This window comes from Candidatus Cybelea sp., assembly GCA_036489315.1.
Lineage (GTDB): Bacteria > Vulcanimicrobiota > Vulcanimicrobiia > Vulcanimicrobiales > Vulcanimicrobiaceae > Cybelea.
The window spans coordinates 1-57,494 of sequence record DASXFZ010000022.1 but is presented as its reverse complement, the minus strand read 5'-3'; the positions used below and the strand labels follow the sequence as shown (position 1 = coordinate 57,494).

55 protein-coding genes and 1 riboswitch (1 of these 56 running past the window's edge) are annotated in these 57,494 nt (G+C 64.6%); of the genes, 36 read left to right on the top strand and 19 right to left on the bottom strand.

Features of this window, described 5'->3' with window-relative positions; genetic code table 11:
* Together VGG51_05670 and VGG51_05665 are read left to right on the top strand one after the other, a co-directional pair.
* Positions 1-547: the final stretch of a SpoIIE family protein phosphatase gene (locus tag VGG51_05670; GenBank protein ID HEY1882513.1), read on the top strand. Its footprint begins 824 nt before the window's first position; the window shows 547 of its 1,371 coding nt (coding positions 825-1,371); its start codon lies beyond the left edge, outside the window; it ends in the stop codon at positions 545-547.
* 25 nt (positions 548-572) lie between these two features.
* The gene (locus VGG51_05665) at positions 573-923 is read left to right on the top strand and encodes a hypothetical protein (GenBank protein ID HEY1882512.1); all 351 of its coding nucleotides are present in this window, start codon (positions 573-575) and stop codon (positions 921-923) included.
* Here the strand turns inward: VGG51_05665 and VGG51_05660 are convergent.
* From VGG51_05660 to VGG51_05650, 3 genes are read right to left on the bottom strand one after another with little or no spacing between them, the layout of a single operon-like run.
* Positions 894-1,658 (bottom strand): ABC transporter ATP-binding protein, encoded by a 765-nt coding sequence (locus VGG51_05660; GenBank protein HEY1882511.1) that lies wholly within the window; start codon positions 1,656-1,658, stop codon positions 894-896. The genes VGG51_05665 and VGG51_05660 overlap by 30 nt on opposite strands.
* A complete protein-coding gene (locus VGG51_05655; protein HEY1882510.1) occupies positions 1,658-2,623 on the bottom strand; it encodes an iron ABC transporter permease in 966 nt (321 codons plus the stop codon). Before VGG51_05655 ends, VGG51_05660 begins: the two co-directional genes overlap by 1 nt.
* Positions 2,624-2,637: 14 nt before the next feature.
* Complete coding sequence (locus tag VGG51_05650; protein ID HEY1882509.1) at positions 2,638-4,542, bottom strand: TonB-dependent receptor; 1,905 nt, start codon at positions 4,540-4,542, stop codon at positions 2,638-2,640.
* 27 nt (positions 4,543-4,569) lie between these two features.
* A riboswitch (cobalamin riboswitch) is annotated at positions 4,570-4,747 on the bottom strand.
* Between VGG51_05650 and VGG51_05645 the strand changes: the two genes are divergently transcribed.
* Positions 4,736-5,566 carry a helical backbone metal receptor gene (locus tag VGG51_05645; GenBank protein ID HEY1882508.1) on the top strand — a complete coding sequence of 277 codons (831 nt, stop codon included), beginning with the start codon at positions 4,736-4,738 and terminating at the stop codon, positions 5,564-5,566. Its footprint overlaps the riboswitch before it by 12 nt.
* On the top strand, positions 5,566-6,633 hold the full coding sequence (hflX, locus tag VGG51_05640; GenBank protein ID HEY1882507.1) for a GTPase HflX: 1,068 nt from the start codon (positions 5,566-5,568) through the stop codon (positions 6,631-6,633). Before VGG51_05645 ends, hflX begins: the two co-directional genes overlap by 1 nt.
* Here hflX and VGG51_05635 read toward each other — a convergent pair.
* Positions 6,611-7,690, bottom strand: coding sequence for an ion channel (locus VGG51_05635; GenBank protein ID HEY1882506.1), 1,080 nt, complete (start codon positions 7,688-7,690; stop codon positions 6,611-6,613). The two genes, hflX and VGG51_05635, sit on opposite strands and share 23 nt — an antisense overlap.
* 69 nt (positions 7,691-7,759) lie before the next feature.
* Here VGG51_05635 and VGG51_05630 point away from each other — a divergent pair, with 69 nt between their 5' ends.
* Positions 7,760-8,350: a bifunctional adenosylcobinamide kinase/adenosylcobinamide-phosphate guanylyltransferase gene (locus VGG51_05630; GenBank protein ID HEY1882505.1), complete on the top strand. Its 591-nt coding sequence runs from the start codon at positions 7,760-7,762 to the stop codon at positions 8,348-8,350.
* On the opposite strand, the gene VGG51_05625 is transcribed toward VGG51_05630, so the two are convergent.
* Entirely contained in the window at positions 8,347-8,871 is a 525-nt protein-coding gene (locus VGG51_05625; GenBank protein ID HEY1882504.1) for a carboxypeptidase-like regulatory domain-containing protein, read from the bottom strand. The genes VGG51_05630 and VGG51_05625 overlap by 4 nt on opposite strands.
* Positions 8,872-8,951: 80 nt before the next feature.
* On the opposite strand from VGG51_05625, the gene VGG51_05620 reads away from it, so the two are divergent.
* The 15 genes from VGG51_05620 to VGG51_05550 all read left to right on the top strand — a co-directional run bounded on the left by VGG51_05620 (position 8,952) and on the right by VGG51_05550 (position 24,433).
* On the top strand, positions 8,952-9,305 hold the full coding sequence (locus VGG51_05620; GenBank protein HEY1882503.1) for an NADH-quinone oxidoreductase subunit A: 354 nt from the start codon (positions 8,952-8,954) through the stop codon (positions 9,303-9,305).
* A 14-nt stretch (positions 9,306-9,319) separates the two neighbouring features.
* Positions 9,320-9,775 (top strand): NADH-quinone oxidoreductase subunit B family protein, encoded by a 456-nt coding sequence (locus VGG51_05615; protein HEY1882502.1) that lies wholly within the window; start codon positions 9,320-9,322, stop codon positions 9,773-9,775.
* A gap of 24 nt (positions 9,776-9,799) precedes the next feature.
* Positions 9,800-10,423 carry an NADH-quinone oxidoreductase subunit C gene (locus VGG51_05610; protein HEY1882501.1) on the top strand — a complete coding sequence of 208 codons (624 nt, stop codon included), beginning with the start codon at positions 9,800-9,802 and terminating at the stop codon, positions 10,421-10,423.
* The gene (gene nuoD / locus VGG51_05605; protein ID HEY1882500.1) at positions 10,420-11,637 is read left to right on the top strand and encodes an NADH dehydrogenase (quinone) subunit D; all 1,218 of its coding nucleotides are present in this window, start codon (positions 10,420-10,422) and stop codon (positions 11,635-11,637) included. Before VGG51_05610 ends, nuoD begins: the two co-directional genes overlap by 4 nt.
* A 244-nt stretch (positions 11,638-11,881) precedes the next feature.
* Positions 11,882-12,658, top strand: a complete 777-nt coding sequence (locus VGG51_05600; GenBank protein HEY1882499.1) for an NAD(P)H-dependent oxidoreductase subunit E — start codon at positions 11,882-11,884, stop codon at positions 12,656-12,658.
* Positions 12,645-13,907, top strand: a complete 1,263-nt coding sequence (gene nuoF / locus VGG51_05595; protein HEY1882498.1) for an NADH-quinone oxidoreductase subunit NuoF — start codon at positions 12,645-12,647, stop codon at positions 13,905-13,907. Before VGG51_05600 ends, nuoF begins: the two co-directional genes overlap by 14 nt.
* The gene (locus tag VGG51_05590) at positions 13,904-15,859 is read left to right on the top strand and encodes a molybdopterin-dependent oxidoreductase (protein ID HEY1882497.1); all 1,956 of its coding nucleotides are present in this window, start codon (positions 13,904-13,906) and stop codon (positions 15,857-15,859) included. Before nuoF ends, VGG51_05590 begins: the two co-directional genes overlap by 4 nt.
* Positions 15,859-16,839, top strand: coding sequence for an NADH-quinone oxidoreductase subunit NuoH (nuoH, locus tag VGG51_05585; GenBank protein HEY1882496.1), 981 nt, complete (start codon positions 15,859-15,861; stop codon positions 16,837-16,839). Before VGG51_05590 ends, nuoH begins: the two co-directional genes overlap by 1 nt.
* Positions 16,839-17,474 carry an NADH-quinone oxidoreductase subunit NuoI gene (gene nuoI, locus VGG51_05580; GenBank protein HEY1882495.1) on the top strand — a complete coding sequence of 212 codons (636 nt, stop codon included), beginning with the start codon at positions 16,839-16,841 and terminating at the stop codon, positions 17,472-17,474. Before nuoH ends, nuoI begins: the two co-directional genes overlap by 1 nt.
* The gene (locus tag VGG51_05575) at positions 17,471-18,058 is read left to right on the top strand and encodes an NADH-quinone oxidoreductase subunit J (GenBank protein ID HEY1882494.1); all 588 of its coding nucleotides are present in this window, start codon (positions 17,471-17,473) and stop codon (positions 18,056-18,058) included. The genes nuoI and VGG51_05575 overlap by 4 nt, the downstream gene beginning before the upstream one ends.
* A complete protein-coding gene (nuoK, locus tag VGG51_05570) occupies positions 18,058-18,363 on the top strand; it encodes an NADH-quinone oxidoreductase subunit NuoK (protein HEY1882493.1) in 306 nt (101 codons plus the stop codon). The genes VGG51_05575 and nuoK overlap by 1 nt, the downstream gene beginning before the upstream one ends.
* Before the next feature lie 33 nt (positions 18,364-18,396).
* Positions 18,397-20,328, top strand: a complete 1,932-nt coding sequence (gene nuoL, locus VGG51_05565) for an NADH-quinone oxidoreductase subunit L (protein ID HEY1882492.1) — start codon at positions 18,397-18,399, stop codon at positions 20,326-20,328.
* Positions 20,329-20,336: 8 nt separating this feature from the next.
* Positions 20,337-21,737, top strand: coding sequence for an NADH-quinone oxidoreductase subunit M (locus tag VGG51_05560; protein ID HEY1882491.1), 1,401 nt, complete (start codon positions 20,337-20,339; stop codon positions 21,735-21,737).
* Entirely contained in the window at positions 21,734-23,161 is a 1,428-nt protein-coding gene (locus tag VGG51_05555) for an NADH-quinone oxidoreductase subunit N (GenBank protein ID HEY1882490.1), read from the top strand. Before VGG51_05560 ends, VGG51_05555 begins: the two co-directional genes overlap by 4 nt.
* Before the next feature lie 75 nt (positions 23,162-23,236).
* Positions 23,237-24,433 (top strand): tetratricopeptide repeat protein, encoded by a 1,197-nt coding sequence (locus tag VGG51_05550; GenBank protein HEY1882489.1) that lies wholly within the window; start codon positions 23,237-23,239, stop codon positions 24,431-24,433.
* A gap of 70 nt (positions 24,434-24,503) precedes the next feature.
* On the opposite strand, the gene VGG51_05545 is transcribed toward VGG51_05550, so the two are convergent.
* Positions 24,504-24,884: a RidA family protein gene (locus tag VGG51_05545; GenBank protein HEY1882488.1), complete on the bottom strand. Its 381-nt coding sequence runs from the start codon at positions 24,882-24,884 to the stop codon at positions 24,504-24,506.
* A complete protein-coding gene (locus VGG51_05540; GenBank protein HEY1882487.1) occupies positions 24,881-25,918 on the bottom strand; it encodes an aldo/keto reductase in 1,038 nt (345 codons plus the stop codon). Before VGG51_05540 ends, VGG51_05545 begins: the two co-directional genes overlap by 4 nt.
* Before the next feature lie 40 nt (positions 25,919-25,958).
* Between VGG51_05540 and VGG51_05535 the strand changes: the two genes are divergently transcribed.
* Genes VGG51_05535 through VGG51_05520 form a run of 4 tightly spaced genes read left to right on the top strand, consistent with a single transcriptional unit; the run spans position 25,959 to position 28,187 of the window.
* The gene (locus VGG51_05535) at positions 25,959-27,380 is read left to right on the top strand and encodes a pyridoxal-dependent decarboxylase (protein HEY1882486.1); all 1,422 of its coding nucleotides are present in this window, start codon (positions 25,959-25,961) and stop codon (positions 27,378-27,380) included.
* Positions 27,381-27,427: 47 nt separating this feature from the next.
* On the top strand, positions 27,428-27,601 hold the full coding sequence (locus VGG51_05530; protein ID HEY1882485.1) for a hypothetical protein: 174 nt from the start codon (positions 27,428-27,430) through the stop codon (positions 27,599-27,601).
* Positions 27,598-27,993 carry a hypothetical protein gene (locus VGG51_05525; protein ID HEY1882484.1) on the top strand — a complete coding sequence of 132 codons (396 nt, stop codon included), beginning with the start codon at positions 27,598-27,600 and terminating at the stop codon, positions 27,991-27,993. Before VGG51_05530 ends, VGG51_05525 begins: the two co-directional genes overlap by 4 nt.
* Positions 27,990-28,187: a helix-turn-helix transcriptional regulator gene (locus VGG51_05520; protein ID HEY1882483.1), complete on the top strand. Its 198-nt coding sequence runs from the start codon at positions 27,990-27,992 to the stop codon at positions 28,185-28,187. The genes VGG51_05525 and VGG51_05520 overlap by 4 nt, the downstream gene beginning before the upstream one ends.
* Positions 28,188-28,198: 11 nt before the next feature.
* Here the strand turns inward: VGG51_05520 and VGG51_05515 are convergent, their stop codons facing one another.
* Genes VGG51_05515 through VGG51_05490 form a run of 6 tightly spaced genes read right to left on the bottom strand, consistent with a single transcriptional unit; the run spans position 28,199 to position 35,194 of the window.
* A complete protein-coding gene (locus VGG51_05515) occupies positions 28,199-29,518 on the bottom strand; it encodes a glutamine synthetase family protein (protein ID HEY1882482.1) in 1,320 nt (439 codons plus the stop codon).
* Positions 29,502-30,623 carry a helix-turn-helix domain-containing protein gene (locus tag VGG51_05510; GenBank protein HEY1882481.1) on the bottom strand — a complete coding sequence of 374 codons (1,122 nt, stop codon included), beginning with the start codon at positions 30,621-30,623 and terminating at the stop codon, positions 29,502-29,504. Before VGG51_05510 ends, VGG51_05515 begins: the two co-directional genes overlap by 17 nt.
* Positions 30,620-31,912 carry a CBS domain-containing protein gene (locus VGG51_05505; protein ID HEY1882480.1) on the bottom strand — a complete coding sequence of 431 codons (1,293 nt, stop codon included), beginning with the start codon at positions 31,910-31,912 and terminating at the stop codon, positions 30,620-30,622. The genes VGG51_05510 and VGG51_05505 overlap by 4 nt, the downstream gene beginning before the upstream one ends.
* Positions 31,913-31,953: 41 nt before the next feature.
* Positions 31,954-33,291 carry an MATE family efflux transporter gene (locus VGG51_05500; GenBank protein ID HEY1882479.1) on the bottom strand — a complete coding sequence of 446 codons (1,338 nt, stop codon included), beginning with the start codon at positions 33,289-33,291 and terminating at the stop codon, positions 31,954-31,956.
* Positions 33,288-34,427, bottom strand: coding sequence for an aminotransferase class V-fold PLP-dependent enzyme (locus VGG51_05495; protein HEY1882478.1), 1,140 nt, complete (start codon positions 34,425-34,427; stop codon positions 33,288-33,290). Before VGG51_05495 ends, VGG51_05500 begins: the two co-directional genes overlap by 4 nt.
* Positions 34,424-35,194 (bottom strand): tryptophan 2,3-dioxygenase family protein, encoded by a 771-nt coding sequence (locus tag VGG51_05490; GenBank protein HEY1882477.1) that lies wholly within the window; start codon positions 35,192-35,194, stop codon positions 34,424-34,426. The genes VGG51_05495 and VGG51_05490 overlap by 4 nt, the downstream gene beginning before the upstream one ends.
* A 50-nt stretch (positions 35,195-35,244) precedes the next feature.
* On the opposite strand from VGG51_05490, the gene VGG51_05485 reads away from it, so the two are divergent.
* Entirely contained in the window at positions 35,245-35,937 is a 693-nt protein-coding gene (locus VGG51_05485) for a hypothetical protein (protein ID HEY1882476.1), read from the top strand.
* A gap of 9 nt (positions 35,938-35,946) precedes the next feature.
* Positions 35,947-38,301 carry an MFS transporter gene (locus VGG51_05480; protein ID HEY1882475.1) on the top strand — a complete coding sequence of 785 codons (2,355 nt, stop codon included), beginning with the start codon at positions 35,947-35,949 and terminating at the stop codon, positions 38,299-38,301.
* On the opposite strand, the gene VGG51_05475 is transcribed toward VGG51_05480, so the two are convergent.
* Positions 38,277-38,714, bottom strand: coding sequence for a methylated-DNA--[protein]-cysteine S-methyltransferase (locus tag VGG51_05475; protein ID HEY1882474.1), 438 nt, complete (start codon positions 38,712-38,714; stop codon positions 38,277-38,279). The two genes, VGG51_05480 and VGG51_05475, sit on opposite strands and share 25 nt — an antisense overlap.
* A gap of 306 nt (positions 38,715-39,020) precedes the next feature.
* On the opposite strand from VGG51_05475, the gene VGG51_05470 reads away from it, so the two are divergent.
* The 5 genes from VGG51_05470 (at position 39,021) to VGG51_05450 (ending at position 43,371) form a co-directional block, all read left to right on the top strand.
* Complete coding sequence (locus VGG51_05470) at positions 39,021-40,184, top strand: hypothetical protein (GenBank protein ID HEY1882473.1); 1,164 nt, start codon at positions 39,021-39,023, stop codon at positions 40,182-40,184.
* Positions 40,165-40,659 (top strand): hypothetical protein, encoded by a 495-nt coding sequence (locus VGG51_05465; GenBank protein HEY1882472.1) that lies wholly within the window; start codon positions 40,165-40,167, stop codon positions 40,657-40,659. The genes VGG51_05470 and VGG51_05465 overlap by 20 nt, the downstream gene beginning before the upstream one ends.
* Before the next feature lie 356 nt (positions 40,660-41,015).
* On the top strand, positions 41,016-41,453 hold the full coding sequence (locus VGG51_05460) for a hypothetical protein (GenBank protein HEY1882471.1): 438 nt from the start codon (positions 41,016-41,018) through the stop codon (positions 41,451-41,453).
* Position 41,454: 1 nt separating this feature from the next.
* On the top strand, positions 41,455-42,114 hold the full coding sequence (locus VGG51_05455; GenBank protein ID HEY1882470.1) for a hypothetical protein: 660 nt from the start codon (positions 41,455-41,457) through the stop codon (positions 42,112-42,114).
* Positions 42,115-42,159: 45 nt separating this feature from the next.
* Entirely contained in the window at positions 42,160-43,371 is a 1,212-nt protein-coding gene (locus tag VGG51_05450; protein ID HEY1882469.1) for a hypothetical protein, read from the top strand.
* A gap of 107 nt (positions 43,372-43,478) precedes the next feature.
* Here the strand turns inward: VGG51_05450 and VGG51_05445 are convergent, their stop codons facing one another.
* Complete coding sequence (locus tag VGG51_05445; GenBank protein ID HEY1882468.1) at positions 43,479-44,495, bottom strand: NHL repeat-containing protein; 1,017 nt, start codon at positions 44,493-44,495, stop codon at positions 43,479-43,481.
* Between the two features lie 107 nt (positions 44,496-44,602).
* Here VGG51_05445 and VGG51_05440 point away from each other — a divergent pair, with 107 nt between their 5' ends.
* The 4 genes from VGG51_05440 to VGG51_05425 all read left to right on the top strand — a co-directional run bounded on the left by VGG51_05440 (position 44,603) and on the right by VGG51_05425 (position 50,608).
* On the top strand, positions 44,603-48,073 hold the full coding sequence (locus VGG51_05440) for an AAA family ATPase (protein ID HEY1882467.1): 3,471 nt from the start codon (positions 44,603-44,605) through the stop codon (positions 48,071-48,073).
* A gap of 54 nt (positions 48,074-48,127) precedes the next feature.
* A complete protein-coding gene (locus VGG51_05435) occupies positions 48,128-49,084 on the top strand; it encodes an XdhC family protein (protein ID HEY1882466.1) in 957 nt (318 codons plus the stop codon).
* Between the two features lie 145 nt (positions 49,085-49,229).
* On the top strand, positions 49,230-49,694 hold the full coding sequence (locus VGG51_05430; protein ID HEY1882465.1) for a hypothetical protein: 465 nt from the start codon (positions 49,230-49,232) through the stop codon (positions 49,692-49,694).
* Positions 49,691-50,608, top strand: coding sequence for a hypothetical protein (locus VGG51_05425; protein ID HEY1882464.1), 918 nt, complete (start codon positions 49,691-49,693; stop codon positions 50,606-50,608). The genes VGG51_05430 and VGG51_05425 overlap by 4 nt, the downstream gene beginning before the upstream one ends.
* 80 nt (positions 50,609-50,688) lie before the next feature.
* Here VGG51_05425 and VGG51_05420 read toward each other — a convergent pair whose 3' ends face one another.
* Positions 50,689-52,950, bottom strand: coding sequence for a protease pro-enzyme activation domain-containing protein (locus tag VGG51_05420; protein HEY1882463.1), 2,262 nt, complete (start codon positions 52,948-52,950; stop codon positions 50,689-50,691).
* 330 nt (positions 52,951-53,280) lie between these two features.
* Between VGG51_05420 and VGG51_05415 the strand changes: the two genes are divergently transcribed.
* Positions 53,281-53,958, top strand: coding sequence for a GNAT family N-acetyltransferase (locus VGG51_05415; protein ID HEY1882462.1), 678 nt, complete (start codon positions 53,281-53,283; stop codon positions 53,956-53,958).
* A 37-nt stretch (positions 53,959-53,995) separates the two neighbouring features.
* Here VGG51_05415 and VGG51_05410 read toward each other — a convergent pair whose 3' ends face one another.
* From VGG51_05410 to VGG51_05400, 3 genes are all read right to left on the bottom strand, one after another.
* Entirely contained in the window at positions 53,996-54,127 is a 132-nt protein-coding gene (locus tag VGG51_05410; GenBank protein ID HEY1882461.1) for a hypothetical protein, read from the bottom strand.
* A gap of 41 nt (positions 54,128-54,168) precedes the next feature.
* Positions 54,169-55,182: a HoxN/HupN/NixA family nickel/cobalt transporter gene (locus VGG51_05405; protein HEY1882460.1), complete on the bottom strand. Its 1,014-nt coding sequence runs from the start codon at positions 55,180-55,182 to the stop codon at positions 54,169-54,171.
* Positions 55,183-55,277: 95 nt separating this feature from the next.
* On the bottom strand, positions 55,278-57,494 hold a 2,217-nt coding region (locus VGG51_05400; protein HEY1882459.1), incomplete at its 5' end, for a hypothetical protein.

Below are 57,494 nucleotides of genomic sequence, written 5' to 3'. Positions count from 1 at the left end.
AGGGGTCGATGCCGCGGTGCTCACCGCATTCGTCAAGTTCATGGTTCGTGCCATCGCGCTGCGCAACAGCGCGCCCGCGGCAATCCTCGCCGAGTTCAACGTCGTCCTTTCGAAGGCGGTCGAAGATCCGTATCTCTTCGCCTCGATGTTCGTCGGCCTGCTCGATACGAACCGGTTCGGATTGACCTATGCGAGCGCCGGCCACGACGCGATATTCGTGCGCCGCCCCGAGGGCGTCGTCGCACTCGACGTAACCGGGCCGGTACTCGGCGTCATGGACGAACCCTTCGAGTCGCGAACGATCGATTTACACCCCGGAGACACGCTGGTCTTAGCGACTGATGGTTTGACCGAGGTTCGGAACCGCGCCGGAGAACAGCTCGGCGACAAGGGCGCGATGGAGGCGATCGCTGCGGCCGGCACGGAGGCTCAGACGCTCGCCGACGATCTGGTCAAGAAGGTGCGCGAGCGGGGCGGCAGCCGCGTCCGCGACGATCTGGCGGTTTTAGCAATTCGAGTCTTGCGTACCGGCGCCAATGACGCGTAAGGCGCTGTTGATCCTAGCTGGCTGCATGATTGCGCTTACGGCGCGCGCGGTCGCCGATTGCCGAGCGCACAAGGGCGAGCACGTAGTGCTCTACAGCACGACGGACGACCCGTCCGTGCTGATGTGGGATTCCCGCGCGCGGCTGCGCACCTATCACGGCGCTTCGTTCGACGTCGCGCAGGCGCTGCTGCCGCACGCGCTGCTGGTCGCGCCGGGGACGCACGCCGACGTCATCTCGTGCATCCCGGACTACGTGACCTCGCCGCTGTTCACGGGCCCGGAGTCGGCAGTCGGCGTCATCGTCACGAGCGGTCCATCGCGCGGGGCCGCTCGCTGGGTGCTGGGCTCAGACGTGAGGATGTTCAAGAAGCGGTAGCAGCGCGCGGCGAAGGGTGAACGCGATCCCATACGTCTCCTGCAGCAGCCTTCCGTCCCGCAACGCTTCGGGCGCAGAGATACTCAGCAGCCGCCCGTCGCCCAGAAGCGCGACGCGGTCTGCGTATTCCGCGGCTTCGTTGACGTCGTGAAGCGCGCATACGATGCTCTTTCCGTCCTTGGCGAGGCCGCGAAGCAACGCGAGTATCTCGTGCGCCACGGCGACGTCGAGATGACTGGTAGGTTCGTCGAGCAGCAGAATTGGAGTCTCTTGGGCCAGTCCGAGCGCGATCCAGACCCGCTGGCGCTCGCCCGCGCTCAGTGTCGAGAAGAGACGCTCGGCGAGGCCCTCTAGGCGGACCGCTTCGAGCGCGCGCGCGATCGCGGTCCCGTCTTCTCGGGCCGCGTGCCATTGCCACCATCGATGGTGCGCGAAGCGCCCAATTGCGACGACGTCGCGCACCTGCAGCGCTTCGAGAAAGACTTCGTCGCCGGTTACGAAGGCGATCCTCTGCGCACGTTCGAGCGCGTGGAGCGACTCGCTGCGCCGCCCGTCGATGAGGATCGTCCCCGATGCGGTGCGGTGCAGTCCCGCGATCGCGCGCAGAAGCGTCGTCTTGCCGGCGCCGTTGCGCCCAAGAACGGCGAGGAACTCACCGGGTGCGACGCTCGCGTCGATGCGCGCGAGGAGTCGGCGGCCGCCGACGGAGAGTTCGACTCCGCGAAGCTCGATCATCAGAGGCTCCCGCGTTGCGTGGCCGGACGCAGATAAAGATAGAGGAACGTCGGGACGCCGATGAACGCCAAAAGGACTCCGATCGGGAGCTCGGCGGGAGCGACGATTCTGCGGCAAATCGTATCGGCGCACATGCAAAGCGCCGCGCCGATGGAGACGCAGGCAGGCAACAGCACGCGGGCATCGGAGCCGACGATGCGCCGCGCGAGGTGGGGAACGATCAGCCCGATGAAACCGACGAGGCCGGCGAGCACGACGCTGCTCGCGGCCAGCAGCGACGACGCTGCAAGCATTACCCACTGCGCGCGGGCGACGTTGAGGCCGATGCTGCGCGCGCGCAGCTCGCCGATCCGAAGCGCGTTGAGCGGCGCCGCCGCCGAAAGCGCGAGGAGCGTGCCGGCCACGACGTAGGGTGCGGCCGCCGCGAGATCCGGCCAGCCGCGGCCCGCCATCGAACCGGCGAGCCAGGCGACGACGGTGCTTGCATACTCCGTCGATTGCGCGCGCACAACCGCGAGGGTCACGATCGCGGCGAAGAGCGTCGAGAGCGAAACGCCGGCGAGTATCAGCCGATTGGAGTCGATGCCGTCCCCGCGCCGCGCCAACGCGGCGACCAATAATGCGGCACCCAAACCTGCGACAAAGCCGATCGCCGGCGAAGCCGCTGCGGAGACGCCGGCGACGATCGAAATCGCAATTGCCGCGGCGGCCGCGGCGCTAACGCCGGTGAGGTACGGATCGACCAGTGGGTTGCGCAACATACCCTGCAGCAGCGCGCCGCAGAGCGCCAGCGACGCGCCGACCGTGGCGGCGATGCAGACGCGGGGCAGCCGGAGTTGCCAAACGATCGTGTGCAGCGTTCCCGGCGCGCCGGGATGAAGCAGCGTGAAGGCGACGGCGCCGGGCTCGAGCTGGGTTGCTCCGACGAGAAGGCTGAGCGCTGCTGCCAGGAGCGGCAGGAGCACCAGCGCGGCGCCTTTCACCGGGTACGAAGCTCGACGCTGAAGGAGCGTCCCGGCATGGGATAGCCCGCGTAGAGCGCGTAGCGATCGTTTCCGAGATTGTAACCGCGCAGCGCGACGAGCAGCAGCGGGCTCAAACGATAGCCGGCGTACGCGTCGACTTGCGTAAAGGTCGACGGTTGGTGCACCGCGTAGGCCGGCGACAGGAATGGATCCGGCGCCTCTTGCGGCCCCTGCGTGCGCGCTTCGACGGCAAAGCCGTCGAAGCGGCTCGCCGGCAGTGCGTGATAGCGCAGGCCCGCGGTTACCGCGAAGACGGGTCCCCGGCCGGGCAGGCGCGACTGCGTATCGAGATCCTGGGCGCGATATAGATTGGTAACGCCAAGGTTCGCGACGAGGCCATGAAGCGGCGGCGTCTGGGCGACGAGCGTGATTCCCTGAATCGAGGCGCGTCCGACGTTCTCCGGGATGTAATATGGCGGTGGCGAAACGATCAGGTTCGATCCGCTCGTCGTAAACCAGCCGAGGCTGAGGCCGCCCCAGAGCGCCGGGTCGGAGAACGTCGCATCGCCGACGCGCGTGCGTTCGGGCGCGAGGTTGGGATTCGAAAACCCGGGATAATAGAGTTCTTCAGCGGTGGGCGCGCGGAAGGCGGTGGCGGCGTTCAAGCGCAGCTGCAGCGGACCGTCGAGGTGGACGATGCCGCCGATCGAGGGCGAGTACGCCCCGCCGAAGCCGCCGTCGCGCTCGCCGCGCAATCCAACGTAAACCTGATCTCCGTTTGTTGCAAACCACTGTGATTGCACGTAAGCGGCCGTTTGCGCGTAAGCATCGAAAATTGGCGCATTATCCGCTGCGCTCGGAGAGCCTCCGCCGGTGCCGCCGTCGACGCGAGCGTTACCCCGCAGCAGATCGATGCCGTAGACGAGGCGCTGGGCTGCGTCGCCGACCACGTTGCGCAGGCTCGCCATCCAATGCTGATCGAAAAGCATCTGCGCGTACGGCGGATTCGAGGCCGAACCCGGGCTTGGCGTCGGGTAGAACGAGTTCGGGCAGCTCGAGTCGACGGGCGTGTTGCACGTGTAGGAGAGATCGGCCGAAGAGGCACCCAGCTGCAGCGACGCGACCGAACGTTGGCCGCGGGTTTGCGCCGCAAGCTGCAGATTGCGATTGATGCTTCCCTGTTCGCTGGTCGGCGAGAAGAAGTCGAGCTCGCCGGGCGTTCCGACCAGCGACGAGGCGAGGTTGCCGCTCAAGGTGAGCTCGACCGCTCCCACCGTGTGCTGATAGCGCGCGGCAAAGCCGGTGAGGCCGGCTTGAGCGTTCTGACGATTCGGTGCGTTCTGCACCGAGTAGTCGTTGGTCGCATACGTTCGTTGAAACGAAAAATATGGCGTTTGAAACTGGTAAGTCTGTTCGCCGAAGGAGCCAGTTGCAACCGTCGCTTTGACCGTGGACGGCACCGGTGCGGTGATGATATTGACGATGCCGCCGATCGAGCCCGAGCCGTAGAGGGTCGATCCGCCGCCCTCGACGACCTCGATGCGGTCGATTCCGCTGGTCGGCATCTGTTCCAGGTCGACGTCGTCGATCTGACCGCCGGCGGTCGGTAAGCCGTCGACTAAGACCAGGACCTGTTCCGACGAGCTGCCGCGAATCCCGAGGTTGGCCACGGCGCCGAAGCCGCCATAGCGCACGATGTCGATGCCCGGTACCGAGGCCAGCGCGTCGGCGACGGTGCGAGCGCCTTGTTCTGCAATCTGGGCGTTCGTGACGACGTAGGTCGTACGAGCGGTGCGCTGCGCGTTCTCGACTCCGCGATCGCTCGTGACGACGTGCGCGATTTCGGGTACGGCAGAAGGGCTGGGTGAGGGTGAGGGTGACGCAGCGGCCGCGATCAGCGCGGCGATCAATGGAAACATCGCAATCCTTTCCCTGACGCGAGGTGGACGTGCACGAATGTTTTGCGACGGTATCCTGACTCGCGGATCGTCGCCGGTGCCCGAGCCTTCCCATCCGTTGCCGGACAGTGACTTCGGGCGGCTCCCCGCATACAGTGGCGCGACCGTGCCGGCATCACACCGGCTTCCCGCGCAAAACGTAGAATCGCCAATTGTGCAGATCCGTGCGTCTACCCTTTTCCTCGTGGCGCTGCTTGCCGGGTGCGCCGGTGCGAAGCCCGCTGCCGGCGGCGGGATCGTCACGCTCGTGCCGTCGTTCGCCGACGACGTCTACACGCTGGGCGCGGGGCGGCAGCTCGCAGCCGTCTCCGCCTTTACCGACGACCCTCGTGCCGCAGCGCTGCCGCGAGTCTCCGATGCCAACAGCGTCGACGCCGAGGCTATCGTGGCTTTGCGTCCCGAGCTCGTGCTGGGGATTCCCTCGCAGGCGCGGCTCGTCGAGCCGTTGCGTCGAGCAGGCTTGCGGGTCGTCCTGTTATCCGACGACGGCTACGACCAGATCTTTTCGAACCTCTCGACGATCGGCGCGCTGACCGGGCGGGGGAAAGAGGCAGAGGCTACGATCTCGCGCTTGCAGCGCGAGACCGCGGCCCTCGCGCAGCGCGCACGGCGGTTCGCCTGGCACCCGCGCGTCTTCGTCGTTTTGCAGGCCGCTCCAATTTGGACGGCCGGCACGTCGTCGTACATCTCGAGACTGATCGCGATTGCCGGGGGACGTAACGCGGCGCAGCTGAAAACGCCTTACGCACAGTACAGCGCAGAGACGCTGGTCACCGACCAGCCCGACGTGCTGATCGCCGATCGGATTGCGAAACTCGACTCAGCCCTAGACCGCGAGCCTTGGCGCGGTCTGCGCGCGGTTCGCTTGGGCCGCGTCTACGAAGCGCAACCCGATCTCTTGGAACGTCCGGGGCCGCAATACAACGACGCAATTCGCTGGCTGATCGCGCGTCTGGAACCGATCGCACGGCGTGGGGAGCATTGATGCCGCGCGCGCTCGTCGTCGCGGTGGAGACCCGCGCGCTCCGGGAGACGCTCGATGCCGAACTCGAGGAGTTCGAGGCCTTGGCGCAAGCTGCGGGCGCAACGATCCTCGACCGAATCGTTCAGCGTCGCGAGAGCATCGACCCCGCGAGCCTCGTCGGCAGCGGCAAGATGCTCGAAATCGCCGAGCGAGCGCGCGCGGATGGCGCGGAACTTCTGCTCGTTCTCAACGACTTGCGTCCGCGTCAGCGCAAGAATCTCGAACGGGTCGTGCCGCTGCCGATCATCGACCGGACGATGCTGATTCTGGACGTCTTCGCGCGCCACGCGCGCAGCCGCGAGGGCAAACTGCAAGTCGAGCTCGCCCAGCTTCGCTACCGTCAGTCCAATCTGATCGGCATCGGCGCCGATCTTTCGCGCTTGGGCGGCGGCATCGGCACGAGAGGACCCGGCGAGACGAAGCTCGAGGTCGACCGGCGCCGCATCGGCCAGCGCATCTCGACGTTGGCCGAGGGCCTTCGCGGGATCGCTCGTCAGCGCACGCTGCGGCGCAGCAGAACCCATCGCGAACCGCTAGTCGCCCTGGTCGGGTACACGAACGTCGGCAAGTCGTCGCTGCTCAACGCGCTGACGCACGGCGACGCGCTTGTTGCCGATCAGCCGTTCGCGACGCTGGATCCGACGATTCGCCGCGCCTTTCTCGCAACTCACGAGTACGTGCGGCTGGCCGACACCGTAGGCTTCATCACGAACTTGCCGAAGGACCTCGTGGCCGCCTTTCGTGCAACGCTCGAGGAGCTGCGAGAGGCCGATCTGCTCCTGCACGTGCTCGATGCGAGCAACCCGCAATGGGAGCGGCAACGCGCCGCAGTCGACGCGATCCTGAGCGAACTCGAGCTCGACGGGGCGCCGCATCTGGCGATCTTCAATAAATCGGACCGCATCGTGCCCGAGGCTGCGGAGCAGGACGCGATCTATGTTAGCGCACGCACGAAGGTGGGGCTGCCGGCGCTGCGAGACGCGATCCGAGCCATGCTCGCGACGATCAAAGATGCTGCGAGGGCGTGATCTTCGATCGATCGCCGATCCAAGCGATCGGCGGAATCATGAAGAAACGTGCCAGTTCGTTGAGCTGTGAGGAGTACGCCGAACGGAGCTCGCCGAAGCGAAGCCACGCTTCGTCGCGATCGGCCATCGTATAGCCTGCGGCAACGAGGCGATCGCATGCCTGATCGAATTCGCTGCGTTCGATGCCGACGCTTTGGTCGAAGCCTCCGATTCGAAAGTAATGCGCGAGATCGCGAGTCGCGTGCCGTCCGACGTTGTAAAAGATGCGCGCTTGGCCATCCTTTTCGCCCTCGACGGTCGTCATCAGCAATGTCGCCGAGTCGAGCAGCGTGCCGAGCGTGCCGACCCACGACTGGTCGTCGTGGCTCGAGCGGAAAAACGCCAGCACGGGATAGGCGAGATGGCTCTCCATCACTTGTGCCGACCAGCGCTGCGCGTCGATCATCAACCCGGGCAGATCTTCCCGGGTGAGCGAGTACCCCGCAATGGCCAGCAGGTTTACGCCGCTTGGCGGCGCGCCCGCACGTGCGCCGACTGTGACGACGAAGGTCTCGCGCTGCTGGAACGAGCCGAAAATCGCAAACAAGTACGCCGTGTTGATCGAGAGCAGCGAAAGCCCGGCGAGCCCCGCCAGCACGGAGACGAGCCGCGTTGCCCCCGCCCGCGCGACGATGTCGCCGAAGCCGATCGTCATGACCGACGTTCCCGAGAAGTAGAGCGCGGTTGCGAGAGACGCCTTCGAGGGGCTCAGGCCGGCGCGCAACCCCCAAAACATCAGCCCGAACCCGACGATGAGCAGTGCCACCCACAGTCCCATGAGCCCGAGCAGCATGAAGGGCGCGAAGAGCGCCAAGAGATCTTCGCGGCGATCGCCGTCGTTCGGATAAAGCTGCCACGAAAACGCGGGCCACACGCGCCAGGCGCTGCGCCAAACGTAGAAACTAATCCGCAAGCGACGTCCCGTGGCCCGCGGAACGACGACGGACTGAAAGATATCGTTGAGGGTCAGCACGATCAGGACGATGCCGGCCGCGACGCTGAGAACGTTGATCGCCATTGACGGGCGAGCTTCGGCGCGGGCAGGCGGCAAGCCGCTCCGGGTCGCACGGCGAACACCGCTCGGAGAATGGCCGTCATTTTCGTTACCGGCCCCGTAAGTTCGGGGAAAAGCGCGTTTGCGGTACGCCTCGCCTTGGACAGCGGCTGCGACGTAACGTATGTCGCCACCGCCGCGGGTGCGCCGGAAGATATCGAGTGGCGCGCCCGCCTCATGCGACACGTCCGCGACCGGCCGGCGTCGTGGCGGACGCTCGAGACCGCCCCGCTGAGCCCCGACGCGCAGCTCGCGCTCTTCCGAGACGCGCCGGCGACGGCATGCCTGCTCGTCGACTCGCTCGGCACGTGGTTGGAGGCGCGCGTCGCAGCGCGCGTCGATCTGCTCGAGATCGACTACAACGTCTTTGCCACGACCCTCGACGAGGAAGCGGCCGCGTTCGTGGACGCGATGCTCTCGTCTCGCGCCTCGATCATCGCGGTCAGCGAACAGATCGGCTGGGACGTCGTACCGGTCGTCGCGACCGGGCGATTATCGCGCGATGCGATGGGACGAATGGTGCAGCGACTGGCGAGGCGCGCTGCCCACGTTTATCTGGTGGTGGCAGGCTGCGCCGTCGACCTGCGCGCGATCGGCAAGCCGATCGACTGCGAACCCCTCTAAGGTTCGCTCGAGGCGCTCGCGGTTGGGGCCGGCGATGCCGGCGCGCCTGACGCCCGCGCCGCCGAGGCCGGCGCGGCACTCGCGCCCGGCAGCATCGTTGCCGAGGGCTTCGCGGCAGCCGAGGGGGTCGCGGTCGGGGCCGGCGTCGGAATCGGCGGCGGCTGGAGGGTCGGTTGGCCGACCGGCGCCGTCAATGCAACCAGGCGGATGTATCCAATCGAGACGGTCGCGTTTTTCGGGATCGTCGTGTCTGCCGTCGCGGTGGTGAAGCCGGGGGCTCGGGCGGTGACGGTTTGGTCGCCGGCAACCGCGCGGAGGTCGAACGCGCCCGTCGCATCGGCTCGGGCAGTATAGATCGAGCCGACCGAGACGAGTGCGTTTCCGATCGGCCGGTTCGTCATTGCGTCGAGCACGCGCCCGGTAACGCGTCCGTAATCTTGAACGCCTACGACATTTGGCGGCGGCGAGCATCCATCTCCGAGCGAGAAGAGGACGAGCAATCCGAGGATGGCGTACCGCATAAGCAAGTGTACGTTTAGGAGCGCACAGTGTCCCCCCCAGGACAGGTATGGCCCGCGATTTGCACAAAGCTTTGAGCGAGATGAATCCCTACGGTCCGGTTGCAATCTACCTCTGCGTCGCGGTGGCGGCCGCTCTATTTTTTAGCGTCTTGCCCGGCCTGCTCGGGCGCGCCAAGCCGAATCCTCACAAGCGCGAAGCGTACGAATGCGGCGTCGAGCCGACCTCGCCGGTCGCCGGGCGCTTCCCGGTGCGGTTTTACTTGATCGCGATGCTGTTCGTAATCTTCGACGTCGAGGCGGCTTCGTTCTATCCTTGGGCCGTGCAGATGCACGCGCTGCGCGTCTTCGGATTGCTCGAGATGATCGTCTTTATCGTGGTCCTCGCGATCGGCTACGCCTACGTCTGGAAGAAAGGCGGCTTCGTGTGGCGGTAAGCCCCGGTCACTTTATGCTCGCGCGTCTCGACGACGTCGCGCGCTGGGCGCAGAGCTCGTCGGTCTGGCCGCTGACGATGGGTTTGGCTTGCTGCGCGATCGAGATGATGACGGTGACCTCTTCGGAGTACGATATCGCGCGACTGGGCTCGGAGGTTTTCCGCAGTTCGCCGCGCCAGGCAGATCTGATGATCGTCTCGGGACGCGTCGCGCAGAAGATGGGTCCCGTCGTGAAACGCCTCTACGATCAGATGGCCGATCCGAAGTGGGTGATCTCGATGGGCGCCTGCGCGAGCTCTGGCGGCATCTTCGATAACTACGCAGTCATTCAAGGCGTCGACACGATCATTCCGGTAGACGTCTACGTCCCCGGCTGCCCGCCGACTCCCGACGGGCTGCTGTACGCCGTCAACCTGATTCAACAGCAGATCCGTGAGGGCGGCCGTGGCGGCATTCTGGCGCGAGCCTAACGACTAAGACTCGGAGAACCAACGATGCCTAGCACGCAAACCCCGCCGATCGCGGGTGCCGCGATCGACCCGCCGAGTCTGCGCCCGCCGATCGACGATGCCGTCATCGAGCGCCTTGCGCCTTCCGAGCTAGCGGCGCGCTTGGCAGCGCTCAAAGCAGAAGGCTTCGCGATGCTGCTCGATCTCGGTGCGGTGGATTATCTCGGGCGCAGCCCGCGCTTCGACGTCGTCTATCACCTTCTGCAGCTTGCGCCGAAACCGGCGAGCGTCGCGGAGGTCGGTACGCCCAAACGCGTGCGTATTCTCTGCGGCGTTGACGAAGGGCAGACGCTCCCGACAGCCAGCGGGCTGTGGAAGTCTGCCGATTGGGCCGAGCGGGAAGTCTACGATCTCTTCGGCATCGTCTTCGATGGCCACCCGGATCTGCGCCGGATTCAAATGCCGATCGACTGGGAGGGTTACCCGCTGCGCAAGGATTACCCGATGCGGGGCCCGGCACGCGAACGCGCTCCCCGTCCGGCTTTCGCAAACAAGACGAACGTCGTAGCGGGCACCCCGCCTTCAGGGCGTACGCTCGAAGCGTTGCAAGAACAAGTAAAGCGAGCCCGCGCGAGCAACGCCGCCGATTCGCAAGGCGAAGCCACGTGAGCACGCCCGTCATGCCCGTGCCCGACATCGTGAGCAAAAGCGGCAACACGATGGTGCTATCCATGGGCCCGCAGCACCCGTCGACTCACGGCGTCCTGCAGATCGTGCTGGAGATCGATAGCGAGAACGTCGTGAAGGCCGATCCCGAGATCGGTTACCTTCATACCGGGATCGAGAAGAGTGCCGAAGGCCTCTTCTGGACGCAGGCGCAGACGGTCATCGAACGGATGGACTATCTCGCGCCGTCTTCGAACGCGCTCTGCTACGCACTTGCTGTCGAAAAGCTGCTCGGGCTCACCGACGGCATCCCGCCGCGCGCCCAGGTCGTCCGCGTGCTCCAGGCCGAGTTGACGCGGATCGCCTCGCACTGCGTTTGGCTGGGGACGCACGGAATCGACCTCGGTGCAATCTCGGTCTTCTTTTACTGCTTCGACTTGCGCGAGAACATCCTGGATCTCCAGGAAGCCGTCGGCGGCGCACGGATGCACCCGAACTACATCCGCGTCGGCGGCCTCAACGGCGATCTGCCCGACGGTTATTTCGCCAGGCTCGACGCTCTTATCGAAAAGTTTCCCGGGCGGATGCGCGAGCTTCGCGGTCTGCTGCAGGCCAATCCGATCTTCCAAGACCGGACGATCGACGTCGGCATGCTCACGCCCGAGGAGGCGGTGCAGTGGAACGTCACCGGCCCGAGCCTTCGAGCCAGTGGGATCGCCTACGACATCCGTAAGGCGTTTCCATATACTGGCTACGATACGTACGACTTCGACATCCCCACCCGCAGCGAAGGCGACGCCTACGCGCGCTTCCTGGTGCGCCTCGACGAGATGGACCAGTCGATCCGCATCATCGAGCAGGCTCGCAAGCGCCTGGAGACTCCGGGACCTGTGATGATCGACGATCCCAAGGTTGCGCTGCCGCCGAAAGAGACGATTGCACTCTCCATGGAGGCGCTGATTCACCACTTCAAGCTGATCAGCGAGGGCTTTCGGGTTCCGCCCGGCGACGTTTATCACGCCGTCGAGTCGCCCCGCGGAGAGCTCGGCTACTATATCGTCAGCAACGGCGAGAATCGCCCCTACCGCATCCGCACGAGACCCCCGAGCCTGTACAATCTGCAAGCGCTCAAAGGAATCGCGCCCGGCAACCTGATCGCCGACCTCGTCGTCATGATCGGCTCGCTCGACCCGGTGTTTGGCGAGGTCGACCGATGAGTTTTGAGCGCTCGGTTGCGGGATGGGGTGATGCGGGGACGCTCGCTTTTTCACATCCTGTGAAAAAGCTGCTCGCCTCGTCGTCGCTCCCGGCATCCGGCCTCCGCTCCTCCCTTCACACGCCCCGCATCACCCCATCCCGTAACCTCGCTAACCACTCATCAATAAACTTAAAAATTAATTGGCAACCGTTTTTCCGAGTGAGAGTAACGGCGCAAAGTTTCCGAGGGGGCTTCGGCAGAAGATGACCGACCGCGAGAAGAACTTTGCGGCGTTGCAAGAGCGGCTGCGTTCCGAGTGCGACGACATCATCGCGCGGTACGAGCGCAAGCGCTCGGCGCTGCTGCCGATCACGCACCTCTTCCAGCAGTACGAGGGATACGTCAGCGCCGAGGCAATGCGCGCGACGGCCGAGATGCTCGACGTTACGCTGGCCGAGGTCGAAGGAACCGTCTCCTTTTACACGCTGTTCTACCGGCGTCCGGTTGGGCGATACATGCTGCAGATTTGCCGCGGTCTTGCCTGCTCGATCGGCGATGCCGAGAACATGATGGCCTATTTTCGCGAGAGACTCGGCGTCGGGCATCTGCAGACGACGCCGGATGGCGTCTTCTCCTATGAAGAGGTCGAGTGTCTGGCCGCGTGCGACCGGGCGAGCTGCATGCAGGTGAATCTCGAGTTTGTCTACGACCTGACGCCGCAGCGAATCGACGAGATGCTCGAGGCGATGCGAGCCGGCACGTATGCGATCGCGCCGATGGCGCGAACCGATGCGCCGGGCTCGACGTGGGAGATTTCCCAAGACGATCAGATTTCGCGCGGTAAGAAGTCGCCAGGCGCGGTTGGCGTCGAGCGGCCGAACAATGCGGGCGGAGTCGGCGATCAGAGCGGCATCATCATGCTCGATCACATCATCAACCGCAACGTCGAATTTTTCACGAAGACGACCGAACGCGCGATCGTAGACTCACGCGCCGTCGTCGAGGTGAGCCAGGAGCAGAGCGGTCGTGCCGGTCACTAAGGTTCTCACTGCCGGGATCGGCGAAGCCGATTTGCGCAGCATCGACGTCTATCGTCAGCGCGGCGGATACAAGCAGTGGGAGCGCGCCGTTACGCAGCTCCAGCCATCCGACATCCTCGATCTTGCCGAGAAGTCGGGCTTGCGCGGCCGCGGCGGTGCGGGTTTCCCGACCGGCAGAAAGTGGTCGTTTCTGCCTAAGGATAAGGCGCTGCGCTATCTCGTCTGCAACTGTGACGAAGCCGAACCGGGCACGTTCAAAGATCACATGCTGCTCGAAGAGACCCCGCACCAGGTGATCGAAGGTATGCTGATCGGCGCGTATGCGATCGCCTCGCATCACGCCTTCATTTATATTCGCGGCGAGTTCAAGCGCGGCTACGAGATCTTCTGTGCGGCGCTCGAGGAGGCTAAGCGTGCCGGTTACGTCGGCAAGAACATCTTCGGCAGCGGCTTCGACCTGGAGCTAACCGTTCATCGCGGCGCCGGCGCTTATATTTGCGGCGAAGAGACGGCGCTGCTCAACTCGCTTGAAGGCAAGCGCGGCGAGCCGCGTTTGAAGCCGCCGTTTCCCGCGGTCGAAGGGCTCTACGGCGCACCGACGGTCGTCAATAACGTCGAAACGCTGGCGTATCTCGTTCCGATTCTCGAGCGAGGCCCGGAGTGGTTTGCCGCCGTCGGGACCGAGCGAAGCAAGGGATATAAGATCGTTTCGGTCTCCGGACACGTTACGCGCCCCGGCAACTACGAGATTGCGCTCGGTACGACGCTGCGCGAACTCATCGAGATCGCCGGCGGCCTTCGCCCCGGCCGAACGCTGGCGGCAATTCAGCCCGGCGGCGGATCCTCGGCTTGCGTGTTCGAGGAGCACCTCGACTGGACGTACGATTACGAGAGTCTGGCGAAAGCCGGTTCGATGCTGGGCTCTGGTGCAGTCGTCGTTTTCGACGATACCACCGACTTCGTGAAGGCAGCGCACAACCTCGTGCGATTCTTCAATCACGAATCGTGCGGCCAGTGCACGCCATGCCGCGAGGGCGGAAGCTGGATGGAACGCGTCCTGTACCGCCTGGTGCACGGCCAAGGCGTTCCCGGCGACTACGACATGCTGCTGCGCGTCTCGCGCTCGATAACCGGCCTGAATCTCTGTCCGCTCGGGGATTCGATCGAACCATTTCTCAAATCGGTCATGATGCGCTTTCCGGATCAGTTCAAGTCGCGGATTCCGGCGATGGCGGCGCAGCCGGCATGAGCACGTCCGTCGAGCCGAACGTGCAGATGGTAACGCTGACGATCGACGGCGTGCCGGTTACGGTTCCGAAAGGAACCCTGCTGGTCGAGGCCGCTAAGCAGATCAAGCAAGAAATTCCAATCTATTGCTATCACACGAAGCTCGGGCCGGCCGGACTCTGCCGCATCTGCATGGTCGAGATCGAAGGAATACCCAAGCTGCAGATCGCCTGCAATACGGTCGTCGCCGACGGGATGGCCGTGCGCACGCAAGGCGAGAAGGTGGAGGCCGCGCGCGCGAGCGTGCTCGAGCTGTTTTTAGTCAATCACCCTTTGGATTGCCCGATCTGCGACAAGGGCGGCGAGTGCGATCTGCAGGATTACGCGATGGCCTACGCGCGCGGCACCTCCGACGTCGCCGATCCGAAGCTCTCCAAGCCGAAGGCCGTCGATCTCGGTCCGACGATCGTACTCGACGAGGAGCGCTGCATCGTCTGCCAGCGCTGCGTGCGCTACGACGACATCATCGCCAACGAGCGGCAGTTGATCGTCAAAGACCGCGGCGCGCACGATATCATCGCGACCGCGACCGGACAGCCGTATCGCCACCTCTTTACCGGAAACGTCACCGAACTCTGTCCGGTCGGCGCGCTGACCTCAAAAACGTACCGGTTCAAGTCGCGGCCGTGGGATCTCGAGCGGACGCAGACCACCTGTACGCAGTGCTCGGTCGGTTGTCAGCAGTTTGCCGACGTACGCTACGGCCAGCTTCGTAGAACGATGCTCGTCGAAGAAGATCCGATCTCCGACGGCTGGCTGTGCGATCGCGGGCGCTACAACATCGGCTTTTACGAGTCGCCCGACCGGCTTAAACAGCCGCTCTACCGCAAGGACGGCGGCTGGACGCAGATCGGCTGGGACGATGCGTTCATCCTCTGGGCGAAAGCGATTCGCGCGGCGATCGCCGCGCACGGTGCGGAGAGCGTCGGCGTGATCGGCGGAGGGAGGCTGACCAACGAAGAGGCCTACCTGATCGCGCACGTTTTCGGTTCGCTGCGCATAAAGAATCTCGACTGGCGCTCGGGCACCCAGCGTCAGGCGACGCCGGGATCTAATGCGGGAACGCTCGATGCGATCGATCGTGCGGAAGCGGTCGTCGTTGCAGGAGCGGTGCTGGTGGAGCGCGCTCCCGTTCTTTGGCTGCGCATCCAAAAAGCCGTCCGTCACGGCGCGCAACTGATCTCGCAGCAGGAGGCCGGCGAGGCTCGGGCCGCGGCCGGAGATGCCAAGCGTGTCGCGCTGGTGTGGGACGGCATCGATTTAGCGATCGGCAAGAGCTACGCGCAAGCTTTCGCCGATGCGCCGGAGTTAGCGACCTACATCGCCAGCGATCAGGCCAACGCGCGGGGGGCCGAGGCGATGGGGCTGCTTCCAAGCGCTGACGGCCTCGATACGTTTGCGATGCTCGACCGGGCGCGAAGCGGGCAGCTCGCCGTGCTCTCGATATTCGCCGCAAATCCGGCGCGCAACGCGCCCGATGCGGCCGCCGTGCGCGCGGCGCTCGAAGCGGTGCCGTTCCTCGTGGTGAGCGAGCTCTTCATGACGGAAACGGCGGAACGCGCGAAACTCGTCCTTCCTGCGGCGGGAGCCCTCGAAAAGAGCGGAACCACGCTGAGCGTCGGCGGCGATCTCTTGCCGCTCAACGCCGCGCTCGCCGCTGCGGACTTCGTTCGCAACGATCTCGAGATCGTCGCCGGCCTCGCCGAGCAGCTCGAGGTTTCACTTCCATCGGCTCTGGAGGTCGAAGGCGCGGTCGTCGCTGCCGTGGCGAAGGAACGCAACGACGTGACGTTCGGCGATGCCCGCTACGACACTCCGGCGCGCCCATCTGGGGCCGCTGCCGAGCAAGGCATTCTCTCGGGCGGCGGGACGTGGCAGCACGATCCCTGGATCGCCGGACTGAGGGTTTCGTAATGCCTTGGTGGCTTGAAGTGCTCATCAAGTCGGCTATTTTGCTCTTCGTCGTCGTGACGTCGTTTGCGTACGCGATGCTCGTCGAGCGAAAGGTCTTGGGTTGGATGCAGCTGCGCCCCGGCCCGAATCGCGTCGGTCCGTGGGGGTTGCTGCAGCCCGCCGCCGACGCGGCCAAGCTGATCCTCAAAGAAGACCTGACGCCGGAGACCGCCGATCCGCTGCTCTACCGTCTCGCGCCGTTCATCTCGCTGCTCACCGCCTTTTCCGTCTATGCGGTCATTCCGTTCGGGGCGTCGGCATCGGGCGAAACGTGGGCGATCGGGAACGTCAACGCCGGGATTCTGCTGATTTTGGCGATCGCTTCGCTAGGTGTATACGGGATCTGCTTGGGCGGATGGGCGAGCGGTTCGAAGTACCCGCTGCTGGGCAGCGTTCGCTCGACGGCGCAGATGATAAGCTACGAGCTGGCGATGTCGCTCTCGTTCATCGGCGTCCTGCTGCTCGCCGGAACGACCTCGCTCGACGGCATCGTCAACGCGCAAGCCCGCTGGTGGTTCGTTCTGCCGCAGTTCCTGGGCTTCGTCATCTACACGATCACGGCGGTTGCGGAGACCAATCGCGCACCCTTCGATCTCGTCGAAGCCGAGACCGAGCTCGTCGCCGGCTTCCACACCGAGTACTCCGGGCTGCGCTTCGGACTGTTCTTCATCGCCGAGTACGTCAACATGCTGACGGTGTCGTGCATTGCAACCCTGCTTTTCTTTGGCGGGTGGAACGCGCCGTTCGGCCTTACCATCGTTCCGGGCGTCGCCTGGTTCGTCATCAAGGTTGCGTGTTTTATGTTCTTCTATATGTGGCTGCGGGCGACGTTGCCGCGCCTGCGCTACGACCGGCTCATGGCCTTCGGCTGGAAGGTATTGCTCCCCGTCGCGACGCTCAATCTCGTCGTGACGGCTATCGTCGTGGCGTACGCGGGCTAATGGCGACCGCCGGTTCGAAGAAGCACCTCTACAACATCGGCGCGATCCTGCGGGGCCTCTCGATCACCTTCGGTTTTATGTTTCGCAAGCGGCCGACGATTCCGTACCCGTCCCGCAAGAAGCAGCACGCGCCGCGCTTTCACGGCCTGCACGAACTGCGCCGATATGACGACGGCAAAGAGCGCTGCATCGGCTGCGAGCTCTGCTCGAGCGTCTGCCCGGCGAACGCGATTACGGTGATCGGCGCTGAGAACGCTCCGGGCGCGCGCAGTTCGCCGGGGGAACGCTACGCGGCGCGCTACGAAATCGACGAGCTGCGCTGCATCTTCTGCGGGATGTGCGAAGAGGCGTGTCCGACCGATGCGATCGTGCTCACGCCGCGCTTCGAAATGGCCGATTACCGCCGCGGCTCGTTTATCTACGCCAAAGACCGGCTCTTGGTGCCGCCCGATGCAGGTGCCGGCACCGCACCCGACGACCGCCCGGGGGGAATTCCCGGCGATCTCGGGCGCGTGGGCGAGATTAAGTCGACGACCGACGTTGCGACGGGCTACGACGCGACGTGGCGGGGAACGATCTTGAAGACGCAGCACCAGGGGCTGGCGATCATCAAGGAGCCCGAGGCCGGGCAATGATTGCATTTTGGGTGCTCGGAACGATACTGATCGCCAGTGCCGTGTGGACGATTACGGCCCGCAAGCCCGTCCATAGCGTCGTTGGGCTGCTGCTCAACTTCGCGACGCTGGCGGTGCTCTACGTAACGCTCTCCGCCGAGTTTCTCGCGGTCATCCAAATCATCGTCTACTCCGGGGCGATCCTGATACTCTTCGTCTTCGTGATCGCGCTTTTGAGCAGCGGGGTCGCGCCCTTTGCGATGGGGCCCGACCGCTTGCCGAAGATCTGGATTCCGGGTGCGATCTTTACGCTCTGCGCTCTGGGCTTTCTGGTCTACGCCGTCTCGAACGTTCACTCTAGCGCGGCGCCGGCCGTCGGTCCGGTCGGCGCGGCCAATGTTTTCGGAAGCGTCGGAGATTTCGGCAAGGCGCTCTTTACCATTCAACTGCTGCCCTTCGAGGTCACGGCGCTGGTTCTGATGGTGGCCGTCATCGGCGTCATCACCCTGGGCGGCGAACAGATGAGCGATGCCGAGGGGCACCGCGGCCAGGTAAGGAGCGATCGCCAGATGCGCGAGGCGATCCTGCGCGAGGGCAAAGGCTGATGAGCGTTCCCATCGGCGACTACGTCGCACTCGCCTCGGTCATGTTTTTCATCGGCGTGATCGGCGTGATCGTCCGCCGCAATCCGCTCGTCATGCTGATGGCCGTCGAGCTGATGTTCAACGCCGCCAACCTGCTGCTGGTCGCATTCGCCCGGCTCTGGGTTGCTAACGCGGGGCATATTTTTGCCTTCATCGTCATCACCGTTGCGGCCGCGGAGGCCGCCATCGGGCTGGCGATCATCGTCACGACGTTCCGCCCCGAAAAATACGTCGACGTCGACGACGTGAGGACGCTCCATGGCTGACGGCTTGCCTCGTAAGATCGGTACGCCGCGGTGATGGACCACGTGCTGGGAGCCGGCGGTTCGTATCCAATGCTGGTTGCGTTGTGGCTGCTGCCGCTTGCGGGAGCGATCTTATGTTGGGCATTCGGGCCGCAGCTGCGCACGGCCGCGGGGTGGCTCGTCTGCGCGCTCGTCGGGGCATCGTTTGTCCTGGCCGTGCTCTCCTGGCACGACGGAACGCAGGCGGCAGCCGGAGCGCTCGGCGCGCATCAGCCGTTGTTTTCGTGGATGCCGGGCTTCGATTTCGGGCTCTTGCTCGATCCGCTCTCCCTTCTGTGGACGTTCATCATCAGCGGTGTGGGGTTCTTGATCGTCGTCTACTCGGTCGGTTACATGGAGGGCGACCGCGCCTTCGCGCGTTTCTTCGCCTATATGAGTTTCTTCATCTTTGCGATGCTGACGCTCGTACTCTCCGATAATTTCGTCGGCCTGCTCGTTGGATGGGGGCTGGTCGGCTTGGCCTCGTATTTCCTCATCGGTTTCTGGTTCGAGCGTCCGACGGCCGTCGCCGCAGCGCGCAAGGCCTTCGTTATCAATGTCGTCGGCGACGTCGGCATGATGTTCGCGATCTTTTTGATCGTCGCCAACGTCCACTCGATCGGCTTCGGCGACACTTTTGCCGCCGCCGGAACGCTGGGCTCCGGGCTGCTCTTTGCGATCTGCCTGGCGCTCTTCATCGCGGCCGCGGCGAAATCGGCGCAGGTTCCGCTGCACACCTGGCTTCCCGATGCGATGGAGGGTCCGACTCCCGTCTCCGCCCTAATTCACGCCGCGACGATGGTGACCGCCGGCGTCTATCTCGTCGCGCGCTGCGCGCCGTTGTGGAACGCGAGCCACGACGCGCAGCTGCTGGTCGGCACGATCGGCGGCCTTACGGCGCTGCTCGGCGCGATCCTCGGCATGGCGCAGTGGGACATCAAGCGCATTTTGGCCTATTCGACGATGTCGCAGATCGGCTATATGATCATGGGCGTCGGCGTGGGTGCGTACGAAGGCGGCGTCGCCCACTTCTTCACGCACGCTTTCTTCAAAGCGCAGCTCTTCTTGGGATCCGGCCTCGTGATTCATGCGCTCGCGAACGAGCAGGACGTGCGCCGCATGGGCGGCCTGTGGAAGAAGATGCCGTTCGCGTTCTGGGTGATGCTGGCAGGCGTGCTCACGATCTCGGGCATCCCGCCGTTCAGCGGCTTCTTTTCGAAGGATGAGATCATTTACGGAACGCTGGCGCACGGGCATCCCTGGCTCTATGCCGTCGGCATCGTAACGGCCGGCATCACCGCCTACTACATGTTCCGGCTGCTCTTTATCGCGTTTCTCGGAGAGTATCGCGGCGACGCGCACATTCACACCGGCGGAACGGCTGCAACGATCATGAACGTCCCGGTCGCGATCCTCGTGGCGCCGACGGTCGCCATCGGCGGAGCGTTGATGTTCGGCGGCGAGGCGTCGCCCTGGGCGCATTACTTTGCGCCGCTCTTCGGAGCGGCGGCGATGCCGTCGACGCCGGTCGCGCCGCCGGCAATCTCCGAGGGGCTGACTTCGCTGCTCGTTTTGGTCGCCGTTGCGATCGGCGTGGTCATTGCCTGGATGCGCTACGCAACCGCCGCCGCCCAGCGGGAGGCGCCCTCCCGATTGGCGGTCGAGAGCGAACGGATGCCGGCCCTGCTGACGAACCTTTTCTATTTTGATGCGGTAATCGATCTGATCTTCGTGCGGCCGGCCCAGGCCGCCGGCCGATTCTTCGGTCAAGTGCTCGACCCGCACGTACTCGACGGCGCGGTCCGCGACATCGTCGCCGGCACGCGCTGGTTCGGAACGCTCGTGCGATCGTTCCAAACCGGTCTGCTGCGCGCGTACGCTTTGATCTTGGTCTTTGGCGCTGCGTGCTTCATCGCGTACTATGCGTTCGCGGCGGGCGTCCACTGATGGGGCTCGTGCTCGTAACCATCCTGCTGCCGATCGCCGCCGCCGCGCTGCTCCTGCTGCTGCCCCGCGACGATACGCGGCTTTCACGCACTGTCGGAACGCTGGTCGCCGTGGTCACCTTCGCTACGGTTATCGCCGCCGGCACCGGCGAATGGAGCGCGCACTGGCTCTCGCGGCCGTTTAACGCCGCCTTCCATTTCGGCGCTACACCGATTTCATTTTGGATCGCGCTGCTCTTGACGATCTGCACCGCCTCGGCGATCGCCTCGTGCCGCATCGATCGCACGCGTGATTTTGTCGCGCTGCTCCTCGCGCTCGAAGGGACGATGCTCGGGCTCTTTCTGGCGCGCGACTTACTCGTTTTTGCGTTTTTCTGGGATCTGATGCTCGTGCCGGTCTTCTTTGGACTGCTCGGCTGGGGCGGCCATCCCGCAACGGCATGGCGGTATTTCATCTACAACTTTGCCGGAGGCCTGACGCTGCTGCTCGCGACGGCAGCCTTCGGGGTCATTGTGGGAACGACCGACGTCATCGGCCGCGCCGGCGCTCCGCTCGTCGGAGGATGGGCACCCTGGATCTACGCAGGCTTCGCGTTTGCGTTCTTGGTGAAGACGCCGGTTTGGCCGCTGCACACGTGGATGCCGCCGACGTATAGCTCGCTGCCCTCGCCGATGGTTGCCGTCGTTTCCGCCGTGCAGTCCAAAGCCGGGCTCTACGGGTTCCTCGCGATCGCGACCGTGATGCTGCCGGCGTACGTGCGTGAATACGCGACGCCGCTGATCGTCTTGGGCGCCATTTCGCTAATCTATGGGGCGGTGATCGCGCTGGTTCAAAACGACGTGAAGCGGATCGTCGCCTATTCGTCGCTCTCGCATCTCGGACTCATCATCATCGCCGTCGCGTCGCAGCAGCAGCTGGCGCTCGACGGAGCGCTGGTCTACATCGTGGCGCACGGGCTCTTCTCGGCAGCGCTCTTCTTGGTGCTCGGCTACGTCGAAGAGCGCGAGGGGACGCGTGCGTTGCCGCGCTTGGGCGGACTGGGCTGGACGAATCCGCGCCTCTCGGGAGCGTTGTGTATCGCGGCGCTCGCCGCACTTGGTTTACCCGGTTTGGCGGGATTTGCCGGCGAGCTGATCATCCTGATCGGCCTCTACCAGGCCGGGTATGTTTGGCCCGCGATCGTCGCGCTGGTCGCGATCGTGCTCGCATCCGCCTATCTGCTGCGTCTCTATCAGGACGTGATGAATGGCCCAGAACGCGCCGACCTACCCGTTCGCCCCGATCTCACGCTGCTCGAAGGGCTCGCGATTGCTCCGCTGCTGGCAGCGCTCGTGCTCGTCGGCGTCTATCCCACGCCGCTGCTGACGCATGAAAACGTCGTGGCCGCGCAGAGGATCGCGCCGCCGTGACGATACCGTTCACCAACGCCGACTGGGCGGCGATTCTGCCGATCGGGATCGTCGCGGTGACGGCGCTCGCCGTGCTGCTTGCCGACCTCGTCTCCGGCCGCAACCAGTCGCGCTACGTTTCGGTCGTAATCGCGCTGGCCGGCGCGATCGCGGCCGGCATCGTTGCCGGCGGCCAGTTCGGGCACGACTACAACGCCTTCTTCGGCGGATTCATAACCGGCGGCTTCGCTACTGTCTTCGAAGAGATCGTGCTCATTGGAACCGCGGGAGCGGTGCTGCTCTACGGTGCGCTCGGTCCGGCGCAGCGAACGGCCGGCACCACGGCGATCATGCTCTGGAGTGCGTGCGGCGCGATGTTGATGGCCGGCGCGGCGAATCTGATCACAATCTTTCTCGGGCTGGAGCTGCTGTCGCTCGGCCTGTACGCGCTCTGTGCGGCAGTCGATCGAAAGCCGGCGCGCGAGTCCGCGCTCAAATACTTGATACTCAGCTCGACTGCCACCGCTTTTCTGCTCTTCGGTTCGGCGTTGCTCTTCGGGGCTACCGGCAGCGTCATGCTCGCCGATTTCGTAAATCCGGCGCTCGCGTCGAACCCGCTCTTTGCGGTGGGCGGCGGAATGTTTTTGATCGGGCTTGCCTTTAAGCTGAGCCTGGTCCCATTCCATACGTGGACGCCCGACGTTTTCGAAGGAGCGCCGCTGCCGGTGACCGCCTTCATGAGCGTGGTCACCAAAGCCGGCGCCTTAGCGGTGTTTGCGAGGTTCATCTATGCCGCGCTGCCGGCGGGTGTTGGTTCGAAGCTCTTGCTGCCGGTTTGGATTGCGGCCGGCATCTCGATGATTGTCGGTAACGCCGGTATGCTCGCGCAGACGGATCTCAAGCGGCTGCTCGGATATTCGGGAATCGCGCAGATCGGTTACATTCTCGTCGCGATGGCGGGAAGTACGCCGCTGGGCCTGCGATACGCGATCTACTATTTGACGGCATACGCGTTCATGAACCTCGGCGCGTTTGCCGTTGCTGCCGCGATTTCGGGTCCCGGCGAAGAAGGCGCCAAGTTGGAGAGCTATCGCGGCCTCGGGCGCCGGCGCCCGTGGCTCGCCGCTGCAATGACGATCTTTCTCTTGGCACTCTCGGGATTGCCGCCGACGGCGGGCTTCCTCGGAAAGATTCTGATCCTCGCCGCGGGCGTCGCGAACGGCTATATCTGGCTCGCCGCAGCGCTGATCGTCGGAACGGCGATCTCGCTCTACGCCTACGCGAAGGTCGTGCTGGCGATGTATGCGCCGCACGAGCACGCGCCTGCAGCGATGAGGCCGGTCGTCCCGCTTGCCTGGATCAGCGCCGGACTCTGTGCCGCCTTGGTCGTGATTATGGCCTTCTACCCGCTCGTTCCGAGCAACGTGCTGCCGCTCGTTCGCTAGCCCCTCGCCGGGCAGCCGTGCCCGAGTCACGGCAGTCGCCGGCCAAGCGCTATAGTAGTCGGTGAGGTGCTTGCAATGACACGACCCTATCTATCGGCACTCGTTCTTACCGCACTGGTCGCTGGGCTCGGAGCTCCGATGGCTCCGGCCGGAGCGCAGACGGTGATCCTGCCCACCGACGCCTACAAGGCGGCGGACCAAGAGGCCGCGATTCTCTATGCTCGTCAGTTGATCGCTTCGGGCCAACTGGACGCCGCAGTTAAGCAGCTCGAGGACTTCGTCGCGACGCATCCCAGCGGGGTAGAGGCGGCTCGCTTCTTGGGCGACCTCTACTACCGTCAAGGGAATTTCGCTAAGGCCGAAGCGGTTTATCGCCAGCTGCTGGCGCGCGATTCGCACGATAAAGAGACGCACAATCGCTTGGGCGTCGTGCTGGCGACCGAAAACCACATTGACGCCGCCATCGCGCAATTTCAGAGCGCGTTGCCGGGAACCGACTCGATCCGAGATCTCGTCATGCTGCATCTGCGCAAGGGAGATCTGCCGGCCTACCGGGCCGACGTCGAGCGCGCCGCGCGGCAGAATCCCAGCGACGGCGATCTTCAAGAAGAGTACGGCGAGGTATTGCAGGCGATCCATCGTCCGACCGAAGCAATCGTCTACTTCCAGCGCTCGCTCGACGACGATCCGACGTCGATTGCCGCGCTCAACGGGCTGGGCATGGCGTATCTCGACGTGCACGACAACACTTCGGCATCGCGCTATCTTCAGGACTGCCTGAACGTCGACGCCTTGAACTATGCCTGCCTCAACAACTTCGGCGTCGCGAAGATTCAGAAAAATCTTTACAGCGACGCCTTGGGCACCTTTACTCGCGCGCACCGCTTGGAACCCGAGCGCCCCGAAGCGCTGGTGAACTTCGGGTACTTGGCCGATCTTCGCGGCGATTGGAAGCGAGCCGTGTCGTACTACGTACAAGCGGTGAGCGTCGACCCGTACGTTCCGGAGTCGTACGTCAATCTCGGCATCGACTACGAGCACAACGGCCTCTACTCGCTGGCTGAGTCGGCGCTGCTCAAAGGCGTCGCGGCGACCCCGTGGGACGGGCGGATCCGCTATCTGCTCGCTCGAGCCTACGCCGCGCAAGGGCAAAAGACGCTTGCGCTCGAGCAACTCAGAGCGGCAGCCGATTCACTCGACCCCGACGTCGTGCAGATTGCGAAAGAGGAGTCGGCGCGACTGACGACCTCGACCGTCACCACGCCGCAGTGATGTCGAAGCGGGTTCCGGTTTTGCTCCGAACCGGGACCCGCCCAGAGGCCTTTAGGAGCCTGTCGGGCTCCTAGGTTCTAGCGATACACTCTATTTCGACGCGAGCGCCGCGCGGCAGCGCGGCAACTGCGACGGTCGAGCGAGCCGGTTTCGAAGCCCCGAAGTATCGCTCGTAGACGACGTTGACCGCCGCGAAATCCTTCATGTCCACGAGAAAAATCGTCGTTTTCACGACGTCGACGAAGTGGCAGCCGGCCGCGCAAAGCACCGCGCCGATGTTTTCGATGACGCGCTCGGCTTGCTGCTCGATGCCCCCGTCGATCAGTTCGCCGGTCTGCGGGTCGAGCGGGATCTGTCCGCTGCAATAGAGCTCGCTGCCGATCTGAATCGCTTGGCTGTACGGCCCGATCGGTTCGGGAGCGTGCTGCGTTAAGATCTGTTCCGGTTTCATGACGAAAGCGAGTGTTCGGGCATCGTCATCGTTCCCTTAAAGTTCATCGGTGGCTCCTCGATGCCGAAGTTTTGGGCGTATAACTCGGCGATGCGCGCGAGTTCGTCCTGCGTCAGAGCGGGTGCGTCGGGCGCGGCGGCAAACTCGCGCAGCTGCGTGGAATCGTAGATGTTCGGCAGCACGGTCATCACGCGCGGCTCCTCGAGAAGCCACTGAATCGACGCTTGCCCGAGCGTTCGATTGGGAGCCTCGAGGAAGCGCAGCTTTTCAACTTTGGCAACGCCGTTGATCAGCCACTCGTGCGGACGGTGTCGCCGATGATCGTTCTGCGGGAAGGTCGTCTCGGCGGTGTAGTGCCCCTCGAGCATTCCACTCGAGTGGGGGACGCGAATCATGTAGCCCGTCGGTGCGTGCGACGTTGCTGCTGCGCGGATCTGCTCGTCGCCGGGATACTGCTCGAGGATGTTCCAGATGATCTGCAGGCTGGGAGCGTGCCGGCGCCTCACCGCCTCGACGCCTTCCCAGAGCCAGCCGATGGCCGGTCCCAAAGCGACGCCGTACGTCCGGATCTTCCCCTCGCCTTTGAGTGCTTCAAGCAGCTCCCAGAGCGCATCGTCGTCGATCTGCGCCATCCGTGCGTTGTGCATTTGGTAGATGTCGACGTAATCGGTCTGCAGCCGGCGCAGCGACGCCTCGAGCGCTTTGCGGACGAATGCAGCCGAAAAGTCTTGCGCCAGCTCCATCTGACCGCGACGCGCGCCGGCGGCATTCGAGAAATCGTAGCCGAACTTCGTAGCGTAGACGACGCGCTCGCGCCGGCCGGCGAAGGCTTTTGCGAGCTGCTCCTCGCTGCGGCCGTTGCCGTAGGTGTCGGCCGCGTCGTACAGCGTCACGCCGAGATCGAAAGCTTCCCGCAACAGCGCGGCCGCCTCATCGTCGCTCTTGTCGCCCCACCATCCGGTCGACGTCGTCCAGAGTCCGAAGCCGACCTCGCTGACGGAAATCTCGCTGTTGGGATAGGTCCGGTACTTCATGCCAGGGCCTTCTCCGTCGCTTGCGCCAACACTCCAAACGATGAAGGACGACGTCTTGGATGCGGGACTCGATCGGGTCGCCGCTTGGATCCGGCAGTACTTCGAGCATCCCGAAAACTATCGCGTGATGCCGCCGGCTCGTCCGGGCGAGATCGCCGCCTTGCTCCCAGCCGACGCACCCGAAGAAGGCACCGATATCGAGGAAATTCTTGCCGATTTCGAGCGGATCGTCGTCCCGGGTACGACGCACTGGAATCACCCGCGCTTCTTTGCGTATTTTGCAACGAGCGCCGCACCGGCCGGGATTGCGGCCGAGGCCTTGGCCGCCACGCTCGATGTCAAAGCAATGCTGTGGCGCACGTCCCCGGCGGCGACCGAGTTGGAAGAGGTGATGATGCGCTGGCTCGCGCGGCTGCTCGAGCTGCCCCCCTCGTGGACCGGCGTGATCTACGATACCGCTTCGATCGCCGGCTTCACGGCGCTTGCCGCGGCGCGTGAGGCGCTTCCCTTGCAGATTCGCGAGCTCGGAATGACCGGACGCGACTTGCCGGTGCTGCGCGTCTACATCACTGCCGAAACGCACTCGCATGTCGAGAAAGCCGCGATCGCACTCGGGGTCGGGCAGCACAACGTGGTCCGAGTCGACTGCGATGAGGCGTACCGCATGCGCCCCGATGCGCTGCGCGCCGCGATCGCGGCCGACCGAGAGCGTGGGATGCAGCCGTTAGCCGTCGTCGCGACGGTCGGAACGACCTCGACGACCTCGATCGATCCGGTGCACCCGATTGCCGATGTCGCGCGCGAGCAGAGCGTTTGGCTGCACGTCGACGCCGCCTACGCGGGGAGCGCGGCGCTGATTCCGGAGTTTCGCCCGATGCTCGACGGCGTCGAGCTGGCCGACTCGCTCGTCCTCAACCCGCACAAATGGATGTTCGTCCCGATGGACCTTTCGGTGCTCTTTCTCAAGGACGAATCGATCCTGCGGCGTGCGTTCTCGCTCGTGCCGGAGTACTTGACGACGCCCGAAGAAGGGGTCGTCAACTACATGGACTACGGACTGCAGCTGGGCCGGCGCTTCCGCGCGCTCAAGCTCTGGTTCGTCATCCGACACTTCGGTGTGAAGGGAATTCGCCAACGGCTTGGCCGGCACATCGAGCTGGCGCAGGAGTTCGCATCCTGGGTCCGGGCGCATCCCGGCTGGGAGGTGCTGGCGCCGCATCCGCTATCGGTCGTTTGTTTTCGCTACGCGCCGGCGGGGCTCGACGAGGCCGGGCGCGACGCGATCAACGCCGAGCTGCTGCGCGCTGCCAATGCGACCGGCGAGATATTTCTCTCGCACACGAAGGTCGACGGGCGCTACGCGCTGCGCTTGGCGATCGGCAATCTGCGCACGCAGCGCGACGACGTCGAGTTTGCGTGGCGGCTGCTGCGCTCGGAGGCGGAGCGGTGCGCAGGACCTTGATGTAAAGGATGCTTGACATTTAGTAAAGGCTGCTGTACTATGGGCGCATGAGAACTGCGAGAGTCGTCCGCCCTGCCCTCCGCCCGCTTTTACAGATTGCGATTTGTGCGGCGGTCGCGTTCGCCGTCGCGTTCCTGGTCGAGCGAAGCGCGCTGGAGCTGACGCTCCTGCACGCGGTCGCACTGACGCCGGTCGTCGCGGTCATCGGCGGCGTTGCGTGATGGGAATCTTTTGCAGCCCCCGATACCTGGCCGCGCTCGGCGCGTGGTTCGCACTCTATGCGGTTCTGCTGATCGTAAGCCTGACGCTGATCGACCACAACGTCGTTACCGCGATGCCGCTGCGAGTGGTTGTCGGGCTCGCGCCGATGATCGCGGGTTTCGGCATCCTCGGAGTGATTATGCGCGAGTATCGCGCCGGCGACGAACTGCAGCAGCGCATCACCGCCGAGGCGATTATGTTCGCCTTCGGCGCGACGGCGGTCATCACGTTTTCGTACGGCTTCCTCCAGCGCACGGCCGGCGCCCCGGATCTCTCGTACTTTTGGGTGTGGGCGATCCTCGGATCGACCTGGGGAATCGGCAGCTTCATCGCGCGGCGGCGCTACAAATGAAGAATCGCTTGAGGGTCCTGCGCGCGGAGCGCAACTGGTCGCAGGCGGAGCTCGCCAACGAACTCGGGGTCAGCCGGCAGACGATCAACGCGCTGGAGATCCAAAAATACGATCCGAGCCTGCCGCTGGCATACAAGATCGCGCGCCTCTTCGACCGGCCCGTAGAAGAGATCTTCCTTCACGAGGACGCCTAGGAGACAGCCTCCTAGTAGAGGCGCAGGTACTGTTCGCGCTCCCATGGGTGTACGGCACGGCGATAGCGTTCGTACTCTTCGAGCTTCGCGTCGCGAAACGCGTGATAGAGATGGTCGCCGAGCGAACTGCGCACGACCGCGTCGCCGTCGAGCTCCCAGATCGCCTGCCGCAGCGATTTCGGAAGTGTCGTAATGCCGCGCTCGCGCCGTTCGACCTCGCCCAGGTCGTACGTGGAACCGGCAAAGGCGGGGCCGGGAAGCGTGCTGCGCGCGATCCCGTCGGCCGCCGCCCCGATCAGCACCGCAAGGGCGAGATAGGGGTTGCAGGCCGGATCGGGGCTGCGCATCTCGACGCGCGGCGGTCGTTGCGCGGGCGGTACGCGGACGAGCGTGTTCGCGCTGCGGGCCGACCACACCGAATAGATCGGCGCGTCCCAGGCAGCCACGAGCCGTTTGTAGGAGTTGACCGTCGGATTGCAGATCGCGGTGGTCGCCGGTGCGTGCGTCAGCAATCCGCCGACGACGTAGAGCGCCGTCTCTTCGTCGCTCTCCTCGGGCAAGCGCAGATCCACGTGCAGCCCGCTTCCCGCGCGTTCCTCGAGCGGCTTGGGCATGAACGTCGCATCGAGATCGAAGTCGGCCGCGACGTGCTTGGCGATCGTGCGCAGCGTCAGCGCGTGATCGGCGGCAGCCATCGGGTCGTCGTGCGCGACGTCGAGCTCGTGCTGCCCCGCGCCGTGCTCGTGGTGCGCGGACGCCACGGGCACGCCCATCGACTGCAGCGCCGCGACCATCGCATTGCGCGCTTCTTCACCACGGTCGTTTGCGGAGAAATCGAAATACGAGCCGACATCGGAAGTGGCCGTCGACGATTCGCCACCGGCCCCGCGGGCGAATAAGTAGAACTCGATCTCCAAAGCGATGCGAACGCCGGCAAGTCGCGGCGCGCTCTCGACCGCACGACGCAGCGTGCTGCGCGGACAGCCTTCGAACGGCGACCCGTCTGGCATCGCGATATCGCAGATCAGCCGGCCTTCGCGACCCTCGGGGGCCACGCGCCAAGGATAGACCGCGAAGGACGACGGGTCGGGACGCAGGACCATGTCGAGTTCCTCACCGCGTACGAAACCGTCGATCGAGCCGCCATCGAAGGTGATACGGCCCTCGAGCGCGTCGTCGAGGCGGTCGATGGGAATCGAAACGTTCTTGCTGACTCCGAAGATGTCCGCAAAGACCAGACGCACGAAGCGGACGTCCTCTTCGCGCGCGATCTTTACGACGTCGCGCTTGCCGGAAGGCCGGCGCCATTGCGCTTTAGCTGTGGAGTTCATCGATTGCAACCGCCATACGGAAGGTGAGCTGGTCGTGCGGACTCTCGAGTGTTCGCGAGGTGATTTCACCGATCTGCCGGAGCCGGTAGAAGATCGTCTGGCGATGAACGCAGAGCCGCTCGGAGGCCGTTTTGATGTTCTGTCCTACGGCGAAGTACAGCTTGAGCGTGCGCTCGAGATCGGTTTGGTGTTTTCCGTCGTAGGTGCGTAGCGGAGCTAAGACTTCGGCGGAAAACGAGCGCAATCGCGCTGTATCGGCGCCTTCATAGAGCAGCGGGTAGGCTCCGAGGGCTTCGAAGGAGACCACATGGCCGCTTCCAAAGACGCGCCGGCCGATGACCAGCGCTGCTTGCGCCGTCGCTCCGCTGCGCGCTAGCGCCGCCAACGGCTCGATGGTCCCTACGCCCCCGCAGATGCGTAGGGGCGGTTCTCTGCGTGCGGCTGCGCGAGGCAGAAGCCCGGCCGCCGTTCGCGCGTTGCTCGCTTCGACGCTGCGCGCCGCGGGAACGAAGACGAACAGCGTCTGCTCGCGCTCGCAAAACCCCAGTTCCTCGCCCGCGGCGCGAAACGCGTCGGCGGCGAGCGCGCGCAGTTCTGCCAGAGCCGGCGATACGCCGCTCTCTTCGGTTTCGAGCGCGACGACTGCATAGTGCGTCGCCAAGGCGACTTCTTGCAGCGCGGCTTCCTCGCGCGCTGCGCCGGCGTCGGGCAGAGTGCCGTCGAGCAAAGAACTCCAAAACAAGCCGCGTTTTGCGCGCCGTCCGGGGATCTCGCGCCCCATCTCGACGCCGATCGCGGCGGCCGTCAGGCGCACCAGGAGAGCGCCGCTGGGGTCGTCGCCGAAGAGCGAGAGCCAGCCCAGATGGAGATCGCCGCAGAAGATGCGCGAGGCCGTTCCGGGCGCGCCGGATTCGACGATCGCGCGGCCGCTCGGGGGGACGCTGTTCGTTCCGGCTGCGGCGAGGTGACGCCACCGGGCGTCTTCGAGCAGCACGCTTGCGCCGGTGGCGCCGGCGAGGTGTGCGGCGAGCGCTTTCGGCCCGCCGCCCGATGCGCTAATCCGCGCGAGGGCTTCGGCGAAGTCGACGATCTCCTCGGGCCTCACGGTGCCGCAGCATGCAGGCGACGGTGACGCGGGCGGACGCGCGGAAGCTTTTTCGCGATGTCGTCGGGCATAATCGCGTCGATCGCGTCGTCGACCGTCACGATCCCGAGCATCTTCCCGGCGTCGTCGAGAACGGGCACGGCGAGCAAGTCGTATTTCGCGATCGTCGAGGCGACGTCGACGGCGGACGTGTCCGGGGCGACGGTGACGAGATCGGTCTCCATGATGCGCTCGATGAACGCCGTCGGCAGCTCCAAGAGCAGCGTCCGCAGCGAGAGTGCGCCGAGCAAATGGTCGTCCTTGTCGAGCACGTACAGGTAGTAGATGAACTCCGAGACCGGCGCGATCTCTCGAATCTTACGAATCGTCGCCTCGGTCGTCCGATGCGGATAGATCCACACGTAATCGGTCGTCATCATCCCGCCGGCCGTATCTTCGGGATACTGCACGAGCGCGCGCAGCTCGCCCGCCGTATACGCGTTCATCTCGGCGAGCAGCTCCGATTGCTGCTCTTCGGGAAGCTCGGCGAGCAGATCCGCCGCGTCGTCGGCGTCCATCTCTTCGATGATGTCGGCCGCCCGTTCGGTGCCGATGTCCTCGATGAGATTCTTGCGAGTGTCGGGATCGAGATGCTCGAACGCGTCGGCGGCGGTCTCGTCGTCGAGCTGTCCGACGACGGCCGCGGCTTCGCGTGCCGAAAGGTCGCCGATGATCTCCGCGAGCTCGGAGGGATGCAGCCGCGCTAAACGGTTCTCTTTGACCGAAAGACGTACGTGCGAGGGGTTGACCTCGCGAATCGGCGCGACCGAATCCCAAGCGATCATCGAACGCGGCACGTTCCCGATGCGCGAGAGCCAGCGGCGCCCGATCGAGCGAAAGCCCAGCCGGCGAAGAAGCCCGGCGATTCCGACGTCGGCGGCGACGACGCGCAGGCGTCCGCCGGCGTTGGCCAGCTCGATGTCGTTGATGCGCACGACCTTGCGCCCGTCGATATCGACGATCTGCTTGTCGAGCAGGTCGGCAACGAGATAGAGCTCCTCTTGTTCGGCTGGGGCCGGCTCTTTGGGAGCCAGGGTCAGCGCGACGGTTCCATTACGATCGACGTCGGCGACGCTCTCGATCGGCGCGAAACGCAAACCCTGTGCGGTCTTGATAACCAATCCGTCGACCTGGGGGAAGACGGCGTCCGGCTTACCGACGAGAAAGTCGGCAACCCGTCCGATCGGGAGGTCGTTGATCGTCGCGCGCCGGCCTACCAGCTCCGAGACGAACCCCTCGGTGAACGCCATGCTTTGGCGGTTGGACCAATTCGCTCGGAAGACCCGCCGCGCTACGCAGCCAGCGGCGCGCTCCGCATCCAGGCGCCGTTGCGCAACTTCCATTGCGTTAGCAGCGCTCGCGCCGTCCACGCCGCGATCCAGCCGAGCGGAACGCTGTACAGCGCGAGATGAAGGTGCTCGATGCCGGCCCAAGCCAGCGGGATCACCAGCGCGCTGCTCGCCAGCCCGACCGTCATCGAAAAGCGCGTATCGCCGGAGGCGCGGATCGGCGCGAGAGAGACCATCGCCCAGCCTTTGAGCGGCAAGGTCAGCATGTGCAGCGCCAACGGCAGTGCCGCAATCGATGCGACCGCCGCGTTGAGCGTGAAGATGTAGGCCAGCGGCCACGCAAGGAGCGCCATCCCGACCGCGGTCAAGCTGGTGATGACGAGCGAGACGCGCAGCGCGCGCTCGAAAAACCAGCGCGCTCCCTGAGGATCGCGGGCCCCGAGGCGCTGGCCGATCACGATCTGTGCCGTGTTCTGCAGCGGACTCGGCACGACGAAGGTCAGGTCCGAAACAACGTTGAGCGCGCGGAATGCGGCGACGAAGACGGCGCCCAGCGGTGCGAGCATCGCGACGATAAAGACGTCTGGAATCGAGACGCCCAGCAAGAAGATCGTCTCCGGAAATCCCAATCGGGCGCAGCGCACGGCCACTGGCCACGAGATGCCGCGTTCGGCAAAGACGCGATACTGCGGGCTGCGCGCGACCCAAACGACTGCAAATGCCGCGGCAATCGTCTCCGAGAGCAGCGACGAGATTCCCGCTCCGACGATTCCGAACGGGTGGTGCGTCAGCCACCCGAGTCCCAAAACGGCCAGCAGCGGAATGTGAATGAGGTTGACGACGACGAGCACCAGCACGCCGAGCCGTTGATTCCCCGCGGCTCCGATTCCGACCATCAACGTACCGGAGATCGAGATCGGGAGCAGCGCTATGCAGCGCAAAATCAAATAGGTCGCGCTCGCCGGCGCGCTGCGCAGATCGCCAATCATCCAGTGGACCGTGGGAGCTGCGAAGACAAGCGCGAGAAGAATCCAAAGCGCGCCCAGCGCCAGCGGCGCAACCGCTCCCGCGCGCACCGTTCGGCCGTAGCCCTCGAGATCGTTTGCGCCAATTCGCTGCGCGGCGACGATCGCGGTGCCGCTGATAAGGCCGGATACCGTAAACAGAAGCACGAGTACGATCGCGTTTGCCGCCGTCGCACCGGCCAGCGCAATCGTGCCGAGGCTGCCGATCGCGATCGTGTCGACGGTGCCGAGGAGTTGATCGCCAAGGAGCTGCACGGCGACGGGAAGCGAAAGGCGCCGGAACGCGGCGCCAATCTTGGTGTGGTCGACGATCATCGACCCGTCGGGGTCACCTCGTCCAGCGCCGCGAAGAACGCATCGACGTCCTCGTCGGTCGTGTAGAAGTGCGGCCCGACTCGGATGCCGCAGTTCGGGCGGTAGTCGGTGAAGACGCGACGCTCGGTCAAGCGGCGGCAGGCGTCTTGCGCCCCGTCGAAATCGATGCCGATCCAGCCCGTCCGGCGTTGCGGATCGAGCGGCGTGTTGACGCGCAGCTTGCGCTCCAGCGCCATCGCGGCGATCCTTTCGGTCAGCCGGATGTTGTGTTTGCGAATTTGCTCGACGCCGATCGTGCGGATCGTCTCGTGGCCCGGCGCGGCGACGACGTATCCCGGAATTGTCGGCGTTCCGTGGCCGAACCGGTACATCGATGACGCATAGGCGATCGGCGCCTCCTCGAACGCAAACGGCCGTTCGTGCGCCATCCAGCCGGTGATCGCGGGCTTCAACTCATTGGAGAGCGACGGCTTTACGTAGATCCAGCCGCACCCGGGACCGCCGCAGAGCCACTTGTGTGAGCCGCCGGTAACGATGTCGAGGTCGAGACGCAGGACGTCATAGGGAACGATCCCCGTCGTTTGATACGCGTCGACGCAGAGGAGGGCGCCGACGTGCCGGCAGCGATCCTGGATCGTCTCGATGTCGGCCAGCGCGCCCGAGACATAATACGCGTGCGAGATGACGGCGATTGCCGTCTTTTCCGTTATCGCGGCGCAGATGCGCTCGGTCGGGATCGTGCGCCCGTCGTCGGAGGCGACGATTCGATTGACTGCACCGTAACGCTCCCACTCGCGCCACACGTACGTGAGCGACGGAAACTGCAGCGCCTCGTACACGACTTCGTTGCGCTCGCCGCTAAAGTCGATGCAGGTCCCCAGCGACGCCTGCATGACCGAAACGTTTGGGCCGAGGAATACCGAGCCCGGGGGTGCGTTGACGATTGCGCCGATGCCGTCGGCAATCTCGGTGATTCTCGGCAGCCAGCGTTCCCACGCTTCGGGTCCGTCACTCGCCCACTCGTCCCAGTACGCTTCCAATGCTTCTCGCGCGCGGACCGGGGCCGCACCCATCGAGTGACTGACGAGGTACGTGGAATCTGCGAGGATCGGAAACTCTTCACTCCATTTTTTCACGAGTAGGTGCCCTCACCGAGGTAGGTGCGAACCTCCCAGAGCTCGGGAAAGAACTGGTACTGCAGCGTGTTCGCTAAGTAGGCCGCTCCGGGCGAGCCGCCCGTGCCTGGACGCTGCCCGATCATGCGCTCGACCATGCGAACGTGCCGTCCGCGCCATAGTAAAAAGCGCTCGTCGAACTCGATGAGATCCTCGAGCAGGAGGTAGAGGTCGTAGTGCTGCTCTTCGTTGCGATAGATCTTCAGGTACGTTTCGATCAGCTCTTTGTGAGAGTCGACCGCGAAGCCGCGCCGCCGCAGCAGACCTTTGACCCGATCGTAAAGTGAGGGCGAGTCGGCGCGGCGCTCGAGCCGGGCGCGCTGGGTTTCGTCGAGGTCTACGCGTTTGAGCACGTCGGTGCGGCGAAGGCCGCACGCGAACTCGAGCTCGCGAAACTGCACCGACTGGAATCCGCTTGCCGGATTGAGGTGGTCGCGGAATTGATTGAACTCCTGGGGCGTCATCGTCTCGAGAATATCGACCTGCTGCTCGAGCAGCCGCTGGATTGCGTGAACGCGGCCGAACTGCTTGGAGACGCGCAGCAGATCGTCCCGGTCGACCGCCAGCATCGTGCCGTCGATTTCGTGTAAGAGCTGTTTGAACCAGAGCTCGTAGACTTGGTGAATGATGATAAAGAGCATCTCGTCATGGTGGGGCGGCTGCGACAGCGGCCGCTGCAGCGAGAGAAGCTCATCAATCTTTAAATAGGAACCGTACGAAAGCGACACGATTCCGAGGCTTACGGGGGGCGATGGGCTTCTCCTCGAAACGCAGCCGAGTGGCCACTAAGATGAAAAGCGCGCTGTTCGCGGGGCTCGCCGCCGTGTTGACGGCCTGCTCCGGCTCGAGCGGCAGTCACGGTTCCGCCGGGGGGGCGTCTACGACGAGCAATCCGGTTTCCTTCCCGATGTACGATGGCGCCAACGTCCTCTCATCGCACGAGTGGCATCGTACGATCTCAAAGCAACCCGGCACGGCGGATCGAGCGATCTATTCCGAAGGCGCGGGAACCTACGGCGGGCACGACGTCGTGGCCGGCACGCAGGCGTTGATGCCGGCGCTCGAAGCCTGGCTCGGCGACCTGGCCGCCCATCCGCCGCCGGGCTATACCGTCGCCGTTACCGGAAACACGGTCGACGCGGTCCGTACGCACACGCGAGCGCTCGGGTTCGATTTTGAAGCCTTCACGAACGCGGAGAACGGAAAACGACACGGCGTGGTCGTAATGGCCGTCGATCCCCAGCTGCTCGACGAGAAGGCCGGTCCGATGCTGGGTTTGATCTCGCGCTTTAAGAACATGCCCGCGATGTGGCGAGAACCGATCGACGCGCAGGTCAAACACCAGACTGGATTCTCCCTCACCGACGCGACCAATCCGGACACTCCCGTCGGTGCGGCGATCGCCGCGTTAGGTCAGTTGCGCGACTTTGGCGGTCGTGGAATCGTGTTGATCGACGCCGTCAAACAATAACGCCGCTTCGTGAAGTTTTCGCAAGCTAATCTGCGAGAGATCGGCGGTTGGGTCATGCTCAACGCGCTGTGGGTGCCGCTGACCGTTCAAGACACGGCGCTGATGGCGATCGCCGTGCCGGCGACGACGATTCGGCTCGCTCCCGAGAACCACGTCTACGTACTCGCGGTGCTGGCCAGCGTCGTGGCGCTCGCAACGGCCGTCGTGCCGCTCTTCGCCGGGTGGCTCTCCGATGCGTTGCGGCGAAGGGGCGGCTCGCGCCGGGTTTTCGTCGGGGCGGGCGTCGTCATCGACATCGGCGCGCTCGCCGCGCTCGCGTACGTTCACACCCTCGTTTGGTTCGCGGTCCTGCTCGTCATCGCAACCCTTGGCGCCAACGTCGCGCTCAGCGCGTATCAAGTGCTGCTTCCCGAATCCGTGCCGCAGCGCCGCTGGGGGATTGCATCGGGAGTCCGCGGGGCGGCAACGCTCGTGGGCAGCGTGCTCGGTTTTGCGATTGCGGGCTCGATGCCCGATCCTTCGCTGAGTTTCTTGGTCACCGCGGGGCTTCTGGCCGCCGGCGGCCTCTCGCTCTTCGGAATCGGCGACGGCGAGTACGACGCCGAGGAACTCGCGCGAGTTCGTGACTGGCACGATTTTATCGTCGTCTTCGCGGCGCGCGTCCTGGTCTTCTTCGGCCTGACCATGCTCCAGACGTTCGTGCTCTTCTTCGTGCGCGACGTGCAAAAGATCGACAACCCGTCGGCCGGAACCGCGCTCTACGCGTTTTCTACGATCTGCGGGGCGGTAATCTCCAGCGTCTATCTCGGTATGCTCTCGGATCGCGCGCCGCGAAAGATCATCACCTCGATCGCGATCGGCTGCATGGCGCTCGCGACGATCGGCTTTTCACTCGCACCCGTGCTCGCCTGGATGTTGCCCTTTGCCGTCCTGTTTGGGATCGGTTTCGGCGGCGTGATGTCGAGCGGCTGGGCGCTGGCGATGGACTCGATTCCAAAGATGCGCGATGTCGGCCGTGACCTCGGGCTTTGGGGCACTGCGACGAGTTTGCCCAATATCGTGGCGCCGTTGGTCGGAGGCTGGCTGATCGGCGTCTTCGGAGGAACCCGAGGGGGATACCAGGCCGTCTTCGGGCTCGCCGGCTTCAGCTTCGCGCTTGCGGCGCTTTCGGTGCTGCGCGTCGGGCGCCGGCCGGTTTCGTCCTTATGGGGATGGCCGCTGCGCTTCGCTGCGGTGACTTCGAACTACGCATGGGATCACACGGCGTATCGCGTTCGCGTTTGGGGTGCGCTCCCGCGGCGGCGCGGCCCGACGCTGATCGTCGCGAACCATCAGCACGATTTCGAATCCCCGGCGATCGTATCGACCACGACGGTTCGCAGCGGATCGTGGCGGCACCCGATATTTACGGCGAGCTCGCGGCGAATGTACGAGCCGGGGTTTCTGGCCGATCGCCTGCCGTGGCTGAGCTTCCTCTTTCGGGGGGTCAACGCAGGCAACATGCTGATGGCGCTTGGGATGCTGCCGCTCGAGAACGAATTGGGTTCGCGCGCGCTTGCGGCGTTCGCCTGGACGGTTCAACGCCGTCACGGCCCGTTGCTGCTCAGCGAAATCTTCGACGACCGCGTCGCCTCGCGATTTGCGCCCCAGACCAAGAGCAGTGAACTGTGGAAGGGGGAGAACTTTCTTCTCGCGCGCCAGGTCGTCAAGGTCTCGTCGGTGCGCGAACCCTATCGTCGCGAGATCCTCGACGAGACACGCGTCAATATGGAGGGCGATCTCGCTCGCTTGGAAGACGTCGTGCGTCGCGGCGGCACGTTCTATCTTACGCCGGAGGGGCGGTATTCGGTCGACGGCCGGATCGGCACGATGCGCGGTGCCGTAGACCGCCTCGCTCCGCTTGCGACCATCTATGTTTTCGGGGTGAGCTACGACCCGTTCGTCTCGAAACGATTATCGATGCTCTATCGAGTGGAGCAGCTCAATGGTGCGCCGATGGTGCCCAAACTCGCCGCGATTCGGCCGATTGTCACGAGCCAAATCCTCGGTGCTTGGCTTGCGGAGAACGCAGGCTGGTTTACGGAGGATGAGGCCGTGCGGGCGGCCTCCGAGCGCCTCGCCGGGTTACCTCCGCAGCTTTTCGTTGACCCCGAACTGCGGCGTGACCCGAGGCGGATGGTGCGCGCAGCCCTGCCGCTGATGGCGCAGTGGGAGATTCTCGAACGCGACGGCCCACGGTACCGCCTCTCGCCGCAGCGCCGGCACCCTCAGTTCCCGTTCGTGCGCGACATCGTCGCGTACCAAGCCGTCTTTTTGCAAGAGACCCTCGAGCACGCCGCCTACGGAGAACGTCTCGATGCCTGAGTGCGCTCGAATGCGACGAGCTTTGCGCGCAGCGACCCCGCGCTCGCGCCTTTGACGCGGCCGTCGGCACCCAGCACACGATGCGCCGGCACGAAGAGATCGAGTGGCGTCACCGCCATCGCCGCTGCGATCGCCCGGTGCGCGCCGGGGCGTCCGATCGCGCGAGCGACGTCGGCGTACGAGACGAACTCCCCGAACGAGAGCGCGGCGACGATGCGCCACGCGGCGACTTGCAGCGGCGTTCCCGAAAGGTGCAGCGGTAAGTCGAAGCGCGCGAGCCTGCGCGCGAAGTATGCACGCGCTTGGGCCGCGGCCTCGCGCAGAAGCGGGTCGCTGCGGCGCGGTGCGCCGGCGGCCCGGCGCCCCACGAAATTGCTCTCGAGAATCTCGGCTCCGTTGCCTACGATCAACAAGTCCTTACCAAATGGGGTCGCAACGAGGCATCCCGTGTTCCGGTCCGAAACTAAAACGGCGGGAGACTCGTTTTCATGGTGAGACAAATGCAAAATGACCAGGCATCCGTTCGAGTTCTCTCGTTGCTGGCCATCCTAGCCTTGGGGGCCTGCTCGGGCGGTTCTACCACGTCCTCACTCCTGCCGAACGCTGCCTCGTCAGGCCTGGCGGGCGCCGACGACGGAGACGCTCCCTTCCAAAGTGCCGACCCGGTTCGGAGCCTCTGCTCTGCGCCGGCTTCGGCGGACCGAGCTCGTTGCTTTGCGATGGTGCGAACCGACGTCAGCCTGGGCGCGAGTCCGATGTTCGCAACGGCGGGCGTGCAGCCGGCGGGTGAAGTTCAAAACTGCCGCGAGATCTTTCCGAGGGGATACTGCCCGATCGATCTGCAGACGGCGTACAAGTTGCCTTCGCTGACGAACGGCTTCGGGAAAACCGTGGCGATCGTCGACGCGTACGGGTACCACCACGCGGCCGCGGACCTGGCGGAGTATCGCCGAACGATGGGCCTCAAGGCGTGCACGACGCAAACGAAGTGCTTGCGCATCGTCAATCAGAACGGTCAGTCCTCGCCGCTCCCGCCCGAGCCGTCGCCGAACGACGACTGGAAGGGCGAGCAGTCGCTCGATCTCGACATGGTCTCGGCGATCTGTCCGAACTGCAAGATCATCCTGGTCCAGACGCAGGACGACTATACCAACGACCTCTACGCCGGCGTTGCGACCGCAGGTAGACTCGGCGCGAAATACATTGGTGCTTCGTGGGGTATTAAAGAGTTTGGCGGCGACAACGGCACCTTCCATCAACCCGGAGTCGTGATCGCGGCGGCGGCCGGAGACGAAGGAGGAGGCGGAAGTAAAGGCGGTCCGGAGCAGCCGTGTTCGTACACCTACGTCGTCTGCGTGGGGGGGACGCATCTCGTCCGTTCGAACACCAAGCGCGGATGGACCGAAACCGTTTGGAACGACTGGAGCTACGATGCCTGCGGGGGGCCCTGCGGTGCCACCGGGAGCGGCTGCAGCACGAGAATTGCTAAGCCCCCATGGCAGACCGACGGACTCTGCGCCAAGCGCGCAGAGGCCGACATCTCAGCATCGGCGTCGCTGCGTTCCGCAGTGATCGTTTACAACTCCGAAGAGGGCGGCAACCCTTGTCCTAACTATTGCTTCTGGCTCTACGGCGGAACTAGCGCATCGGCGCAGATCATCGCCGCAGCCTACGCACTAGCCGGCAACGCGGGCGCGCAAACCGGCGCATCGAACGTTTGGAAACACCATATGGGACACATTTACGACGCGCTCACCGGTAACAATATCGCGCCGAAACTCGGCATAAACTGTGCCTCAGGCGTGAAGTACATCTGCTACGCTCGCACGGGCTTCGACGGCCCGACTGGATGGGGAAGTCCCAATGGCCTTGGCGCACTTTAACCGATGGCTGGGCGCTGCCGCGATCCTCTTGGCGGTAACCGGTACGATGACTGCGCAAGCGAACGATAGCGCGCTCATCACCAACTCCGGGTCGACCAACACGTTGGGATACCGTATCGAGCTGCGCCCTGACGGCTCCGCAACCGTCGCGATGGTACGCGGGCCGAGTGCCTCACCGAGTCCGGCAAAGTCTTTTACGGTACCTTCCGGCACCGCCAAGCAGTTCTTCACCGATCTCGCCGCGGCGCGTCAGGCGAAGACCGTAACGCAGCCGTGCATGAAGAGCGCCTCTTTTGGATCGTCTACCTACGTCGCGTGGCAGGGTTGGCGCTCCCCGGATCTCTCGTGCCCGCCCAGCGACGCGACTGGAAAGGCGTTGGTGAACGACGTCGAGGAGATCCGCAAGGCGGCGGGCGTGAGCGCGGCGCCGTTACGCCAGGGACCAGTCGAACTCGAATCGCCGGGTCCACCCTGATCCGCAGGCTCGTTCCCTAGCCGTTGGTCGAGCAGCAGCCCGACGGCTGCCGGCGTTCGCAACACGCCCTCGGCTACTCCGCGCTGATAATCGGCGATCGCCGCAAAAACCTCGACCCCGGTTTCACGATGTTAGCCGTCCGCTCGTTACCGTAGCGGACGACCCCGATCGCATCGAGCGCATTCCATCGTGAGCCTGCCGTCGTATTCTTTGCCGCAGCATCGCAGCCCGAGGCGCGGATGTTGGACTAAAGCGCGTGCTTTTCGGAGGCGTTACCTCGTGGCAGCGGCCGTTCACAAGCGCAGGGGAGTAGAGCGCGCAGCCGTCTAACGCCCTCGCTTCGGAGGAGATCGACCGTGAAAACGTTTCGTCATCGTACCGTACTTCTAGCCGTAGGTCTGCTCGCTGCGGTCCTACCGCCGCTCGAGGCGCCGGCCGCGCTCGATATGGCGCTCGGTGCCCGGAAGGTCGTGCAGAATCAGCCGGTTAGCGCGTGTAACCAGGCCGCGAGAGGCGCGCTGACGTCGGTATTCGGCGGCGCGCAGGAGATCGGCAGCGGGGATACGGGCGAATGGCAAGCGTACAACGCCGGAGATACCGCCAACGGTGTGACGCAGTCGGCCGCCGTCCATTGTTACCCCGTCGGAAACGGATACGTGGTGACCTTCACCTGCGCGGCGCAGGTGCCCCCGAGTACCGATACCGCCGCCGCTTTGTGCTCGAAGATTTCGGCGGCGTTCGATGGGAAGACGACCGCGATGCTAATGCGAACGACGAGTGCGGGAGGCCGTTAGAATGGGAAAGCACAGACTCTTCGTTGCGGCACTCTTGCTCGGCACGCTCTGCTGCGGTGCGATAGCACTCGCATCGGTCGATCTTTCGGCCGGCATTCGGTACGTGAGCCCCAGCGGTACCCTTGCGGACTGCAGCGCGAAGGCGAAAGCCGCGATCGAGGCCTATTTGCCGGGCGCCACCGAATCGGAGGCCGGCAGCGGCGAGTGGATGGCGACGGCACAGAATCCGGCCACCGGAGCGCCGAGCGCGGCCGCGGCCGTTCGCTGCTATCCGTTGCCCAAAGGCTACGTCGCAACGTTCCTCTGCTCGGTGCAGCTGCCGGTGAACCCGTATGGAGCCAGTGCTCTCTGTCTCGACGTCGCGCACAAATTCTACGGAGGAGCGCTCACGCCGCTTGCGTCGATGCCGAGTCCGACTCCCGTTCCGAGCGGCTGTGCGACGACGAATCTCGTCGGGAATTGGACCTCCGACGACAACCCAAAGCTGACGTTCAAGATGGGGGTCGACGGTGACGTAACCGACAGCGAGGGCGTCTCCGGCAACTGGAACATCGATGGAAATAAGGTTACGCTGACCTACTACGGAAACCACACGATGACGCTCTCGCCGGACGGCAAGCACTTGCGCGGCGGCGGCTACAGCCTGACGCGCCAGTGTTGAGCTGCGCTTCAGAGTTTTTTCATAGGTTCCGTCCACGATTGGCCGATGAAGCGTTGGAGCATCTCCATCATCCTGTTCGGCGTGTCGGGACTTACGGCATGCGCAAGTAGCAGCGGCGCTGGGTTTGGGGCGCCGGCAAACCTCGCGCGGCCGGCAAGCGCGAGCGGCGGCGGATCGCTGGGCCCGGTCCTGCGCACCTCCGACGGCGGCCAAATCTTTGGGTTCGATATCGATCAAAGCGGTAACGACGGCGTGCTCGCCTCGATCGGCGCGACGAAGATCTCGGTTCAGACCTTCGATACGACGACTGGTAAGATCACGCGGACGTTCGGCGGCGTTACGGGCAAACGCGTCGGCAAAGGAAACGATTACGTCGTCGACGGCATCTTCGCCGGTGACGCCGGACTCGTCGACTACCAGAAAGCGGGGATACCGGGACAGACGCCGGCAAAGGATCGCTACCAGCTGCTCGCTCCAGTGACGAAGCGGCACTTTACCGGCCGCTGGAAGCCGCCCGTCAAGCTCTTTAACGTGCTAGCCTGGGCGCCGAATCAAAGCACCGCGACAAGCGTGGTTTTCGGTTACCAGCGCGAGGGCTCGGATTCGCCGAAACTCCTGGTTTCGGACGTCTCGCAAGAATCGTTCGGCAAGGTGATCGCGCTGGATCCGAATCAGTTTTCGTTGGAGACGCTGCCGCAGCTGGCCCAAGACACGGTTAACGAGCGCGCCGTCATGGCAAGCTCGCCGAGCTTTGGCGCCGCTGGAGGTCCGCCTCCGGTGCTATCGGAGATCGATCTGAAAACCGGAAAGGTGCTTTCACAGTTCTCCGGCGTCGACTGCCCGGGTCTCGAACGGTGCGGGTACGCCAATGGCATCGCATACGATTCGGCGACCGGCGTAGCATGCACGACGACCGAGCTCGACGCGGGTGTCGAATTCTACAAGGTCGCAAAGCAGACCGGTCTGCGCGAAGCACTGCCGAACGACGCCTCGCAGCTTAATTCCGGGGCATACGTTGCCGTCGACCCGATGCAGCGGCTCTTCTTGATCGCACAGCCTTTCTCGAGTACCTCCGGCTCGGGGAGCAGCATTCAAGTCTATGCCGAGAACGGCGATTTCGTCGAGTCGATCAACGGCTTCGATTTCACCGACGCCGGCTCTCTGGTCATTCCGGTTCGGATAAGCATCGATCCGAACTCGCGTGCGGGCTGGGTGAACGGCCCCGGCAGCAACCAACTGCAGGAGTTCTCCTATTAGGACCGGCCAACAGCGACGACCGTAGTTTCCGCGCACCGGCTTCGCTAGAGATGGCGAAGCCGGTGCGCGGCGCAGAGGGGGGTTCCCCAGCGAGCGTTGGATGCGTACTAGTGCAACGCCAGATAGTTCGCCCCGTTAAGAGTTGTGCTCTGGCCTTGGATCGTGCGGATGGGCTGCGCGTTACCGTTTGCGTTCGGGCTAAATTCTTTGATCGCGTTACCCGAGAACTCGGCCGCCCAGATGTGATTCTTTGCATCCGCGGTGACGCCGGCCGGATCATCGAGCCCGGTAATCTGCGCCACCGGTGTCGCATCTCCGGCTGCGCCTTTAGCGAAGACGAGGATGCCGGAATTCTCGTCGGCGACGAGCAGACGCCCTTTCCCGTCAAAGGCGAGCGCGAAAGGCCGGCTTAGCTGCGTGTCGCTGCCGGAGATAGAAACGACAGGGGCGACATTTCCTTTTGCCCCCTTTGCGAAGGCGACAATCGACGCCGAGCCGATGTTCGCGACGTAGAGGCGTCCTTGACCGTCCGTCGCCATGCCGACGGGAGTTGCGAGTTCGGTCTGGGTGCCGGAGATCGTCACGCGCGGCGCGACGTTGCCTTTGGCTCCAGGCGCGTACTCGGTGATTGCCGCACCGCTGAAGTTACTCACCCATAGATCTCCCGACGCGTCGACGGTCATGCCCTCGGTCGGACCGAGTCCCGTCTTCGATCCCGCGATCGTTCGTTTCGGCTTGACGTTACCGTTCGCGCCGGGCGCGAAGATCTCGACTTGGGTGGCGCCGTCGTTGGCGGTATAGATGTTCCCGTGCCCGTCGACGGCGAGCGAATCCGGATCGCTTAGCTCGGTCTTCGAGCCGGCTATCGTCGTCTGAGGGGGGACGTCGCCGGACGATTTTACCTCGAACGCCAAGAGGCTGCCGCCATCGCGGTTGGCGGTGAAAATACGAACACCGGCGCCGGGAATGCGGGCGCCGGCGCGGCCCGGGGCCTGCGCAGGAAGGTGTGCCGGATCGGCGGGAACGAACCCGCCGCCGCTGCTTTGGTTGCCCGCGCAGCCGGAGAGGCCGGCGGCCAGGACGAGTGCCGGCAGAGCGCGGCGGTACGATGCAGATGCAGACATGTGTGGGGTCTCCTTGGCTTCGTGTTTGTCCGCCCCAGCGTAGCCGATGCAGCGCGCGGAAACGTCCGCGCCGGGAGGCCGCTGCGCGCTGCGAGAAGGCTGCCTTCGTGGGCAAGGTTATCGCCGGCGGACGTCTCGACATCCGGCTCTTCGGTCATATGGAAGTAGCTCTTGACGGGGTGCCCCTTCGCTTCACCACCCCGCGAAAGTCGCTGCAGGTGCTTGCCTACCTCTTGCTGCATCGCGCCGTCGCGGTCTCGCGCGAGTACCTGGCCTTCCTGCTCTACCCCGACGACGAGGAAAGCTCGGCGCGCGCGAAGCTGCGCGCGACGTTGAGCGAGCTGCCGAAGATTCTGCCGCCGCCCGCGGAGCGTTACGTTTCGATCGAGAGCGACAAAATCGCATGGAACCCGCAGGCCGACGTCTGGCTCGACGTGGATGCGTTCGTCGAGGCCTGCGCCGATCGCAATCGAATCGGTGAAGCGATCGATCTCTACCGCGGCGACCTGTTGCCGGAGGTCTACGACGAATGGCTCGACGCCATCCGCGAACGGCATCGCAACGCCTATCTGCGATGTCTGGCGGAACGCGTCTCGGAGGCGCGGCGGGGCGCCGACTTTCCGCTCGCGATCGAAACCGCGCGCAAGGTGCTGGTGGTCGATCCGTGGCGGGAAGACATGGTGCGCCGTATCATCGCGATGCGTTACGAACTCGGCGATCGCGCCGGAGCGCTTAGCGAGTACGCGGGATTCGCGAAGCGGCTGCGAGCCGAGATGGGCGCCGAACCTATGCCGGAAACGGCAGCGCTGGCGGAGCGTATCGCGAGCGGGCAGACCACCGACCGGCCCGATGGCGAAGTCGAACGGCCGGCGGTCGCGGGGGCCGGTCCGATTCTGCCGTTCGTCGGACGGCACGATGAGATGGAGCGTTTGCTCGAGACGTGGAGCCGGGTCATCCACGGGCACGGCGCCTGCGTCTTCGTCGGCGGCGAGACCGGTATCGGTAAGTCGCGGCTGGTCTGGGAGTTCGCGCACGCAGTCGAAGATCGCGGCGGGCGCGTACTCGTTGGAGCTACCAGTTCGCCCGAAGCGGTTCCCTATGAAAGCATCGTCGACGGCCTGCGCAGCGGGCTGCCCCTCATCGCGTCGCTCAAACCGAGTATGGCGCTGGCCTGCGTCGCGACCTTACTTCCGGAGGTACACGCCCGCGTCGGATTACCGGCCGTTCCGCGCCTCGACGCCGAGAGCGAGCGCATTCGTCTTTTTGAGTCGCTCTTTCGCTGTCTCGCCGATCTCGCCGCGCAGCGACCGTTGCTGCTCGTGCTCGAGGACCTCCACTGGGCGCAGGCCGCATCGATGGACCTGCTCGAGTTCCTGCTGCGCCGGACTGCCGGCGCAGCGGTAATGATCGTCGTCACCTATCGCGATGACGAAGCCGCACTGTTGCACGCACTGCACCGCCTGCGTCGTGAGGGACGCGCGGCGGCCGGCGCGCAGAACATCTGGCTCGGTCGTCTCTCGATCGCGGAGGTCGAAGAGCTTCGCCGCTCGCTGCCCGAAGTGCACGATCGTCCCGCGGAAACGCTCGTCGCCGCGTCGCAAGGCAATCCTCTTTTCTTGACGCAGCTCGTCGTCGACGTTCGCGAGGACGAGCGAGCCGCGCCCGCTTCGCTGACCGGCATCGTCGCCCGGCGTCTCGAGCGCCTCTCGGAGCCCGCTCGAACGGCCGCCGAGATTGCGGCGTGCATCGGCGATCGCTTTTCGCGCGACGCCGTACGCGAAGTCAGCGCTTGGGACGAGACGGACTTGACCGAAGCGCTCGACGAACTGCTCGACCGGCGGATCATCCGCGAAGCGACCGGCCGCGGATTTCTCGAGTACGCCTTTACCCATCATCTAATCCACGAGGCAATCGCGGATGCCGTCGCGCCGAAAACCGCCGCGGTGCGGCGCCGCCGGGTTGCGCGCGTACTCGAAGATCTCTACCCCGAGCGTTTCTCGGAACTCTCCGGACTTCTCGCGGCCCACTACGACGCTGCCGGCGACTCCGCCAACGCGACGCGTTGCTATCTCGAAGCGGTACGGCGGTCGATTTCGATCGGCGCTCCCGCGGAAGCGAGGACACTTTGCGATCGCGCGCTCTTGCTCGCCGACGCGCGCGGCCGGGCGGAGATACTGTTGGAGCGCGTCACGATCGAGTCTCGCTCGGGAGATAGCGACTCTCGCAGCGCGGCGTTGCAGGCCTTGGAACAGGTCGACGCCGAGCTCGGCGACGCGGCGGTTCACCGAGACGCGCTGCTCCGGCGCATGGAGTTTGCAGCGGGCATCGGCGATCGCGAGATGCACGAGCGCGCGGCCGAGAACCTGCGGGCAAGCATCTCCGACGATGACGCCCGTTCGCGCGCAGCGCTGCACCTGGCCGAAGCGAAGATGGCATTCAACTTCGGGCATCTCGCCGAATCGTACGCTGCAGCCGCCGGCGCGCTGGTCTGCAGCCGAGCGGCGCACGACGAAGCTGAAACGACGGCGGCCCTCTGCGCGCTCGCGCAGGTCGAAGCGCATCGCGGACACCTCTCGACCGCCGAGTCACTCTTCGATGAAGCGGCCCAGGCCGCCGCCCGGGCTGCCGATCCGCAGCTCGAACATCTGGCGCTGAGCAGCGGCTGGACGATCGCCTACCAACGGCGCGACATGAAGCGCTGCCATACGGTTGCGCGCCGCTGTCTGGAACTCGCGGTAAAGCTCGGAGACCGCCCCGCCGAGGCGCAGGCGCACGGCCGTCTCGGCGTAACGCTTTCCGCCGTCGGTACGGAGTACGCCGAAGCGCGCGGGCACTATGCCGACGCCGAGCGCATCTACCGCGAAACCGGCCGGCCCGCCGGCAGCGCCGGCCCGCTCATGAACGAAGCGCTGCTCGAGATGAGGCTCGGATTCTTTGCACGCGCGTGTGCCGCAAGCGAAAAGGCTGCAGAGATCTTCGAACGCGTAAACGACGAGCGCGGACTGGCAAACGGCCTCAACAATCTCGTCTTTCTCAGAGCTTGTATCGGCAACTACGCCGGTGCTCGCGAAGCCGCCGAACTCGGGCTCACGATCGCGCGCGAACGCGGTTTTGGCCTGCTGGAAGCCTCGATTCTCGAGAACCTCGCTTTTGCCGAGGCGCTGGCCGGAAACTGCGTGCTCGCGATCGATCTCGCCGAGTCTTCTTTCGAGCTGCGCTCGCGTTCCGAGTCGCAAGTATGGTCGAGCATGACGCTCGCCAACCTTGCCGTTTGGTACGGTGCGCAGGGAAATCTTCCGGCGGCGCGCGACGCCGTGGCCCGTCTGCTCGCCGATGAAGACGCAATCATGCGGGCAACGGACTGGCCTTCATACTGTTATTGGGCCGCGGCGCAGATCTACCATCTCGACGGCGACCAACGCGCCGCATCGCAGATGCTCGAGAAAGCACGCCGGCTCATGCAGACGAGCGCGAACGACATGGAACCCGAAGATCGGGAGAGTTTCTTGGCGATTCCCTGGCACGCCGATTTAATGCACGTCGTCGAGGCCGCCGACTGGCCGAGTCCGCCGCGCTAGCGCGATCGGTCCAAAAACGGAAGGGCTCACGGCGGCGTCGAACTGCGCCGCCCGGTGCGTGAAGTTTATGCGACCGCGGCGCGATGGCTTGATGAAGGCCGTACCTTTGCTCTGGCAACGCTGGTGACGCTGCGCGAAGCGGCAATGGCGCCGATCGGCACGACGATCGCCGTCGATGTAAGCGGACGAATCGTCGGCAACATCGGCACGGGCTGTCACGAGCCCGAGATCGTGGAGGCGGCAGCGCAGACGGCACGCGACGGGCGGACGCGGCGGCTCGACATCAACCTCACGATCGAGGACGAAATTTTTGCCGCGCCCGGCTGCGGCGCGATCATGCAGGTCGTAACCTGGTTGCCCGAGCTCGCCTTTGCGGAAGAAGCGCACGCGATCGCTGCCGGAGAACGGGCTGCGTGCGTCACCTTCGATTATGCCGACGCTGCGGGCTCGAGGCAGACCTTCAGGAACGAGTATCCGCCAAAGGAGAGCTTGATCCTCATCGGCGCAACGGCACTTGCGGCCGAGCTTGCCGCCATCGCGCCCCGCTCGGACTTCAACGTGATCGTCGTCGATCCGCGACCGTCATTCGCGACGAAAGAACGGCTCGGCGAAGCGCCCCAGATCGTGCGCGAATGGCCGCAGGAGTATCTGCCCGGCGCGCTCTCCGAGCGCACGCACGTCGTCATGCTCTCGCACGATCCGAAGTTCGACCTGCCGGCGCTGCGCTGTGCGCTGCGCTCTGCGGCGCCGTACATCGGGCTGCTCGGCAGCCGTCGATCGCAATCGGCGCGGCGCGCCGCGTTGGCCGAAGACGGCTTCGACGAAAGCGCACTGGCGCGGATTCACGGGCCTGCCGGCCTCGACATCGGGGGCGCGACGATCGCCGAAACCGCACTGTCGATCCTTGCCGAAATCGTCGCGAATCGCCACGAGAGGCTCGGCTCCCCTTTGAGAGCGAGTCTGCGCCAGATACATCGCCGCGAGGAGCTCGTCGCCAACCGAACGCGATAGGAGCTCGTTCCCGCCACAAGCAACTGGGCGAATGCCACTGCCTTTTTTTCGTGGGCAATCGGCCTAGAGCAGCCTTGGCATTGCTTGCGGCCGCATAGAGTGGTAAATTTTCTGTGTAGCCTCCCGCCAGAGCAAAGGAAACCTCATGCTATCGTACTCCGAAAGACTAAAAGCGGCGGCCGGATCGTTCGCCATCGTCGCCTGGCTGGCGCTGGGCACGGCGCCCGCCGCCGCCACCGGCACGGTTGAGATCGTGCAGAGCGATGGGCACTCGAACAAATACGCCGGCGTCCAAATCAAGATCATCCACAGTGCGCTCTATATTACATCGGAAGACGGAAAAGGCACGATCGTCATCACCCGCGCGGCGTGCTCCTATCAGGGTGATCTCCTGGTCTGCTTGGCGCACCACGGCGTACTCGTTCAGTCGGGCGCGACGAAGACGCTCGACATGCACCACGGGACGCTGTACGTGAACTCGACCGACGCACCTGCGCAGCTCGTGATGTCGACCACGAAGGTTCCTCCGCACGGCATCCTGCTCTCGTTCACGACCGACCGCGGAACGTATGTGAGCTTGCGCGGCCGCATTGACAAGGTGGTGAAGTGATGAAGTATCTCTGGATCCTGATGGCCCTTCTCATGGCCGTTCCTCCGGTGGCGGCATCCGCACAGCGGCGCGGCGGGGGTGGCGGCGGAGGGAGAGGCGGAGGGCGACCCTCGGGAGGCATGTCGCGCCCTTCAGGAGGCACGTCGCGGCCCAGCGGTGGGGCGCGGCCAAGCGGTGGGATGTCGTCCCGGCCGAGCAATCCCGGCGGCGGTTTCAACCTCTCGCGCGATACCGGTCGCGCCCCGACGACGGGCGGCAATCGCGGCAGCATCAGCGGCAACCCTAACCGCGGAAACGGCAATCCCGGCAACGGCAACCGTGGAAACGGCAACAACGGCAACGGCAACCGTGGAAACGGCAACAACGGCAATGGAAACCGCGGAAACGGCAACAACGGCAACGGAAACCGCAATAACGGCAACAACGGCAATGGAAACCGCAATAACGGCAACGGCAGCGGAAACCGCAACAACAATAACAACAACCGCACCAACGTCAACAACGGTAATATCAACGTCAACAACAACCGAACCGTCGTGAACAATCCCATCTACGGCGGCGGCGGCGCGTGGGGCTGGAACCACGGCGTCGCGTGGGCTCCCGCTCCCTACTACTGGGGCGGCGGCTTTTGGGGCGCGATGGCGATCGGCGTGACGTCGGCGGCGGTCGGAGCGGCCGTCTACGGTTCGGTCGTGTCGAACGACGTCACCTATAACTCGTATCAGGTTCAGCCGAATACGCCGGGCGAGACGTTCCTTTCCAACTATCAGCTCGTGCAGGTGCAGTGCGGACCTTCGGGCCTCGTCGTCGTATACGGTCCGCAGAATAGCGTCATATGCGCGAACCCGAACAATCTCGTGGCTGCCGGGAGCTATAACCTCAATACCGATACGCTCTCGCTGACGCCGATCTAGCCGGCTCGCTCGCCGGGTGTGCAGCAATGAAACGGGACGCGCTTGCGCGCGTCCCGTTCGCTGGGTTTGAAACGGAGCGCTTAGAGGGCGTTGGCTAAGGCCCAGCCCTTCGGAGCTCCGATACCGGCGGCCTGATTATACCGCGTGGCATTGCACGAGTATGCTCCGTTGCTGCCGGAGGTACACGGCGTGTAGTAGCTGCTGTAACCCGTCGCGGAGAACAGGCTGTACACGCCTGGGTCGATCCAGCCGAGCTTGCTCCCGTGCAGTTCGTTGGCTTCGATGATCAGCGCCACCGATGCCGGTGACGACCATGAGGTCCCCAGATACTCACCCCATTTTCCGCCGGTATAGACCGCAACGGGGAAGAACGGCAGCGAGATATCCGGCTGATTGCGGCCGGTCGTGATCATCCCGGTGATTCCGCTTTGATAGCTCGGCAGCGCGAAGACCGTGGAAACGCCGCCGCCGCCGGAATCGCCGTCCTCGCTCCCCATCGTAACCGTTTCGAGGACGCCTCCGCTCGTATCGGTGAAGTTGATTCCGCCGATCGATGAGAAGTATGGGCCGCCGGCCGGGGCGCTAACGCCCTTGCTGCCGCTGCATTCGTTACTTCCCGAATCGCCGCTCGAAGCGGAGAACTCGACACCCTCAGCCGCCCCTTGTTCGGCAATCGAGTTGGTCGAATCGGCAAACGGAACGTCGCTGGATTCGCAGCCCCCGAACGACGAGTTCACGGCCGTTGCCTTTGCGTCGGTGAGGACCTGGTTGTACGCGTCCTCGATTTGCTGATCGCCGAGCGAACCGATGTCGTAGACGATAACGTTTGCTCCAGGAGCCAATCCTGAAATCGTCTGTACGTCGAGATCCGTCTCGGGGTCGTCACCGCTGCCGCCGCCATCGACGGCTTCATTGGTGACCGTGCCGGATTGGGTGATGCCGGATGCCGACAGATACGTGGACACGTAGCTCTTGTTTACCGGATCGTCGATGACGATCGCGGCGGTGTAGCCGGCGCCGTTGCAGCCGTGCTGTACGGGGAAGTCAAACGGCTTGGCAACGCCGGTCGCCAGCGTCCCGGTGGAGTTGGTCAGCGGACCATTATCCGGCGCGGCGTTGTTGCAATTAGCGCTCGGAGTCGGTGTTGCCGTCGGCTGCGCGGTTGGCGTTGCGGTCGGGCCGGCGGTCGGCGTTGCCGTCGGTTTCGCCGTCGGCGTCGCGGTCGGGCTAACCGTCGGGGTTGCCGTCGGCTTTGCCGTGGGCGTCGGTGACGGCGAGGGCGTCGCCCCCGCCCACGCGACGTCGTCGAGATACTGGTAGAGGTACGTCTGTGAGTATCCGTCGCCAAAGCTGCCGAAGTAGATGTAGTCGGTCTGTCCGGCATAGCGGCTCAGGTTAACCTGGTAGTTGACCCATCCGTTCGTATTGGCGACGGTTTTGTAAAACGTCACGAGAATCGAGCCGCGCGAATTGAGCAGGTAGCCCGCATTCCACGCGTATCGCGTGCCGTATCCCATCGTGCCCTCGTTCGAGCCCTGGTAGACCCAGAAACTGAGGACGCCGCCCGTGGGAACCTTTACCTCCTGCGCGATCGCGGCCCAACCGTTGATCTCCGGCGGTCCGAGCGTTCCCATGAAGGCGGAGTAGGTGCTTTGGTACGACTGCGCGGTCGTAATCGAAACGTAGTTGCCTGAAGTCGTGCTTTCGTTGGTCCAGCCCGGGTTGAGCGAACCGCTCGCAAAGTTACCGTTTACCAGTTGGCCGCTCGAATCGTTGGGTTGTATTCCCCCCAGCGGAACGATCGTGCGCCCTTGCGTATCGGTTTGGAAGACCGGCGCCGTGCGTTGCGTTTCGACGCCGCTCTGATCGGCCACGGTGCGAACGACGACCAAGTTGTTCACCGACACGTCGCGCACGAGCGGGGCGATAGCCTTGGGTACCGTTGCCGGCGTAACGTTCGTATAACGGTCGCCGTACTTTCCTTGATGAACGGCGTGAATCTGCGTCGAGAAGAACTGTTCGACGGCCGTCGTTCGGGCCGTAGCATCGACGATCGTGCGGTTTGGATAGCGCTTTTCGATCTTAAAGCCGGCACGCTCGAGTTCGCGAACTACGCGGCGTTCCTGTTCGGGAGTCGGCGCGAAGTGCTCGTTGAACTCTTTAGCCGTGAGAAAATGGCGGTGCGAGCCGGAGTGCGGGTCGCTGATGCCGGCGACGAGCCGATCGAGTTCGCCTTGATGATTGTAGCGCAGCGTGACCGAGACTCTGGCCGGCGCGTTGGCCGCTCGTCGTCCCGCGTCGGTGTAGCTCAGCGCGCCGGTCAGCTTTGGAACCGCGATCATCGGTTTGTCCGGTGACGCGTTGCGCACTGAAGATTCCGCGGTTGGTCCGCCGTTGCTCGAAAGCAGCGACGGAAGTGAGGAATTCTGTCCTCCGCATGCAGTAAGGGTAAGCGTGAGCCCGAGTAGCGAGGCTATCACGCGTGACGAGTGTCGCATGTGCTTCCTACCTCCAAGTAGCAATAGGCCGCCCAACTCGCGTTGGGGCTGGCGCTTCCCTTCGGCACCAATACAGGCGAGCCTGTGCGCCTCGAAATGTCTATGCGTTAACAAACGATGCAGCGGCCGCTTGCGGTAGTTAGATTTTTGGCGCCGGCGTCGAACTGAAGTTCAGTGAGGCCCGCAAGCTTTCGGATTACGCGTGCGTCGGCTGGAGACGTCGCGCATATCCTTCCTCTTTTTGACGCCTATCGAGCCTTCTTCGCGGGGCGTACGGACGATACGTCGCAACGCTTTTTGCAGGAGCGTTTGGCAGGTGAGGAGTCGGTTGTTTTTGTCGGGTGGATCGCCGCTGAAGCGAGCGGCTTCATCCAGCTCTATCCGCTGTGGTCGTCGTGGTATTGCCGCCGTATCTGGTTTCTGAGCGATCTTTACGTGGCCGAAGCAGCACGCGGCCGCGGCATCGGCGCCGGCCTGGTCGAGCGCGCGATCGCCCACGCGAACGAGACGGAGGCGGCGAGCATCATGGTCGAGCTGCCGCGTCGCGAGCCGCACCTGGCGGACTTCTACGCAAAGCTCGGTTTCGCCAAAGACGAAGTCTTTGAGTTGGCCCGCTACCAGGGTACGATTGCTTTTCACCGGGAGGTAGGGACGATGGAAAAAGGCTTGCCGCACCAACATGACAACGGCACCGTGCACGTGCACGACGACGCCTTCCCAGGGCACACACACGACCATTCACATGCGCACGCCCACTACGACGGCACCGTGCACCGGCACGAGCACTCGCACGACGGAGCCGATCACGATCACGAGCACGATCACGAAGACGAGCGCGATGTCGCGCCCTAAGGGCTCGGGGAAGCTCGGACCGGTAAGGTCGCTGCGCCTACCGCTCGAGCTCGACGAATGGTTCGAGCAGCGGCTGCGGGATGACGCGGCGCGCTCCGCAAGCGACATCCTCCTCGACGCCGTGCACGGCGGCCTTCGGCTGCAGCCGGGGTACATGGGCCGTCAGCACCTGGCGCTGAGCGCGTTTGCTGCTGCGAACGATCGCGTTCGCTACGAGTCGTACGTCGGCGCGCTTGCCGACTCGTTTGGAAGTGCGTACGTCAAGCATCTCGAGGCCTGGCTGGTTGACGATGGTCTTCTCCCTTTCGAGAGCCCCGCCATCGACATTGAGGCGATCCACCCCACGGCAAACGTTCCGGCTACGGCGCCTCCAATCCAACCCGATTGAAGGCTCGCACCGGCGATATTCGCTATTTCAATACTGCCGATCAGCACTGCAACCAGCACCGACGCTGCGGTAACCGCAACGTTGTAATACAACTTGCGCGCCGGGTTCAGGAACGCCCATCCGTAGGCGCCGAGCATCAGAATGCCGTCGGTCGTGTCGATGAGGGACATGCCGACCGTGAATAACGCCGGAAATAGCAAAATAGCCCACACCGGCAAACCTTTTCCCGCCTCGATTGCCGCGATTCCCAGCAACCCCACCTCGGTTGCCGTGTCGAAACCTAAACCGAAAAGAACCCCAATGGGGTACATGTGGCGGCTGCGCGTCACTAGGCGCAGGAGCGGTTTGAAGAATCGTCCTAGGAGCCCGCGCGCCTCGAGCGATTCCTGAAGGCTCTGCGCGCTGTATGCTTCGCCGGCCGCAATGCGGCGCATCGCTCGCAACAGGTCGGCGAGCACGAATGCGTTGATGGCGGCGATAATAAAGAGGAACAGCGCCGATACGCCGGTGCCGACGGCGCCGCCGACCGCCTCGAAATTGGGAAGCCGGCTGCGGACCGCGCTCGCGCCGAGCGCGATTGCGACGGTGAGCGCGAAGACGATGGTCGAGTGCCCGAGCGAGAAGTAGAAGCCGACCGCAACGGGCCTCTTGCCCTCCTGCATCAGCTTGCGCGTCACGTTGTCGATTGCACAGATGTGATCCGCGTCGACGGCGTGGCGTAAGCCGAACGTAAAGGCCAGCAAAGCGGTGCCCAAAAGCAGGGCATGCGCGGGCGAAAAGACCGCGAACGCGAGGACCCAAACCAGCACGTTAGCCGCGAGAAGCAGCGCGTACATTGCGACGATTTTCCTGCGCGTGGAGCCGGTCACGCACGAGCGGTTCTACGTGGGAAAATGCGGCACCGGTGCGTTCTTGTAGACAAATACGGCGGCTACGGGGCGACCGTCTCGCGCGCTCCTCCGTTTTCGCGCCGGGCCGCATCTTTTGCCAGCACCTGGCTTAGTTCGCTGCGAAGCTCTCCGAAATGGATTGAAAAGGGCGCGAACCATTTCCACTCGGCCGCGTGCGCGGGCTGCCGGTCGCCCCATTCATTGGTCAGCCGGCGGAGCTGCTGACGAAGCGATTCGCCGAGCGTGCCCGCGCTGCGTGCCGCTTGCAGAATACGTTCGCACTCGCGCACGTCGCAGCCGACCCGTTCGCCAAGCACGTAACCGTTTCTCGCATTTTGAACCGATTCTCGGTCGCCGACCTGCGCGCGGGTCCGCGAAACGCACATTTTGAGCGCGTTGACGCCGGCCTTGCGGTCGAGCGCGGGCCAGAGCGCCGCGGCGAGCTTCTCGTTCGAGGTTCCTGCCTCGAAGAGCGCGAGTGCGGCGAGCAACTCCAGGCCGCGGTCGGAGACGTGCAGGACCTCGGAGCCTCGGCGAACTTGCCCGCGGACGATGTCGACGAAGAGCCGATCGTGGCGCGTTCGAAGCGGCGAGCGCGCGACGCGTACGGCAAGGCGCTTGAAGATGCCGTAGTCGCGCGGCTCGGGTGAGTCGATCAGCAGCTCGATCGAGGTTTGCAGCGGTGCCGATTCGATACGCGCGGCAATCGCGCGCGCCTCGATCAGCCGCCGGCGCTGTGCCGGCGCGAGAAGGGCGGCGCAGACGCGTACGACGATTCGCAGGAAATCGTTCTCGCATCCATCGATCCGTTCGATCGCGCGGTCGAGCAGCGCGGCGGCTCGCTCGAGGTCAACGCTTCCGAGCGCAGCCTGCAGGTCGGCGAGCGCCGCTTCTTCGATCGCATCGACTGCCGGAAGGCCGCAATCCTTGACGATCTGTTGCGCGGCCGCGACGCGATCGTCGTCGTTGCCGTACCACGCCGCGCGCGAGGCCGCGCGGGCCGCTTCGACGATCCGTTCGGTTGGCCCGGTCCGCAAGGCGAAGGATAACCGCTCCTCGCCGATCTTTAGCAAGTCGTCCCAATCGCCGTGGGTTACCGCCTTCTCCATTGCGATGACGGCGCGCTCTTCGTCGAAGCGCAGATGCCGCGCGCCGTGGACGGCGTCGGCTTGCTCGACAAACGCGTCGGCTTCGAGAAACTGCCCTTGTTTTGCGGCGACGACGGCTGAGGTTATCAGAACGAGCCGGTGCTCTTCGGGGTTTTCGTCCGCGCAAGGCCCGGGGCCGAGACTTTCGAGCGCCGCACGCGCCTCGGCGGACCGATTTCGCTGCGACGCGAGCAGCGCGCGGCGCACGCCCAGCCGGCGGTAGAGTGCCGGAGCCGCTTGCGGGGCGACGCCTTGCTGGAGTGCGGTCGATTCACGGTGAAGTCGTTCGACGTCGACCGTGCGACTGCGATCGCGCAAAACTGCCATCCAGAGTCCCGGCCGTGCGACGATGACCGAAACCGGGATCTGCGCGAGCACCTCGATCAGTCGAAGCGAGGGTTGCAGGAGCGTTGCCGCCGGCAGACGATCGAGCGCGGCAGCGGCGGCGGCGCAGTCGCCGGCGACATTGTAGAGTTCGCCCGCTCGCAGGAAATCGCCGAGCAACGCGTTCCCGCCGGCCGCCCGCAGCACGTACTCGCTCAAATCGGCGCCGTAACGCGCACGCAGCGCGGCGTGCAAAAGCGGATGCATCCGATACACGCCGGATTCGTACGAGATGAAGCCGGGAAGCCGCAGAAGGCCCTCGACGATCGGCGCCGCGTGGGAGATGTCGGTCGCGGCCGAGATGTCTTCGAGCGTCGCTTCTCCGACGGCGGCCGCCGCGAGCAGGGTCGTGGTCATTTCCGGGGTGAGCGCCCCCAACACTTCGTTAAGCAGATACTCGTGCGGGTCGGTCGCGATCGCGTCGAGTCGGTCGAGCAGCTGCTCGAGTTCCGGCTCGTAGTGCGCGATCCGCGCCAAAAGCAGGAGCGCCATCGGCCATCCCGCTGCAAGCCGCAGGATTCGATCGACGATTGGTTGTGCGAGGTCGCTGCCTTCGAACACGCTTGCCGCTTCCTCACCGTCGAGTTGCAGCTCGGCCGGTCCGAGAGTAAGTACTTGGTGCGGCGCCAAGTAGCGCCCGATTTCGAGCGGCAGCGGTTTGCGGGAGCTGAGCAGCACGGCCCGTTCGGAAGGCCGCGCCGCCAGCATATCGCCCACGAGTGCGAG

Coding starts and splice junctions, on each gene's coding strand:
- VGG51_05665 (HEY1882512.1), top strand. CDS start 573: ATGATTGCGCTTACGGCGCGCGCGGTCGCCGATTGCCGAGCGCACAAG.
- VGG51_05530 (HEY1882485.1), top strand. CDS start 27,428: ATGAGAACTGCGAGAGTCGTCCGCCCTGCCCTCCGCCCGCTTTTACAG.
- VGG51_05505 (HEY1882480.1), bottom strand. CDS start 31,912: ATGGCGTTCACCGAGGGGTTCGTCTCGGAGCTGGTAGGCCGGCGCGCG.
- VGG51_05430 (HEY1882465.1), top strand. CDS start 49,230: ATGCTATCGTACTCCGAAAGACTAAAAGCGGCGGCCGGATCGTTCGCC.
- VGG51_05545 (HEY1882488.1), bottom strand. CDS start 24,884: ATGAAACCGGAACAGATCTTAACGCAGCACGCTCCCGAACCGATCGGG.
- VGG51_05405 (HEY1882460.1), bottom strand. CDS start 55,182: ATGTACGCGCTGCTTCTCGCGGCTAACGTGCTGGTTTGGGTCCTCGCG.
- VGG51_05650 (HEY1882509.1), bottom strand. CDS start 4,542: ATGTTTCCATTGATCGCCGCGCTGATCGCGGCCGCTGCGTCACCCTCA.
- VGG51_05540 (HEY1882487.1), bottom strand. CDS start 25,918: ATGAAGTACCGGACCTATCCCAACAGCGAGATTTCCGTCAGCGAGGTC.
- nuoL (HEY1882492.1), top strand. CDS start 18,397: ATGGACCACGTGCTGGGAGCCGGCGGTTCGTATCCAATGCTGGTTGCG.
- VGG51_05660 (HEY1882511.1), bottom strand. CDS start 1,658: ATGATCGAGCTTCGCGGAGTCGAACTCTCCGTCGGCGGCCGCCGACTC.
- VGG51_05455 (HEY1882470.1), top strand. CDS start 41,455: ATGGGAAAGCACAGACTCTTCGTTGCGGCACTCTTGCTCGGCACGCTC.
- VGG51_05465 (HEY1882472.1), top strand. CDS start 40,165: ATGGCCTTGGCGCACTTTAACCGATGGCTGGGCGCTGCCGCGATCCTC.
- VGG51_05630 (HEY1882505.1), top strand. CDS start 7,760: ATGGCCGTCATTTTCGTTACCGGCCCCGTAAGTTCGGGGAAAAGCGCG.
- VGG51_05515 (HEY1882482.1), bottom strand. CDS start 29,518: ATGAACTCCACAGCTAAAGCGCAATGGCGCCGGCCTTCCGGCAAGCGC.
- VGG51_05625 (HEY1882504.1), bottom strand. CDS start 8,871: ATGCGGTACGCCATCCTCGGATTGCTCGTCCTCTTCTCGCTCGGAGAT.
- VGG51_05520 (HEY1882483.1), top strand. CDS start 27,990: ATGAAGAATCGCTTGAGGGTCCTGCGCGCGGAGCGCAACTGGTCGCAG.
- VGG51_05615 (HEY1882502.1), top strand. CDS start 9,320: ATGCTCGCGCGTCTCGACGACGTCGCGCGCTGGGCGCAGAGCTCGTCG.
- VGG51_05600 (HEY1882499.1), top strand. CDS start 11,882: ATGACCGACCGCGAGAAGAACTTTGCGGCGTTGCAAGAGCGGCTGCGT.
- VGG51_05500 (HEY1882479.1), bottom strand. CDS start 33,291: ATGATCGTCGACCACACCAAGATTGGCGCCGCGTTCCGGCGCCTTTCG.
- nuoH (HEY1882496.1), top strand. CDS start 15,859: ATGCCTTGGTGGCTTGAAGTGCTCATCAAGTCGGCTATTTTGCTCTTC.
- nuoK (HEY1882493.1), top strand. CDS start 18,058: ATGAGCGTTCCCATCGGCGACTACGTCGCACTCGCCTCGGTCATGTTT.
- VGG51_05535 (HEY1882486.1), top strand. CDS start 25,959: ATGAAGGACGACGTCTTGGATGCGGGACTCGATCGGGTCGCCGCTTGG.
- VGG51_05550 (HEY1882489.1), top strand. CDS start 23,237: ATGACACGACCCTATCTATCGGCACTCGTTCTTACCGCACTGGTCGCT.
- VGG51_05610 (HEY1882501.1), top strand. CDS start 9,800: ATGCCTAGCACGCAAACCCCGCCGATCGCGGGTGCCGCGATCGACCCG.
- VGG51_05420 (HEY1882463.1), bottom strand. CDS start 52,950: ATGATCGCGGTTCCAAAGCTGACCGGCGCGCTGAGCTACACCGACGCG.
- VGG51_05620 (HEY1882503.1), top strand. CDS start 8,952: ATGAATCCCTACGGTCCGGTTGCAATCTACCTCTGCGTCGCGGTGGCG.
- VGG51_05470 (HEY1882473.1), top strand. CDS start 39,021: ATGGTGCGAACCGACGTCAGCCTGGGCGCGAGTCCGATGTTCGCAACG.
- hflX (HEY1882507.1), top strand. CDS start 5,566: ATGCCGCGCGCGCTCGTCGTCGCGGTGGAGACCCGCGCGCTCCGGGAG.
- VGG51_05590 (HEY1882497.1), top strand. CDS start 13,904: ATGAGCACGTCCGTCGAGCCGAACGTGCAGATGGTAACGCTGACGATC.
- VGG51_05575 (HEY1882494.1), top strand. CDS start 17,471: ATGATTGCATTTTGGGTGCTCGGAACGATACTGATCGCCAGTGCCGTG.
- VGG51_05450 (HEY1882469.1), top strand. CDS start 42,160: ATGAAGCGTTGGAGCATCTCCATCATCCTGTTCGGCGTGTCGGGACTT.
- VGG51_05445 (HEY1882468.1), bottom strand. CDS start 44,495: ATGTCTGCATCTGCATCGTACCGCCGCGCTCTGCCGGCACTCGTCCTG.
- nuoI (HEY1882495.1), top strand. CDS start 16,839: ATGGCGACCGCCGGTTCGAAGAAGCACCTCTACAACATCGGCGCGATC.
- VGG51_05635 (HEY1882506.1), bottom strand. CDS start 7,690: ATGGCGATCAACGTTCTCAGCGTCGCGGCCGGCATCGTCCTGATCGTG.